53 protein-coding genes and 1 riboswitch (2 of these 54 cut by a window edge) are annotated in these 57,671 nt (G+C 39.6%); of the genes, 26 read left to right on the top strand and 27 right to left on the bottom strand.

The genetic code is table 11. The features are described 5' to 3' along the window. From KTI79_RS14270 to KTI79_RS14260, 3 genes are all read right to left on the bottom strand, one after another. Positions 1-723, bottom strand: the 5' portion of a protein-coding gene (locus KTI79_RS14270; RefSeq protein WP_086265193.1) for an NADH:flavin oxidoreductase/NADH oxidase. Its footprint begins 387 nt before the window's first position; 723 of the gene's 1,110 nt are visible here — the first part of the coding sequence; the start codon lies at positions 721-723; its stop codon lies beyond the left edge, outside the window. Between the two features lie 9 nt (positions 724-732). Further along, positions 733-2,862: a TonB-dependent receptor family protein gene (locus KTI79_RS14265; protein WP_199964130.1), complete on the bottom strand. Its 2,130-nt coding sequence runs from the start codon at positions 2,860-2,862 to the stop codon at positions 733-735. Positions 2,863-2,996: 134 nt separating this feature from the next. Beyond that, positions 2,997-3,563, bottom strand: a complete 567-nt coding sequence (locus tag KTI79_RS14260; protein WP_086265194.1) for a DNA-3-methyladenine glycosylase — start codon at positions 3,561-3,563, stop codon at positions 2,997-2,999. Between the two features lie 75 nt (positions 3,564-3,638). Here KTI79_RS14260 and mutM point away from each other — a divergent pair, with 75 nt between their 5' ends. Together mutM and KTI79_RS14250 are read left to right on the top strand one after the other, a co-directional pair. Beyond that, positions 3,639-4,463 (top strand): bifunctional DNA-formamidopyrimidine glycosylase/DNA-(apurinic or apyrimidinic site) lyase, encoded by an 825-nt coding sequence (gene mutM, locus KTI79_RS14255; RefSeq protein ID WP_002133839.1) that lies wholly within the window; start codon positions 3,639-3,641, stop codon positions 4,461-4,463. 19 nt (positions 4,464-4,482) lie between these two features. Next, on the top strand, positions 4,483-4,773 hold the full coding sequence (locus KTI79_RS14250) for a peptidylprolyl isomerase (protein WP_002051379.1): 291 nt from the start codon (positions 4,483-4,485) through the stop codon (positions 4,771-4,773). A 14-nt stretch (positions 4,774-4,787) separates the two neighbouring features. Here KTI79_RS14250 and KTI79_RS14245 read toward each other — a convergent pair whose 3' ends face one another. From KTI79_RS14245 to typA, 3 genes are all read right to left on the bottom strand, one after another. After that, entirely contained in the window at positions 4,788-5,132 is a 345-nt protein-coding gene (locus tag KTI79_RS14245) for a gamma-glutamylcyclotransferase family protein (RefSeq protein ID WP_086265195.1), read from the bottom strand. Positions 5,133-5,267: 135 nt separating this feature from the next. Continuing rightward, positions 5,268-5,699 (bottom strand): large conductance mechanosensitive channel protein MscL, encoded by a 432-nt coding sequence (gene mscL, locus KTI79_RS14240; RefSeq protein ID WP_086265196.1) that lies wholly within the window; start codon positions 5,697-5,699, stop codon positions 5,268-5,270. Between the two features lie 255 nt (positions 5,700-5,954). Further along, on the bottom strand, positions 5,955-7,790 hold the full coding sequence (gene typA, locus KTI79_RS14235; protein WP_002116501.1) for a translational GTPase TypA: 1,836 nt from the start codon (positions 7,788-7,790) through the stop codon (positions 5,955-5,957). A 178-nt stretch (positions 7,791-7,968) separates the two neighbouring features. Between typA and KTI79_RS14230 the strand changes: the two genes are divergently transcribed. The 5 genes from KTI79_RS14230 (at position 7,969) to KTI79_RS14210 (ending at position 13,518) form a co-directional block, all read left to right on the top strand. After that, entirely contained in the window at positions 7,969-9,327 is a 1,359-nt protein-coding gene (locus KTI79_RS14230; RefSeq protein ID WP_002116159.1) for a uracil-xanthine permease family protein, read from the top strand. A 63-nt stretch (positions 9,328-9,390) separates the two neighbouring features. Next, positions 9,391-10,404, top strand: a complete 1,014-nt coding sequence (locus KTI79_RS14225) for a methyltransferase (protein WP_069036186.1) — start codon at positions 9,391-9,393, stop codon at positions 10,402-10,404. A 21-nt stretch (positions 10,405-10,425) separates the two neighbouring features. Beyond that, complete coding sequence (locus tag KTI79_RS14220; RefSeq protein WP_086265197.1) at positions 10,426-11,886, top strand: amino acid permease; 1,461 nt, start codon at positions 10,426-10,428, stop codon at positions 11,884-11,886. A gap of 264 nt (positions 11,887-12,150) precedes the next feature. After that, positions 12,151-13,356 (top strand): RtcB family protein, encoded by a 1,206-nt coding sequence (locus tag KTI79_RS14215; RefSeq protein ID WP_086265198.1) that lies wholly within the window; start codon positions 12,151-12,153, stop codon positions 13,354-13,356. A 3-nt stretch (positions 13,357-13,359) separates the two neighbouring features. After that, entirely contained in the window at positions 13,360-13,518 is a 159-nt protein-coding gene (locus KTI79_RS14210) for a hypothetical protein (protein WP_057104707.1), read from the top strand. A gap of 123 nt (positions 13,519-13,641) precedes the next feature. Here KTI79_RS14210 and omp38 read toward each other — a convergent pair whose 3' ends face one another. Then, positions 13,642-14,667, bottom strand: coding sequence for an outer membrane protein Omp38 (gene omp38, locus KTI79_RS14205; protein ID WP_017385600.1), 1,026 nt, complete (start codon positions 14,665-14,667; stop codon positions 13,642-13,644). Between the two features lie 379 nt (positions 14,668-15,046). Here omp38 and KTI79_RS14200 point away from each other — a divergent pair, with 379 nt between their 5' ends. The 3 genes from KTI79_RS14200 (at position 15,047) to KTI79_RS14190 (ending at position 17,419) form a co-directional block, all read left to right on the top strand. Continuing rightward, on the top strand, positions 15,047-15,562 hold the full coding sequence (locus KTI79_RS14200) for a GspH/FimT family pseudopilin (RefSeq protein WP_086265199.1): 516 nt from the start codon (positions 15,047-15,049) through the stop codon (positions 15,560-15,562). 108 nt (positions 15,563-15,670) lie between these two features. Then, the gene (locus tag KTI79_RS14195) at positions 15,671-16,846 is read left to right on the top strand and encodes a thiolase family protein (RefSeq protein WP_086265200.1); all 1,176 of its coding nucleotides are present in this window, start codon (positions 15,671-15,673) and stop codon (positions 16,844-16,846) included. A 129-nt stretch (positions 16,847-16,975) separates the two neighbouring features. After that, entirely contained in the window at positions 16,976-17,419 is a 444-nt protein-coding gene (locus KTI79_RS14190; protein WP_086265201.1) for a VOC family protein, read from the top strand. Positions 17,420-17,470: 51 nt separating this feature from the next. Here the strand turns inward: KTI79_RS14190 and KTI79_RS14185 are convergent, their stop codons facing one another. From KTI79_RS14185 to KTI79_RS14160, 6 genes are all read right to left on the bottom strand, one after another. After that, positions 17,471-17,824, bottom strand: a complete 354-nt coding sequence (locus KTI79_RS14185) for a DMT family transporter (protein WP_086265202.1) — start codon at positions 17,822-17,824, stop codon at positions 17,471-17,473. 81 nt (positions 17,825-17,905) lie between these two features. Next, entirely contained in the window at positions 17,906-18,391 is a 486-nt protein-coding gene (locus tag KTI79_RS14180; protein WP_002116122.1) for a DUF934 domain-containing protein, read from the bottom strand. After that, positions 18,384-20,027 carry a nitrite/sulfite reductase gene (locus tag KTI79_RS14175; protein ID WP_086265203.1) on the bottom strand — a complete coding sequence of 548 codons (1,644 nt, stop codon included), beginning with the start codon at positions 20,025-20,027 and terminating at the stop codon, positions 18,384-18,386. Before KTI79_RS14175 ends, KTI79_RS14180 begins: the two co-directional genes overlap by 8 nt. A 165-nt stretch (positions 20,028-20,192) precedes the next feature. After that, a complete protein-coding gene (locus tag KTI79_RS14170) occupies positions 20,193-22,598 on the bottom strand; it encodes a glucose/quinate/shikimate family membrane-bound PQQ-dependent dehydrogenase (protein ID WP_017400275.1) in 2,406 nt (801 codons plus the stop codon). A gap of 174 nt (positions 22,599-22,772) precedes the next feature. Then, the gene (locus tag KTI79_RS14165) at positions 22,773-24,005 is read right to left on the bottom strand and encodes a carbohydrate porin (protein ID WP_086265246.1); all 1,233 of its coding nucleotides are present in this window, start codon (positions 24,003-24,005) and stop codon (positions 22,773-22,775) included. 155 nt (positions 24,006-24,160) lie between these two features. Continuing rightward, positions 24,161-25,279 (bottom strand): CaiB/BaiF CoA transferase family protein, encoded by a 1,119-nt coding sequence (locus tag KTI79_RS14160; RefSeq protein WP_086265204.1) that lies wholly within the window; start codon positions 25,277-25,279, stop codon positions 24,161-24,163. Positions 25,280-25,489: 210 nt separating this feature from the next. On the opposite strand from KTI79_RS14160, the gene KTI79_RS14155 reads away from it, so the two are divergent. The 5 genes from KTI79_RS14155 to KTI79_RS14135 all read left to right on the top strand — a co-directional run bounded on the left by KTI79_RS14155 (position 25,490) and on the right by KTI79_RS14135 (position 31,329). Continuing rightward, positions 25,490-26,500: an AraC family transcriptional regulator gene (locus KTI79_RS14155; protein WP_002116561.1), complete on the top strand. Its 1,011-nt coding sequence runs from the start codon at positions 25,490-25,492 to the stop codon at positions 26,498-26,500. Positions 26,501-26,670: 170 nt separating this feature from the next. Then, on the top strand, positions 26,671-27,876 hold the full coding sequence (locus KTI79_RS14150) for an acetyl-CoA C-acetyltransferase (protein WP_086265205.1): 1,206 nt from the start codon (positions 26,671-26,673) through the stop codon (positions 27,874-27,876). An 18-nt stretch (positions 27,877-27,894) separates the two neighbouring features. Continuing rightward, positions 27,895-30,030, top strand: coding sequence for a 3-hydroxyacyl-CoA dehydrogenase NAD-binding domain-containing protein (locus KTI79_RS14145; protein WP_086265206.1), 2,136 nt, complete (start codon positions 27,895-27,897; stop codon positions 30,028-30,030). 165 nt (positions 30,031-30,195) lie between these two features. Continuing rightward, on the top strand, positions 30,196-30,453 hold the full coding sequence (locus KTI79_RS14140) for a hypothetical protein (RefSeq protein ID WP_086265207.1): 258 nt from the start codon (positions 30,196-30,198) through the stop codon (positions 30,451-30,453). 15 nt (positions 30,454-30,468) lie between these two features. Further along, on the top strand, positions 30,469-31,329 hold the full coding sequence (locus KTI79_RS14135) for a patatin family protein (protein ID WP_086265208.1): 861 nt from the start codon (positions 30,469-30,471) through the stop codon (positions 31,327-31,329). 29 nt (positions 31,330-31,358) lie between these two features. On the opposite strand, the gene KTI79_RS14130 is transcribed toward KTI79_RS14135, so the two are convergent. After that, complete coding sequence (locus KTI79_RS14130) at positions 31,359-31,778, bottom strand: GNAT family N-acetyltransferase (RefSeq protein WP_086265209.1); 420 nt, start codon at positions 31,776-31,778, stop codon at positions 31,359-31,361. Between the two features lie 12 nt (positions 31,779-31,790). Beyond that, positions 31,791-33,002, bottom strand: coding sequence for a class I SAM-dependent methyltransferase (locus KTI79_RS14125; RefSeq protein WP_086265210.1), 1,212 nt, complete (start codon positions 33,000-33,002; stop codon positions 31,791-31,793). Between the two features lie 128 nt (positions 33,003-33,130). Between KTI79_RS14125 and trhA the strand changes: the two genes are divergently transcribed. Continuing rightward, positions 33,131-33,772: a PAQR family membrane homeostasis protein TrhA gene (gene trhA, locus KTI79_RS14120; RefSeq protein WP_016802594.1), complete on the top strand. Its 642-nt coding sequence runs from the start codon at positions 33,131-33,133 to the stop codon at positions 33,770-33,772. A 132-nt stretch (positions 33,773-33,904) separates the two neighbouring features. Continuing rightward, positions 33,905-35,215 carry an MFS transporter gene (locus KTI79_RS14115; RefSeq protein WP_086265211.1) on the top strand — a complete coding sequence of 437 codons (1,311 nt, stop codon included), beginning with the start codon at positions 33,905-33,907 and terminating at the stop codon, positions 35,213-35,215. Between the two features lie 68 nt (positions 35,216-35,283). On the opposite strand, the gene KTI79_RS14110 is transcribed toward KTI79_RS14115, so the two are convergent. Beyond that, positions 35,284-35,727: a hypothetical protein gene (locus KTI79_RS14110; RefSeq protein WP_033850706.1), complete on the bottom strand. Its 444-nt coding sequence runs from the start codon at positions 35,725-35,727 to the stop codon at positions 35,284-35,286. 131 nt (positions 35,728-35,858) lie between these two features. Beyond that, positions 35,859-38,579, bottom strand: coding sequence for a preprotein translocase subunit SecA (gene secA / locus KTI79_RS14105; protein ID WP_068564965.1), 2,721 nt, complete (start codon positions 38,577-38,579; stop codon positions 35,859-35,861). Between the two features lie 406 nt (positions 38,580-38,985). Here secA and KTI79_RS14100 point away from each other — a divergent pair, with 406 nt between their 5' ends. From KTI79_RS14100 to KTI79_RS14090, 3 genes are all read left to right on the top strand, one after another. Next, a complete protein-coding gene (locus tag KTI79_RS14100; RefSeq protein WP_005050084.1) occupies positions 38,986-39,636 on the top strand; it encodes a peroxiredoxin in 651 nt (216 codons plus the stop codon). Positions 39,637-39,851: 215 nt separating this feature from the next. Further along, on the top strand, positions 39,852-40,664 hold the full coding sequence (locus tag KTI79_RS14095; RefSeq protein WP_086265212.1) for an MBL fold metallo-hydrolase: 813 nt from the start codon (positions 39,852-39,854) through the stop codon (positions 40,662-40,664). After that, positions 40,661-41,239, top strand: a complete 579-nt coding sequence (locus KTI79_RS14090) for a dual specificity protein phosphatase family protein (protein ID WP_199964131.1) — start codon at positions 40,661-40,663, stop codon at positions 41,237-41,239. The genes KTI79_RS14095 and KTI79_RS14090 overlap by 4 nt, the downstream gene beginning before the upstream one ends. A gap of 19 nt (positions 41,240-41,258) precedes the next feature. On the opposite strand, the gene KTI79_RS14085 is transcribed toward KTI79_RS14090, so the two are convergent. From KTI79_RS14085 to KTI79_RS14065, 5 genes are all read right to left on the bottom strand, one after another. Continuing rightward, positions 41,259-42,326, bottom strand: coding sequence for an SPOR domain-containing protein (locus KTI79_RS14085; protein ID WP_086265213.1), 1,068 nt, complete (start codon positions 42,324-42,326; stop codon positions 41,259-41,261). Next, positions 42,317-43,603 (bottom strand): bifunctional tetrahydrofolate synthase/dihydrofolate synthase, encoded by a 1,287-nt coding sequence (gene folC, locus KTI79_RS14080; protein WP_086265214.1) that lies wholly within the window; start codon positions 43,601-43,603, stop codon positions 42,317-42,319. The genes KTI79_RS14085 and folC overlap by 10 nt, the downstream gene beginning before the upstream one ends. Further along, positions 43,600-44,496 carry an acetyl-CoA carboxylase, carboxyltransferase subunit beta gene (gene accD / locus KTI79_RS14075; RefSeq protein WP_086265215.1) on the bottom strand — a complete coding sequence of 299 codons (897 nt, stop codon included), beginning with the start codon at positions 44,494-44,496 and terminating at the stop codon, positions 43,600-43,602. Before accD ends, folC begins: the two co-directional genes overlap by 4 nt. Continuing rightward, positions 44,493-45,296, bottom strand: coding sequence for a tryptophan synthase subunit alpha (gene trpA / locus KTI79_RS14070; RefSeq protein WP_086265216.1), 804 nt, complete (start codon positions 45,294-45,296; stop codon positions 44,493-44,495). The genes accD and trpA overlap by 4 nt, the downstream gene beginning before the upstream one ends. Before the next feature lie 246 nt (positions 45,297-45,542). Further along, positions 45,543-46,592, bottom strand: coding sequence for an AraC family transcriptional regulator (locus tag KTI79_RS14065; protein WP_086265217.1), 1,050 nt, complete (start codon positions 46,590-46,592; stop codon positions 45,543-45,545). A 120-nt stretch (positions 46,593-46,712) separates the two neighbouring features. Between KTI79_RS14065 and KTI79_RS14060 the strand changes: the two genes are divergently transcribed. Beyond that, positions 46,713-47,588: a metal-dependent hydrolase gene (locus KTI79_RS14060; RefSeq protein WP_000991230.1), complete on the top strand. Its 876-nt coding sequence runs from the start codon at positions 46,713-46,715 to the stop codon at positions 47,586-47,588. Positions 47,589-47,596: 8 nt separating this feature from the next. Here KTI79_RS14060 and KTI79_RS14055 read toward each other — a convergent pair whose 3' ends face one another. From KTI79_RS14055 to KTI79_RS14040, 4 genes are read right to left on the bottom strand one after another with little or no spacing between them, the layout of a single operon-like run. Beyond that, positions 47,597-48,592, bottom strand: a complete 996-nt coding sequence (locus KTI79_RS14055; RefSeq protein WP_000364279.1) for a DUF2804 domain-containing protein — start codon at positions 48,590-48,592, stop codon at positions 47,597-47,599. Positions 48,593-48,629: 37 nt separating this feature from the next. Continuing rightward, entirely contained in the window at positions 48,630-49,142 is a 513-nt protein-coding gene (locus KTI79_RS14050) for a DUF1543 domain-containing protein (protein ID WP_001139544.1), read from the bottom strand. Positions 49,143-49,151: 9 nt separating this feature from the next. Beyond that, positions 49,152-50,381, bottom strand: a complete 1,230-nt coding sequence (trpB, locus tag KTI79_RS14045) for a tryptophan synthase subunit beta (protein ID WP_000372737.1) — start codon at positions 50,379-50,381, stop codon at positions 49,152-49,154. Beyond that, entirely contained in the window at positions 50,365-51,024 is a 660-nt protein-coding gene (locus KTI79_RS14040) for a phosphoribosylanthranilate isomerase (protein WP_032000966.1), read from the bottom strand. The genes trpB and KTI79_RS14040 overlap by 17 nt, the downstream gene beginning before the upstream one ends. A 126-nt stretch (positions 51,025-51,150) precedes the next feature. Further along, positions 51,151-51,358: riboswitch (cobalamin riboswitch) on the top strand. Between the two features lie 35 nt (positions 51,359-51,393). On the opposite strand from KTI79_RS14040, the gene KTI79_RS14035 reads away from it, so the two are divergent. The 3 genes from KTI79_RS14035 to KTI79_RS14025 all read left to right on the top strand — a co-directional run bounded on the left by KTI79_RS14035 (position 51,394) and on the right by KTI79_RS14025 (position 54,727). Continuing rightward, positions 51,394-53,265: a TonB-dependent receptor plug domain-containing protein gene (locus KTI79_RS14035; RefSeq protein WP_086265248.1), complete on the top strand. Its 1,872-nt coding sequence runs from the start codon at positions 51,394-51,396 to the stop codon at positions 53,263-53,265. Positions 53,266-53,360: 95 nt separating this feature from the next. After that, a complete protein-coding gene (locus KTI79_RS14030) occupies positions 53,361-53,939 on the top strand; it encodes a cob(I)yrinic acid a,c-diamide adenosyltransferase (protein ID WP_002116384.1) in 579 nt (192 codons plus the stop codon). 74 nt (positions 53,940-54,013) lie between these two features. Beyond that, a complete protein-coding gene (locus KTI79_RS14025) occupies positions 54,014-54,727 on the top strand; it encodes a glycerophosphodiester phosphodiesterase (RefSeq protein ID WP_086265218.1) in 714 nt (237 codons plus the stop codon). A gap of 28 nt (positions 54,728-54,755) precedes the next feature. On the opposite strand, the gene KTI79_RS14020 is transcribed toward KTI79_RS14025, so the two are convergent. Further along, a complete protein-coding gene (locus tag KTI79_RS14020; protein WP_139841474.1) occupies positions 54,756-55,289 on the bottom strand; it encodes an META domain-containing protein in 534 nt (177 codons plus the stop codon). Between the two features lie 208 nt (positions 55,290-55,497). On the opposite strand from KTI79_RS14020, the gene KTI79_RS14015 reads away from it, so the two are divergent. Both KTI79_RS14015 and KTI79_RS14010 read left to right on the top strand, forming a co-directional pair. Beyond that, entirely contained in the window at positions 55,498-56,670 is a 1,173-nt protein-coding gene (locus tag KTI79_RS14015; RefSeq protein WP_016143072.1) for an acyl-CoA desaturase, read from the top strand. 99 nt (positions 56,671-56,769) lie between these two features. Beyond that, positions 56,770-57,671: the 5' portion of a protein adenylyltransferase SelO gene (locus KTI79_RS14010; protein ID WP_086265219.1), read on the top strand. The gene runs 541 nt beyond the window's last position; only the first 902 of its 1,443 coding nucleotides appear in the window; it begins with the start codon at positions 56,770-56,772; its stop codon lies beyond the right edge, outside the window.

Genomic DNA, 57,671 nt, shown 5'->3' with positions numbered 1-57,671 from the left:
ACTTTCTAACCAATCGGTCGCAGACAGCCTAACACCTACAGGATAACCTTCTGGTACAGCGAGTTTAATTGCCTGAAGAACTTCAAGAGTCATACGCATACGGTTTTCTAAAGAACCACCATATTCATCAGTACGCTGATTGGCAATTGGCGATAAGAATTGATGTAGTAAATAACCATGCGCAGCATGAATTTCAATTAACTCAAATCCAGCTTCTACAGCACGTTTTGCCGCTGCTGCAAAGTCTTGTTGAACTTGTTTAATCTCAGCAATAGTCAAAGCATGAGGCGCTGCATCATGAACTGAAAAGGTACTTTCACTTGGAGCAACTGTTTGCCAACCATGAGGCTGATCTTTTGCAATCTGACCTTTACCTAACCACGGCTTTTCAGTAGATGCTTTACGCCCTGCATGTGCTAACTGAATTCCAAATGGCATCGGTGAAAGTGTATGAACCTTAGCTAACAACGTTTTAATTTTGTCACGTTGCTGATCATTCCAAAGTCCAAGGTCAGCATAGCTAATCCGACCTTCAGGTTGTACAGCAGTCGCTTCTACAATACAAAGGCCCGCACCAGACAATGCATAATTTGCCCATTGCTGTTCATGCCAATAGGTAATTTCACCATCATCTGTTGCCGAATATTGGCACATCGGAGCAATTACAATTCTATTGACCAGTTGTAGTGAATCAAAGTTAACCGTTTCAAATAATTTTGACATTTTTTATTCCTAGAATTGCTTAATTACACGTAAACCTGCACTCCAGTTACGTCCATCCGCTGGTTCAAAGTAGCGTCCATTAGCATCATTTACGATCACTGAACCTGCATAGTTTTTATCAAATAGGTTATCTACACGGGCAAAGCTATTCACTTTCCAGTCACCCATTACCCATGCATAACCCACATTAGCTGAGGTTACACTGTAGCTTGGCGCTGCGTCACTGTTGGTATCATTCACGTATACTTTATCCATATACTGTACATCTACACCACCATATAAACCGTGCGATGGCTGCCAAGCCAAAGAGGCATAAGCTTGGTTTTTAGCAATTCCAGGGATAGCATTGCCCGCTGGAATTTGAGCAATACTTCCTAAAGCTGGAATATCAGCATCAAAAGTTGCATCTAAATATGTGTAACTAGCAGTTGCTGTTAAATCTCGCCACAACTTTTTATTCCATGCAAACTCTACGCCCTCACGTAAAGTTTTATCTGCATTACGGAACGTTGATCGGCCATTTGAGTTTCCTGCTGAAACGATGTCATCTTTGGTTTTAGTCTGAAACAGTGCCAAAGTGAAATCACCTAAACGATTTTGTGATTTTAAGCCTGTTTCATAGGTATCGCTTGTGGATGCGATCAAATCAAAATTAAAACCACTCTCTCCATCTGGGCGATATGCCATTTCAGTAAAAGTTGGCGTTTCAAATCCTTTGGCATAACTCACATAGGCCATGAGTTCAGGTAAAATTTGCCAGCTTAAAGCAGCCGAAGGCAAAACTTTACTGTAATCAGTCTTACCACTATCGTCGCCATTACTTAAATAGTTATCTTTAGATTTGTAATGGACATTGCTATAGCGTACGCCTGTATCTAAACGCCACGTTGGTAAGAACTGCCATGACGCTTGTAAATAGGGGTCAATATTCCACAACGTATTATCTTCATCACGGCGCAAATTACCTTTGACACCATAAGAAGGTTGACCATTTACCAAATTAAAGTTTTCAAAACCTTTACGATCTTCATCCATTGCATCGAGTGCGACACCGACACTTAGCGTGGTATTAGGAAGTAACTCTTTGCCCGTCCAACGGAAGTCAGCACCATAATAATTACGTTCAAAATCAATCACCCCGCCTGCATGATTGATGCTGGCATCTTGTGTTGATTTAGGAATAGATTGATATTGAGTAACTTGACGATTACCTAAATATGCCATGGCATAGAGTTCATTTTTATCATTAATCGGTTTAGACCATGTCACACCCGTTTGAGTTTGTTCAATGTCTTTACGGACATTAAATTGCTTTAAAAATGGAACTTGTTGCTTTGGATTAGCATTCCACTGGTCATGCGTTAAACCCTGCGGATCGTCTGCATGAATTTTTACATAGTTGGTTACCCAATTGATTTTGCTACCATCATCAAGATTCCAACTGAGCTTTGCATTATTTAGTACTTTTTCTGCACCGCTATGTTCTCGGTAACCATCAGTATCGAAATACGATGAACTAATAACATAACTTGGTTCATTAGCATCCTTTGCCCCACCTTGTAGCACGAGTCCAGCTCGGCTTTTATCATGACTTCCACCCGAATAACTCAGCTCAATTGAATCTTTCCCTTGCCCTTCTTTAGTAGACGTTAAAATCGTTCCGCCAGATGAGTTTCCATAAAGTGAAGAAAAAGGTCCTGTTAGAACTTCGACATGGTCCAGACTACTTAAATCAATATTAGAGGTTTGGCCTTGTCCATCCGGCATTGTTGCAGGAATACCGTCTACATAAAGGCGAATACCACGGACACCAAAAGTAGAACGTGCACCAAAACCACGCATAGAGAGCTGTAAATCTTGTGCATAATTTTCACGATTACGAATCTGTAAACTCGGTACACCCTTCACAACTTCAGTTAAATTTACTTGTGAAGAAGTATCAACTTGAGGTGCATCTATTCGAAAAACCGAAGCCGGTGTCTGCAAATAGGTTGTATCGGTACGGGTTGCTTCCACATGTAATGTTGGCAATACAGTTACATCTTGTGTTAAATCTTCTGCCCAAACAAGTGGGCTAGAAATACAGCCCATACTCATCAAAATACAGTAATGAAGTCGGTCTAAGCGTAATAAGGACATGCTTATTTCCTTTATTTATATTGTAGTTATCATAACAAAAAGCTGTGTCTTGTCTGGATATTGAATTCGATCTGCATTGTTGTAAATCTGGAACACTCTTCATCGATATCTAAAAACTGATTTCCAGATTAAAATTATCGACTCAAAGATGGATGATCTTTCCAACAATATCGTTCAGGCCAATGTTTTGCTTCTTCGGCATAATCAATTCCAATACGTGGCGTTAGCACTACTTCTGGTTGTGTTGATGCCGCCTCAATCCATAATCCAGATTCCTCTCCCAAGATTTGTCCTTTTAAAGATCGATCAATACCTAAATAGCGTGTCAATTTGCCGGGCCCAGCTAAAAGCTTATGGTCTTTTTTGGTTGAAGCATTATTTAAAAACGCAGAACGAATCATCACTCCTTCAGGTACACCCTCTGTTTGAGTAATAATATTAAGCATTTCATACATGCCATAAATTAAGTAGACGTAAATCGTACCACCATGGCCATACATTACCTCTGTTCGAGCTGTACGTTTATCATTGTAACTATGGCAGGCTTTATCACGAACACCCAAATAAGCTTCAGTTTCACTAATTGTACAGCGGATCACTTGGCCGTCAGGTTGTCGCTTACACAATACGCAGCCGATTAAATCATAAGCCACTTCTGAGGTTTCTCGTTGAAACCAGCTTAATGGTAAAATATCTGACATAGTATTCTCTGAAATATTACATACCACACGTTATACTTGATTAATCCAGTATATCTGTTAATTCTGCGAGTTGGCATGCCTGAGTTACCCGAAGTCGAAACCACCAAAACCAGTTTATTTCCCTTATTGAATCAAAAAGTTCTTAGTGTTGAAGTACGTAATCCTAGCTTACGCTGGCCTATACCAGATGATGTTCAGAAACTTGTCGGACAACGTCTCATCGGGTTAAATCGACGTTCAAAATATATTTTGGCAGAGTTTGAACAAGATCAAATGCTTTGGCATTTAGGTATGTCAGGAAGCTTTCGTCTGACCGAGCCAAATGATGAACTGAGAAAGCATGATCATCTGATTATTCAATTTGAAGATCAGCAATTACGTTACCATGACCCTCGCCGTTTTGGTTGTATTCTTTGGCTTAACCACGAGACTCAAGGCAAACTCATAGATACTTTAGGGCCTGAGCCTCTAAGTACCGACTTTCATGCGGAATATTTAGCTTCAAAACTCAAGAATAAGTCTGTCGGCATAAAAATTGCACTCATGGATAATCATGTAGTTGTTGGTGTAGGCAATATCTATGCAACTGAAAGCTTATTTAATGTTGGTATTCACCCAGCACAGCCCGCTGGTGACTTAAGCATGCAACAAATTGAGAAACTTGTTGTCGAGATTAAGCGCATTTTAAAGTCGGCCATTGATCTAGGTGGCTCTACATTACGAGACTACAGCAATGCCATGGGTGAAAATGGTTATTTCCAACAAACATTACTCGCTTATGGCCGTGCTGGAGAAATGTGTGTTAACTGTGAAACCACATTAGAAAACTTAAAACTTGGTCAGCGTGCCAGCGTATTTTGCCCACAGTGCCAACCGCTTAAAAAGCTGAGAAAGCCTTAATTTTTTGGAGGAAGACAACATGCAAACAGCAATTGTCCGACATATTTTAGTCAAAGATAAAGACTTAGCTGAGCAGCTAAAAAAGAAGCTACAAAGTGGCGCTGACTTTGCCAAACTTGCCAAGCAATACTCTACCTGTAATTCAGCAAAACGTGGCGGTGAACTTGGTGAAGTCAAAAAAGGTCAATTAGTACCCGTCATTGACAAAGTTGTTTTTACGGCTGCTGAACGCGTGTTGCAAGGCCCTATTAAAAGCCAGTTTGGCTATCATCTTTTAGAAGTTAAATTTAGAATGGGCAGCTTACGTTGATTCCATAATTTTAACTATCGTTTTTCAGAAGCCTGTGCATTCAGCTGATATGTCCAGGCTTTAACATATTCACCTGATTCTAATTTTATATTTGCAATGACACGCTGGTATTGAAAACCTTCAAAGTCATCAAGCATCTGCCAATTTTCAGCCAATTTTTCAGAGCTAAATAAATAGCCTTGTACCCAATCTGCTTGCGAATCTAACTCAAGCGCTTTTAAACCTTTGTCTGGCCCCCAATCTAAAATATGAATCACTCCTCGTACACTAGCTTTCGTCCAGTTACCACCAATCTGCTCTAAAATATGAGCATTGGCTTTATTCGGGCATAAAGTGCCATACACAAAAAGCTGATTCATTAATTTATATACCTTTTACAATATGCTGAATTGAAATTCTCTCTACTGGCAATGTTACCAATAGTTTTAGTACAACATAAAATACTAAGTAATAAAAAACGGTACTCAAGGCACCGTTTTTTATTTCAAATCTTATTAAACTTGCTTTTTTAACTCATCACGAATTTCACGCAACAATTGAATGTCTTCTGGAGTTGCAGCTGGAGCCTCTGGCTCTTCTTTATTACGGCGAAGTTTATTTAATAATTTCACCATTAAGAACACAACCCACGCCAAAATAATAAAGTTAATTAAAATGGTGAGGAAATTACCATAAGTTAAAACATTAATACCTGCTTTTTGCAAAGCATCTAAAGATTGTAAGTTATTAGGGTTTGCACCTAATACAATGAATTTTTGTGAAAAATCAACACCACCGCCAGTAATTACAGTGATAAGTGGCATGATAATATCTTTTACTAAAGAGTCCACGATTTTGCCAAAAGCACCACCAATAATCACACCAATGGCTAAATCCATCATATTGCCTTTAACGGCAAATTCTTTAAATTCTTGAATAATACTCATCTAAACATCTCCAGATGTCGGGGGCAGAAACACGTCATATTTTTCTTTTTCATTGGCATCTTATCGAATTAGATAGTTCTCGCCATGATATTGATAATTTAATATTTTTATCAAAAAAAGAAAGCTATTTCACACTTTAACAACATATTCGTTTACAAGAAAAATATGATTTTAAGCTTACTTTAATTTCAAATATAACGATTAAAAAAACCGCTAAATTAATTTAGCGGTTTCTTCTTTTTCAATTAAGAAAAATTATTTATCACGGTTACGTTTACGTTCATTTTCAGTTAAATAACGCTTACGGATACGGATTGATTTAGGTGTTACTTCAACTAATTCGTCGTCTTCAATGAATTCAAGCGCTTGTTCAAGCGTATATTCAATTGCAGGTACTAAAGTTAAAGCATCATCTGTACCAGATGCACGAACGTTAGTTAATTGTTTCGCTTTAGTCGGGTTTACAACCATATCGTCTGAACGAGAGTTAATACCCACGATCATACCTTCGTAAACTTCTAACTGTGGTTTAGCGAATAAACGACCACGGTCTTGTAAACTGAACAATGCATAGCCCAAGCAAGTACCTTGAACCATAGAGATCAATACACCGTTTTGACGTTTCGCAACAGTACCTTGTTTAACAGGACCATAATGCGAGAAGCTTGAAGTCATGATCCCTGTACCAGAAGTCATGGTCAAGAATTCAGAACGGAAACCGATCAAACCACGTGAAGGTACAGTTGCTTCAATACGGATACGGCCTTTACCGTCAACTTCCATATTGGTCATCTCGCCTTTACGGTGACCCATTTGTTCCATTACAGCACCTTGATGCTGTTCTTCAACGTCAAAAGTTACGTTTTCGTAAGGCTCTTGTCTTTCACCATCAATTTCTTTGATGATTACTTGTGGACGAGATACGCCCATTTCGAAACCTTCACGACGCATGTTTTCAATTAAAACTGAAAGATGAAGTTCACCACGGCCAGATACTTTGAAACGGTCTGGACTGTCAGTGTCTTCAACACGTAAAGCTACGTTATGAATTAATTCGCGATCAAGACGTTCACGGATATTACGTGAAGTTACGAACTTACCTTCTTTACCAGCAAACGGAGAGTTGTTTACTTGGAAAGTCATAGATACTGTAGGTTCATCTACAGATAAAGCTGGTAATGCTTCAACATTTTTCGGATCACAAATCGTGTCAGAAATGTTAAGTGCGTCGATACCAGTAATACATACGATATCACCAGCAGATGCTGATTCAACATCAATACGCTCTAAACCATGGTAACCCATGATTTTTAAGATACGACCGTTACGTGTATTGCCTTCTTTGTCAATTACAGTAACAGGAGTATTTAATTTTACGGAACCACGTTGAATACGACCAACACCGATAACACCTACGAAGCTGTTATAGTCAAGTGATGAAATCTGCATTTGGAATGGACCATCAACATCAACTGCTGGTGGTTCAACGATGTCTACAATCGTTTCGAACAACGGAGTCATGTCTTCTGCAAGTTCTTCTGGAGCAGGACCCGCTACACCACGTAAACCTGATGCATAAACGATTGGGAAATCTAATTGCTCATCAGTTGCGCCAAGGTTATCAAATAAATCAAATACTTGATCAATAACCCAATCTGGACGCGCACTTGGTTTGTCAACTTTGTTGATAATAACAATTGGTTTTAAACCACGAGCAAAGGCTTTTTGTGTCACAAAGCGAGTTTGTGGCATTGGGCCTTCTTGAGAGTCAACTAAAAGTAATACGCAGTCAACCATCGACATAACACGTTCTACTTCACCACCGAAGTCGGCGTGTCCCGGGGTATCCACGATGTTGATACGGTAAGTTGTATCAGTACGTTTATCTAACCAAGTAATAGAAGTGTTCTTTGCAAGAATGGTAATACCACGTTCACTTTCAAGCGCATTTGAGTCCATGACACGCTCAATCTCGCCTGCTCGTTCACCGAGAGCACCAGATTGCTGAAGTAGTTTATCGACAAGTGTGGTTTTCCCGTGGTCGACGTGCGCAATAATTGCGATATTACGGAGATTTTTGATATCTGACATGAAAATTCGAAACGCCTGAAATTTGAGGGCAAATTATACAGAAAAACACTACTCTTGAGTAGTGACAGTTTATTGACATTGACAAAAAAATTTTCCAATAGCCTGTATTTCGTTTTGTAAAGATAGGTATCTCGATTAGAATAGCGCCAATTTGCAAAATTGCGGCGGACCTACACCCATGTCCAATCAACACTCTCAAGACCATCTTGACCTTGTTTATGGCTTAGATGATCGACCAAAACCTTTGATCGCTTTTTTAGCAGCTTTCCAGCATTTGCTTGCGATTATTGTACCAATTGTTACACCAGGGCTTTTAATTTGTTTAGCTTTAGGCGTATCACGCACAGAAACCAACATGATTTTATCGATGTCTTTGGTGATTTCGGGTATTGCTACATTTCTTCAATGTAAAAAAGTTGGCCCTTTTGGTGCTGGCCTTCTGATTGTACAAGGTACAAGCTTTAACTTTATTGGTCCAATTATTGGTATTGGTAGTGCAATGGTTGCCGCAGGAACGCCTGTAAACCAAGTTATGGCCGCAATTTTTGGTGTAGTAATTGCTGGCTCCTTTATTGAAATGGGTGTTTCGCAAATTCTTCCATGGGTAAAAAGACTAATTACTCCTTTGGTAACTGGAATTGTTGTTTTATTAATTGGCTTAACGCTTATTAAGGAAGGCTTGATTAGTATGGGTGGTGGCTACCAAGCCATGCAAGACCATACTTTTGCAAGTGCAGACAACCTTATTATGTCATGTACCGTACTTGCTATTATTATTGTGCTAAACCGTATCCGAGTGGTGTGGATTAAAAGCTCAGCAATTTTAATTGCTTTAGTGATTGGTTACATTCTTGCAGGATTTATGGGTTACCTAGATTTCTCAGGTATTAAAGATGCGCCTCTTGTACAGATTCCAACGCCGATGCATTTTGGTTTAAGCTTTTCTTGGGGCTTATTCATTCCAATGGCTTTTATTTATTTAGTCACATCTTTAGAAGCGATTGGTGATGTTACTGCGACCAGTAAACTTTCAAACCAACCCGTTAATGGCCCTGAATGGATGAAGCGTATTAAAGGTGGCGTTTTAGTGAATGGCGCGAACTCTTTACTCGCAGGCTTATTTAACACTTTCCCTAGTTCTGTTTTTGCTCAAAATAATGGTGTAATTCAACTCACTGGTGTAGCTAGTCGTTATGTGGGTATCTGGATTGCTGCTTTACTTATTTTATTAGGTTTATTTCCAGCAGTAGCCGGTGTAATACAAGCAGTTCCTCAAGCGGTTTTAGGTGGTGCAGTGATGGTCATGTTCGGTGCCGTGGCGGCATCAGGGATTAACATCCTCTCATCGATTCATTTAGATCGCCGAGCACTTTTAATTATCGCAATTTCACTTGCATTAGGTTTAGGTGTTGCTCAAGTTCCTCAAATTTTGGAACACCTACCAGAATTATTTAAAAATATTTTCAGCTCTGGCGTAGCGACAGGTGGTATAGCAGCATTAATTTTAAATGTTGTACTTCCTGAAACACACAAATAACTATTTTTTAATTTTGATTACTGCCCAGTTTCCACTGGGCATTCTTCTTCATGAGAGATGTACATGGATCCTAGAAGTGAAGTGGTATTAAGACAACAAGACTATTTAAAAGGTAGAATCTTGTTAATTAATGCACCGAATGATGCCTTAGTCAGTCAATTACCTACTGAGGTTGATGCGTCAGTCTGGACATGGAACTATGCCGACTACCAGAGCTTTATAAATAGTGGAACAAATGCGCATTTCTCAGTTGAGTTTCCATTGCAAGAATTCGATCAAGCGATCATTTTTGTTCCGAAATCTAAAGAACTGTTAAATTACATACTGCATGTCGTAATGAGCAATCTTAAAACTGCTCAGTCTGTTTTTTTAGTAGGTGAGAAAAAAGGTGGTGTTGAACGCGCTGCCAAACAATTACAAAGCTTCGGCAAAGTACTTAAACTTGATAGTGCACGTCACTGTCAGCTATGGCACTTAAAAATTGAAAAAACAGAACAGCTTAAACCTCTCGAAAGTTGGCTTAAAACTTACAATGTTCATGTTAATGAACAAGAGCTTACGATTTGTGCCCTTCCCGGTGTATTTAGCCAAAATCATCTAGATGTCGGAACAGCTGTTTTACTCCCTTATCTTAATCAGGTGAAATCAGGTAGAATTGCCGACTTCGGGTGTGGTGCTGGAATTATCAGTTGCTATTTGGCAAAAATAAATTCAAGTAATATTATTCATGCCCTAGATATTGATGCTTTCGCTTTACGGTCAACGGAAATGACTTTTAGTCGAAATGGAATAGGGTCAGACCAGTTGAGATTGCAGCCTGTCACAGGTATTGCAGACGCTCCAACAGAACTCGATGCCATTGTCAGTAATCCCCCTTTCCATCAAGGTATTCATACCAACTATGATGCAAGTGAAGGACTCTGCCAAAACGCTAAAAAACATTTAAAGGCATCAGGTGAGCTATGGATTGTAGCAAACCGTTTTTTAAACTATCCGATCTTAATTGAGAAGCACTTTGGTCAGTGCCAGATTAAAACTGATCTTCAAGGCTTTAAGGTGTTATATGCCTGTGCATAACAAACTATGTAAGGAATCTCCATGAGCGAAACACATGCTCCTGAAAAACTCCAGCGTAAGCTTGGGGCTCGTCATCTGAATATGATCGCCATTGGTGGTTCCATTGGTACAGGCCTCTTCCTTGCTTCTGGATCAACAATTGCAAATGCTGGTCCTGGTGGAGCGCTACTCGCCTACTCTCTGATTGGTATTATGATTTACTTCTTAATGACCAGCTTAGGCGAGCTTGCAACTCATACACCAACATCTGGCGCCTTTTTTACTTATGGCAGTCGTTATGTCGAAGAAGGCTTTGGTTTCGCTCTAGGCTGGAACTATTGGTATAACTGGGCAATTACAGTTGCATTCGAACTTGTTGCAGTCCAGTTTATTATGAAGTTCTGGTTCCCTGATATTCCGGGGTTCTATTGGAGTGCCCTATTCCTTGCCGTTATTTTTATGATTAACGCAATGACAGTAAAGGGATTTGGCGAAAGCGAATTCTGGTTCTCAATGGTAAAAGTGATTGCGATTGTTGCATTCATTATTATTGGCTTAGCCATGATCATCAAGATTATGCTAACTCCTGGTGTTGCAACATTCGGGAACTGGACTTACAAAGAGGCACCTTTTGTAGGCGGTTTACAAGCCATGATTGGTGTAGCAATGATTGCCGGATTCTCTTTCCAAGGAACTGAAATGGTTGGGGTTGCTGCTGGCGAATCAAAAGATCCAAAGAAGACAATTCCACTTGCAATCAAACAGATTTTCTGGCGAATCTTATTATTCTATATCCTATGTATTTTCATTATCGGCACTCTGATTGCCTATGATGATCCAAATTTATTGCAAGCAGCTGCCACTGAAGATATCGCACTTTCTCCGTTTACATTGCTTTATGAAAGAGTAGGCTTTGCTTTCGCTGCGGGGTTAATGAATGCTGTCATTCTTACCGCTATTTTATCAGCAGGTAATTCAGGCATGTATTCTTCAACTCGCATGTTGTTTAAAATGGCTCAAGAAGGCCGTGCACCAAAGTGGTTTGCAAAACTCGATGGTCGTGGCGTTCCGATGAATGCACTCTATGCCACCACATTTATTGCCGCTTTTTGCTTCTTGACGACTTTTATTGGAGAAAAGCAAGTATTTAACTGGCTACTCAATATGTCTGGTATGTGTGGTTTCATTGTTTGGTTAGGAATTGCGATTTCACACTATCGTTTCCGTAAAGGATATATTGCTCAAGGCTATAAATTAGAAGATTTAGCATATCGTGCCAAGTTTTTCCCATTTGCACCTTGGTTTGCATTTATTCTCTGTTCAATCATCATCTTAGGGCAGAACTATCAAGCCATTTTAGGTGGAAAAATCGATTGGTTAGGCTTACTTTCAACTTATATTAGCTTGCCATTGTTCTTGATCATTTGGTTAGGTTATAAGTGGAAAAATAAAACCAAATTGATCTCTTACGATCAAATGAACGTCAAACCTGAGCAAGATTAAAACTCGTCATTAAAGTAAATCGAAGATCAAAAGCTTGATCTTCGATTTAAAAAGCGTAAAATGCCGTTCAGATTTTCAACGGCACTTTTAAATAAGGAGGACATCATGCCATTAGTACAAGGTAAAACAGATTAAATAATTTGGCACGATGTCAGCTCACGGACAAGTGTACAAATTCACACCACTTGTCCGAATGCTTAAATTTAAAACCTAGCATTCGCTAGGTTTTTTTATGCCTACTCGGACAAAAATAAGAGAAAAATTATGGGCATACAAAAAATATTAAACGAAGAGGCACTCTATGGTGTTCCGGTTAAAATTTTCACTCCAGATATAGATAGTGAAAGTATAGAACAACTCAAAAAAATGGCTCAGCTGCAATTCATCTATTCTCACATTGCAGTTATGCCTGATGTGCATGTGGGTAAAGGCGCTACTGTAGGTAGTGTTATTCCAACCAAACACGCCATTATTCCTGCTGCTGTAGGAGTTGACATTGGATGTGGGATGAATGCAATTCGCTTGAGTTTAAAGGCTTCGCATTTACCTGATAACTTAAGTCGTTTGCGTGATGCAATTGAACGTAAAGTCCCTGTTGGCTTTGCTTTGCATAAACAAGTCAAAGCGAAAGCTTCTAGCATTATTCCACTTGAAAAACGCTTAGAACCAATTATCAAAAAGCATCCTGGTCTTGTCCGAATGCTTCGACAATTTGATACAACATGGCAAAAGCAACTTGGGACTTTGGGTGGTGGTAATCACTTTATAGAGTTATGTATTGATGAGAATCAAGACGTATGGGTAATGCTACATTCAGGTAGCAGAGGGCTTGGTAATGTTATTGGTACTTACTTTATTGAGTTAGCCAAAAAAGAAGCTCAGCATCGCTTTGGCCATGTACCTGATAAAGACTTAAGTTATTTTGCTGAAGGCTCAAAAAGTTTTGATGATTATGTAGAAGCTGTAGAGTGGGCACAAGAATATGCTTTTGAAAACCGTAAAGAGATGATGCGATTAATTTTAGAAGCGATCCGCCCTCTTCTCCCTTCTTTTCAAATGACAAAAGAAGCGATTAATTGTCATCATAATTATGTAAGCCGTGAAACACATTTTGGCGAAAACTTATTGATTACCCGAAAAGGTGCAATTAGAGCGGGCTTAGATGAGCTAGGTATTATTCCTGGTTCAATGGGAGCACGATCTTATATTGTTAAAGGCAAAGCAAATCCTGAATCATTTTGTTCTTGTTCCCATGGAGCTGGTCGCAAGATGAGCAGAAGTAAAGCAAAAGTTCTTTTTAATCAGCAAGATCTTATTGAACAAACCCAAGGTATTGAGTGCCGTAAAGACAGCGGAGTAGTAGATGAAATCCCAAGTGCTTATAAAGATATTGATGAAGTTATAGCAAATCAGACTGACCTCATTGAAGTTATTCACACTCTTAAACAAGTTTTATGTATTAAAGGTTAAAGCATGAAAATTAAAGAAATGCCAAAGATCAAAGTTCGTAATCAAGTGGCTCTTTCCCCTTTACTTCACAAAGGTGGAATGCATGAAACGGAGAAACCTCGTGCACAGCATCGTAGAGATAGACAAGATACTAAACAGCAATTGAAAAAAGGTGTGTGGTAAATATTTTAAGTAATGATTGAAAAAATTAAGAATAAGGAGATTTACAAATGACTAATTATTTTAAAAATTGCAATAAAAAAAGCGACTCTAACGAGTCGCTTTTTTACTGTTCAAAAACTCAAATTATTGAGCTTGTTGACCAGGTTGAACAACTACAGTACGGCTACCAGTGATTGTCGCGAATACACGACGGTTCATAGCACGACCTTCTTTAGTTTTGTTGTCAGCAATCGGTTGATCCCAAGCGAAGCCTTGAGTAGACAAACGAGATGCATCAACGTTGTATTCGTTTACAAGAGCTGATTTAACAGAGTTAGCACGAGCTAAAGATAAACGTTCGTTCAACTTACGTGGACCAGTGTTATCTGTGTGACCTTCGATACGTGCAGTAGCGTTAGGGTATTCAGTTAACTTCTCAGCAACTTTAGCGATTTCTGGCTTGTATTGGTCTTTGATGTTTGATTTGTTAGTATCAAAGAACACACGAAGTTCCATGTTAAGATCTTCAGTTAACTCTTGTGGTTGTGGAGCAACTGGAGTTGGTTCAACTGGAGCAACTTCTACTACAGGAGCAGCAGGCTTCAAGTGACCACCAAGAACTACGTTTAAACCAGCAAGAGCTGTATAACGCCAGTATTTCTCATCAAAATCATAAGTACCACGAGCTTCTGTACGAAGTGATAATGCATCATTCAAACGATAGAAAGCACCTACACCGGCATTACCGATAGTATCTTTCTTGTCTTCATAGATACCATCAAACTCAGTTTTAGTTTGACCTGCACCTAATAATACATACGGCTTGAATTTGCTGTCGTAGTTCTTAGTGATTAAATCTGAGGTAGCGTAGAAGTTACCAGCAATAGTTTTTTGCTTATATTCAGAACCAGCTACGCCAGTACCTTCAAGATCACCTTTAACTTGGTTATATTCAGCTTCGAAACCTAACCAAGGAGTTAATTCAACACCTAGTGCAGCACCAACGAATAAATCATCTTGTAATTCAGCATGACTTGTTAATTTATCGTTGTTGTGGTCACTATCCTGCCAAGTATAACCTACTAGTAAAGGAGTAACAGTTACGCCCGCATTAGCAGCAGCTAATGGAGCAGCGACAAGCATAGCAAGTGCAATACGACTCAATTTCATGGATATCCTCCAGAGATAACAATTGTTGTTCAAGCTCAGCCTAAATTTATTGGCCCCTGAGATATTTTTACCCCAGTATTATTTTTAAGCTATTCACATTTGAATCATACAAACACTTGATAGACTTTCCAAGTGCTTGATAATTTTAATCAAGTAAATTATTGACAAAATTACTTACAATTTCCGTTGTAATTCGGTAATTTTTCACTCAACTAGCAAATATGAACAACTTCTTTCTTTCGCTTACGGTGATTTTACCAGTATTCTAGCATCCTGATAACCTTTATTTAATTTTGTGTTTCCTCACTATAAAAATCATTATAAATCATTGATAGAAAGCATAAAATCAAAATATTTCTTCATATATTAAGGAATTTTAATGTTTAAATCTCCCGGTTTCACGTTGGTGGAATTCATAATAACGCTCGCAATTTTTATGATTATGGTCACTATAGCGCTACCTTTATACCATCAATTTATGGCTTCTGTAGAATTAAAAAATTCGTCTCGACTACTCACAATTCATATACAAAAAGCCAAATACGACGCAATTCTACGACATAAAAATGTCGTACTTTGCCCAAGTGTTGATTTGTCTATTTGTAATAGTAACTGGGATACAAGCCTTATAAGTTTTGTAGACATAAATCAGAATCTACAAAGAGAAAATAATGAGGAAATATTATCCAATGTTGAACTTGACCATCACTATGGTTCTTTAAAATTTCAAAAGTTTGGAAAAAATCTAAATAGTATTGTATTTCAGGGCGACACAGGCCTCCCACGTGAATCTAACGGTACTTTTACTTATTGTTCTTATAATCAGCTTAAAAACTTTAAATTAGTCCTCAGCAAAATGGGACACACGCGTTTAGAAGACATTAAAAATTGTTAGAACTCTACAGTCTAATGCAGAAGATATCTCTCTTTAATTTTTGCAATATACTGCCTAGGTTTTAAACATTTCTTATTTTGAGATTAAGAACAATCGGAGATTACAACAATGACTGACATCGTAATTGTGAATGGTGCTCGTACTGCCATGGGTGGTTTTCAAGGATCACTATCAGGACTTACAGCGCCTGAATTAGGTGCTGTAACGATTAAAGAAGCTATCGCACGAGCAGGTTTACAGCCTACTGATGTCGAAGAAGTTATTATGGGCTGTGTTCTTCCTGCTGGTTTAAAACAAGGCCCTGCTCGTCAAGCAATGCGTAAAGCTGGTTTACCGGACTCTACAGGTGCCGTAACGATTAACAAGCTGTGTGGCTCTGGCATGAAAGCTGTTATGCAAGCCGCTGATATGATTAAAGCAGGTAGTGCTGAAGTTGTTGTTGCTGGCGGTATGGAGTCTATGACAAATGCACCTTATGTTTTACCAAAAGCACGAGCTGGCTACCGTATGGGCCATGGTGAAATTAAAGATCATATGTTCTTTGACGGGCTTGAAGATGCTGAAACGGGGCGTTTAATGGGTTCGTTTGCTCAAGATATGGCCAATACTCGTGGCTATACACGTGAACAAATGGATGACTTTGCGATTCGCTCTTTGAAACGTGCTCAAACAGCAATTACTGAAGGCTATTTTAAAGATGAAATCGTTCCAGTTACCGTACCTAGTCGTAAAGGTGACGTCGTTGTTGATCAGGATGAACAACCTTTAAATGCTAAAATTGATAAAATTCCTTCACTCAAACCAGCTTTTGCAAAAGACGGTACAATTACCGCGGCGAATGCAAGTTCTATTTCGGATGGTGCGTCTGCATTAGTATTAACTTCATGTGAAGTTGCAGCACAGCGCGGTTTACAACCACTTGCGAAAATTATCGCGACAGCGTCAAACTCTCAGCATCCTTCAGAATTTACGATCGCTCCAGTTGGTGCTATTGAAAAAGTTCTTAAAAAAGCGGGATGGAATGCTCAAGACGTCGATCTTTGGGAAATTAACGAAGCTTTTGCTATGGTTACAATGTGTCCAATTGATGATTTCAAACTTGATGCTGAGAAAGTGAATATCAATGGTGGTGCTTGCGCCCTAGGTCATCCAGTAGGTTCTACGGGTTCTCGTATTATTCTTACTCTTATTCACGCACTCAAACGTACTGGCGGTAAAAAAGGTATTGCTGCACTCTGTATCGGTGGTGGTGAGGCAACAGCGGTTGCAATTGAACTCATTTAATCCAGATTCATTATTTTTAAATCCCACTTCGGTGGGATTTTTTATGAAAAAACTACAAAAAATGACCCACAAAATCACTTTTAAGTTTTAACTTATTCCTTTAAACGAAAACAATAATGGACAATAACAATGCAACTCAATCACTATCTCAATTTCCAAGGTCAGGCAGAGCAAGCTTTTAATTTTTATAAGTCAGTATTTGGCGGTGAATTCGGTATGTTAAGCCGATATGGTGATATGCCACCTACCGAGGGCGTGACTCTATCTGAAGCTGACAAAAATCTAGTTCTGCATGTGTCTCTACCAATTAATGAATACACTGTGCTTATGGCCTCAGATACAAATGATCAGTTCTGTGCCCCTAACAGCGTTTTTACCCAAGGAAATAATCACTACATTTCGATCAATCTCGAAAAAGATGAGCAAGAAAAAGCAAAACAACTTTTTGATGCTTTATCTATTAATGGTCAAATTGAAATGCCTTTAGAAAAAACGTTCTGGGGTGCATTGTACGGTGCTTTTACCGATCAGTTCGGTATAAAGTGGATGATTAACTGTCAGCTTGACACCTAATATTTTCAATATTTAGCCCTTATAGAGATACTTACTATTTCTATAAGGGCTTTAAACATCGATATTGGAATATTGCGCAATAATCATTAGACCTACAGTAATAAAACCAATTCCCACCCATCCTGCCATATCAATATTCTGACCAAGAAAAATCTTTGCCAAAAAAGCTGTTGCTAATACACCTATCCCAGACCAAAGCACATATAAGATTCCAGCTTGCATATATTTCAAAGCAATAGCAGCGCATGCAAAAGAAATAATATACAAAACCAGAGCAATGCCCTGCGCTGTTTTATTGACTAAGCCATTCCCCTTAGCAGAATAAAATGTTGAGAGTACATCTGTCGCAATAGCAAAAAGTAGCCACCAAGCACCAGGATTTATTTTTGAAATTAAACCAAACATTTTTGTTCTTCAGTTGAGTCATTTAAAAATTATTCATAAAAAAAGCTGAACCTGAGTTCAGCCTTTATATTTAAAAACTATTTAAGCACCAGTTTGATAACTTGCTTGCGGTACGGCTGTTGAAGCTTGATATGGGTTGGTAAAGTCTTGCAAACCAGCTGCCGCTTCTTGCACATCTTTACCTTCTTTAATCACAAAACTATCAAAACCTGAACGTTTTAAGTAGTTTAAGACATCCTTAAACACATCACCAGTTGCACGCAATTCACCTTGGAAACCTTGGCGACGCAATAGTGCAGCGAATGAATAACCACGACCATCACCAAAGCCTGCAAACTCAATGAAGATTGCATCAAGTTCACTTAATGGAAATGTGTGCTCTTCAGGTGAATCATTTACAGTTACATACAAAGCTTTTTTGCCTTGAACGTTAGCTAATTGATCCAATTGAGCTGTTGTGACCACAACATCACCTTGGGGAATAACACCATCTTCAGCAATGATTTGATAAGTATTATCTGCAATCGTGCCATCTTTATAAAGCACTGGTAGAGCTGTATTAAGCATATGCACGCTCCTTAAATGGTTGAATTCCTACACGGCGATATGTATCAACAAAACGCTCACCTTCAGTACGCAAATCAAGATAAGTATTTAATACTTCTTCAATGACATCAGGCACAGCATCTGCTGCAAATGATGGCCCTAAGATGTCACCGATTGATGCATCATGATCAGAATTACCACCTAATGTAATTTGGTAGAATTCAGCGCCTTTCTTATCTACACCTAAAATACCGATGTTACCTACGTGGTGATGACCACAAGCATTCATACAACCAGAAATATTTAGATCTAAATGACCAAGATCATAAACTTTGTCTAAGTCATCAAAACGACGTGTAATCGCTTCAGCAATTGGAATTGATTTTGCATTTGCAAGCGAACAGAAATCACCGCCCGGGCAACTAATGATATCGGTAATAAAACCAATATGTGCACGCGCCATATTTTGTTGTTCAAGCGCTTGCCATACATCAAACAAATCCTTTTGGGGTACATCTGCCAAAGCAATGTTTTGTTCATGAGTCGTGCGAAGTTCACCGAATGTATATTTATCAGCAAGGTCTGCAATAAAATTCATTTCTTCGGTGGTCATATCACCTGGTGCAATACCTGCACGTTTTAAAGAAATCGTAACAATACGATAGCCCTTCACTTTATGCGCATGTGTGTTGATATTAAACCACTGTTTGAATTTTGGATGCTCAGCAAATAAACCTGTGAAGTCTTCATCTGCTAAATCTTGATAGTCAAATGGTGTGAATTCTTCATCCAGTTTTTTCAAGATTTCTGGCTGAATCTTCAATGCTTCACGTATATGTTCGAATTCAGCTTCAACTTTTTGTGCAAACACTTCAGGAGTTAATGCCTTAACTAGAATTTTGATACGCGCTTTATATTTGTTATCACGACGACCATGCAAGTTATAAACACGTAAAACCGCTTCTAAGTAAGCAATTAAATCTTCACGTGGTAAAAACTCGCGGATAACGCTACCAATGATTGGGGTACGGCCTAAACCACCACCAGCCATAATTTTGTAGCCAATTTCACCCGCTTCATTACGCACGATATAAACACCAATATCGTGGAATGCAGTTGCCGCACGATCTTTTTCTTCAAGTGCAGAAACAGCAATTTTGAACTTACGTGGCAAGAATGCAAATTCTGGGTGGAATGTACTCCACTGACGAATCAACTCACATGTTGGACGTGGGTCTGCAATTTCACCAGCAACCACACCTGCATATTGGTCAGTTGTCGTGTTACGAATACAGTTACCACTGGTTTGAATGGCATGCATTTGTACAGTTGCAAGTTCAGCCAAAATGTCTGGCACATCTTCAAGTGCAGGCCAGTTTAATTGAATGTTTTGACGCGTAGATACATGTGCATAACCACGGTCATAAGCAGTTGAAACTTCGGCAACTTTACGTAATTGTTTAGAATTCATTAAGCCATACGGCACAGCTATACGCAGCATAGGCGCATAACGTTGCACATATAAACCATTTTGCAAACGTAATGGACGATATTCATCTTCAGAAAGTTTGCCAGCTAAATAGCGTTCTGTTTGATCACGGAACTGAGCAACTCGTTCATTAACCAGCTGCTGGTCGAAATCGGTATATAAATACATGGCGTATGGCTAGTAGATTCATTATTAAGGCGGATAGCATAGCGAGCTTTTATTCATCAATAAAATGCTTTTTTTGCATATTTAATAGCGGTTTTATTGATAAGCTTTAATATAAATCGACATAAAAAAGCCCGGATAAATCCAGGCCCTTTCTATAAAAGCTTTTTATTTGTTATCTGGTAAAGCATAAGCCACTAAATAGTCGCCCATTTTCGTACCAAATGAACCATGACCACCAGCCATGATTACAACATATTGCTTACCATTGATTTCATAAGTCATTGGTGTTGCTTGTCCACCTGCTGGTAAACGCGCTTCCCAAAGTTTCTTACCATTCGTGACGTTAAACGCACGTAAGTAGTTATCTTGAGTTGCACCAACAAACATAACATTACCGGCAGTAGAAATTGAACCACCTAAACCAGGCACACCAATTTTCACAGCTGGTAACTGGAACAAGTTCGGCAAGCTGTCACGAATTGTACCAATACGTTTTTTCCATACCACTTCATGAGTTTTCAAATCAACGCCAGCTACATAGCCCCAAGCCGGTTGTTTACAAGGTAAACCAAGCGGAGATAAGAATGCGCTAATTTCAACACCATACGGTACGCCGTACATCGGTTGTACGCCCTGCTCAGTTCCTGCACCTTTTGCAGTTTGTGCACGGTTTGGATCAGCAGGAATTAAACGACTTACGAATGGCAGACCAATCGGGTTCATTACAGCAACCTGACGATCAGGATTAACTGACATACCGCCCCATTCAAACACACCCAAGTTACCAGGGAAAACTAAAGTACCGTTTTCAGATGGTGGCGTATAAATACCATCGTAATTTAGACGTTTGAAAGATACACGACACATGAGCTGATCAAGCATAGTGGCACCCCACATGTCTTTATCAGTCAATTTATCTTGTGGTGCCAAGTTCAAGTCAGAGAATGGCTGAGTTTTTGAATAGAACTCACCTTTAGTTTGTGGTCCACGTTTAACTGTTTGTGGAACTGGTTTCTCAGTTACAGGAACAATCGGTTGACCATTACGGCGATCAAGCACAAAGGCATTACCTGTTTTCGTCAATACATAGATTGCAGGAACAGTTTGGCCAGCTTTGTTTTTGATATCGGCTAAAGATGGTTGTGATGGTACGTCCATATCCCATAAATCATGATGGGTTGTCTGGAAGTTCCACACTAATTTACCAGTAGAAGCATTAATCGCTAACATTGAGTTTGCATAACGCTCTTTCAGCTCGGTACGGTCACCACCCCAGATGTCTGGTGTACCTACACCTGTTGGTACATAAACGATATCAAGTTTTGCATCGTATGCTAAAGGTGCCCACGCGTTTGGTGAGTTATGAACAAAAGTAGTACCTTCGCCCGGCATCGCATTTGGATCTGCTGCGCCAGTATCAAATACCCAAAGAAGTTTACCAGTGTTAACGTCATATCCACGAATCACACCAGATGGCTCTTTATTTGAGTAGTTATCTGTTACAGAACCTGCAATCACGACAGTTGAACCAGTCACGATACCAGGAGATGTCGGGTTGTAACCGCCTGGATACGCATATGGCATGAACTCTTGCAAGTTCACTTCACCATTTTGACCAAAGTCAGTACATGCTTTACCAGTGTCAGCATTTACAGCCACTAAACGACCATCGTTGACTGGTACAAATACCTTACGTGGACATTGTGTAGAGCTAGATTTCTTGCTTTGAAGACTCGTTGCAAATTCAGTTGTATTGTTTGCATCGTAGTACATCACACCACGACAAGTTAAATGCTGGAACGATTTATCCGTTTTAAGTTTCGGATCAAAACGCCATTTTTCTTTACCTGTAGCAGGATCAATCGCAATTAACTGCTGGTGAGCTGTACAGATAAACATGTTATTACCGATTTTAATCGGTGTAACCTGATTAGTCGTTTCGCCAGAGTCGTTATCTGTCTTAAGATCGCCAGTACGTAAAGTCCAAGCAACTTTCAAGTCTTTTACGTTTTGATCATTGATCTGTTTCAATGGAGAATAACGCACACCTGCTTGAGTACGACCATAAGCTGGCCAATCACTTTCAGCAACACCAGGCACGGCTTGAGCTGTTTCTGGTTGAGGTGTTTTGATTTCACCATTAATTTCTTGCGGATCATTGAAGATAGAATAAACCATCAACACGATTGCAATTGCTAAAGTTGAAGATAAGGCAACCTTACTTGATCCAAGGTTGTTGATTCCACGAGTTACAGCCGGAACCAATAACCATAAACCAAGAATACCTAAAATATCTAAACGTGGTGCAAGCGCCCAAAAGTCTGTTCCAACTTCCCAGACACTCCAGATAATAGTTCCTAGCATTAATGCAGCATAAACCCACAAAGCAGTAGAAGCACGCTTGTAAAGTTGCCATGCAACAATGAGGAGTAATACTCCAGCTATAATGTAGTAAATTGAACCGCCTAGTGTAGCGAGCCAAATACCTCCAATTAACAGGAATAACGCCAGTAACCCAATAATAATTACGGTAAAAGTCGTTAAACCTGATCTTGAAGTAGGTTGATTCATAAACCACCTCTTATCAATCATCATTTTTATAGGAAAGATGTGCCAAGAATCTTATAGAAAAATGGCATCACCAATACATCTAAAACAAATTCAGGCATCAAGAAAAAACGGAAGGTCAGGATAATTCAATTAATGAGTTAGCCCTCGACAATCCGTTTTTCGGAGTAATTACGCTTAGAATGCAGTTGAGAATTTAATACCGCCAACCCAAGTGTTATCACCATTTTTTAATGCGCCAACATGACGAACATATTGCACATTTGGACGAATAGTTAACCAGTTAGTGGCATGAATACCGTAGTAAAGCTCGGTATTGTATTCGGTGTCATATTCTTTAGTTTGAACATCGTTCCAATCATCATTGATATGGATACGAGCAACACCGAGTGCCAATTCATCTTGAGGACGTTGATTGAGCAAACCTTTATAGACCAAGCCTACATTTTGCATGTTATCAATTTTGTTGGTATCAGAGTCGTGGAAAGTCAGGTTCACAAAACCTGTTAAACCGCGATCTGTTTGATCAGCAGGCTGGAATAATTTTTGTTTTGCAGTTATCCAAACACCTTGTTTATGAGAGTTTTTGGTTTCATCTGCAATTTCTTTGGCATCAGCGGTGCTGTAGTAATAACCTAAACGGTATTCACCCGCCATACTTTGAGCACCTAATTTAGGTGACCAAACCACTTCGGCAGGAATAATTGCACCGTGAGAACCATCAGTACTTAAGTTAAAACCTTTGCCTCGCTCCAGATTTTCTGGATTATATTCATATACACCAACTTGAGTATATAAGTCAGGTTGCAAGTTATATTTAACACGCATTGCCCATTGGCTAACCGGCCAGTTATACCACTGATCACCCACCCAGTTACCGACTTGCGAACCACAAAGCGCTAAATTCTGGAAATCACAGTCAAAACTGTTAAAGTCTTCACCTTCACCAAAACGACCGACTTTAACGTCTAATTTTTGATCCATGAATTTTTTCTTAATCCATAAATCGGTTAAACGCCAAGTTTGCTCACGCCCCCACACTTCTTGTACCGAGCTTAAGTGCCCTGCTAAAGCTGGTGAATGTTCAGAAAGGGACTGTCCATCACGATATGTTAATGTGATTTGAGCTTCAGTATCTTGCCAACCTAAAATTTTATTTAGGTCAAAATGAGTTCCTAATGCCAGTTGCCCCGTATAAGCACTACCATGCGTAGATGTATTTTTTGAATCTAAAATACCGGCATATTCGCCGGTATATCCAAAAGAAAAATCATAACCTTGTGCTTGTAACGCGGTGCGTTGACCGTTCCAATCACCCAACATCCAAGGACTATTTGGGTCGAATGCAGCAGCAGCTTGTGCATGCTGTATAAAAAGAGTAATTGATAAAACGGATAAACAGGAAGCCATCAAGGATTTATGTGTTTTCATGTTTACATACCTTTTATGTCTTTGTTTATTAAGGGTACGCTAATTTTATGTAAAGAAATTATTCAAAATGTTAATCAATTGATTAATCTAATAATAATCTTAATACACATTGTATGAAAAATGGCCTCAGCTGTTTACCACTGCCCTTCACCAAGTTTTTGACCAATAAAGGAATATCTCATTTCCGATCTTGAAAACTTAATTGGACAAGCCAATTGTGGTTCTGTAACCGTCGCATTATTTTGCAAAGGTACATCCACAATCCATCCACGTTCTTGTGCTAAAGGCGAGTTTAAGGACTCTGTTAAGCTTAAAACAGGTTCTACACACACATCAAGATTTGCAAAAATTTCATGCCATTCTTTAAATGATTTCGTTTTGATTTTCTCTTGAATGGCTTGTTTAACTTCCTGTCTGTCTTCTACATCTAAGGAAGCACCTTTTTGTAATAATAAAGGCAAATCAAGCGCCACTGATAAACCAGACATAAATTGTGGCTCAAGACTACCTATTGAAAAATAACGGCCATCTTGAGTCATATAATAGTCATAGAAAATGCCACCATTGAGCATGCCATGCTCAGGTGCCTGTTCAACCTGTGCAGCAAGTGTGGCGGATGCCGCCATACTATTTAGGCTAGCAACACAATCGGTCATAGAAATATCAATATATTGTCCCATTCCACTACGTCCGCGTTCGACGACCGCAGCTAAAATCGCAATGACAGCATGAAGTGAACCACCTGCAATGTCTGCAACCTGAATACCGAGCGGTGGCGGACCACTGTCTTGTCGGCCGCTATATCCAGCAATACCAGCTAAAGCTAAATAGTTAATGTCATGCCCAGCCCTGTCTTTATAGCTTCCTGTTTGTCCATATCCTGTAATTGAACAATAAATGAGACGCGGGTTAATTTCGGCAAGTGTCGCGTAGTCTAGTCCGAGACGGCGCATGACATCAGGTCGGAACTGCTCTATGACAATATCAAACTCAGAAATTTTGGCTTTAATTAGATCAATACTCGCCTTATCCTTTAAATCCAGAACAATCGACTGTTTATTTCGGTTTAGATAACTATGTGCTGTTGCTTGACCATTTGCGTATGGCGGCATGATTCGGATTAAATCAGGACGTGATGGAGATTCGATATGGATGACTTCTGCCCCCATATCGGCTAAATACATTGTGGCAAAAGGTCCTGGTAAGAGCGTCGAGAAATCGAGAACTTTAAGTCCATTTAATGCTGTCGTCATCGTATTTTTAACCACTATTATTCGAATTTTCTTTTATATTAGTTAAGCAAATATTCTAAAACAATGTCATGTTCAGCCATTTACCTTGATCATTTCGGCAATTTAACATGTAAAAAGTGCTTTTACTCTGTTGTAAATCGCCAATTTATTTTTTTAGACGGTCATTTAGGTCAATTTAAAGTGAACATCAAAGAGACTGAAGGATTCAATATGAGTCGCGATACGATTAGCATCCACTTCGTGAATGCGGCTTTGACAGGCGTAAAACGCCTTGGCATGGATGTTGAAATGCTCCTTTCACATGTGGGTATTGAAGCGGAATTATTACGTCAACCTAAAGCTCGAATCTCACCAGAACAATACACTCGATTTATAAAAATGTTGTGGATGGTCACACAGGATGAACACGTTGGATTTGACGTACAACCGCGTCGTCTGGGCACTTTTGCCATTATGTGTCAGTTGATTATTCACGCAAAAACATTGGGCCAAGCCCTTGAACTGTCATCTCAATTCTACAAACTATTTGGCGATGAATGGTCTGTAACTCTAGAGCGTGACAAACATGAAGCACGTCTAGTTCCTCTCATTCCGAAAACTTTAGATCCAGACCATTTCATTACTGAAAGTATGCTCATGATTTGGCACGGTCTAGCATCATGGTTGATTGAACGTCGTTTGCCATTAGAGCGCGTTCATTTTAGCTATCCACGTCCTGCACATGCAGATGAATATGATGCATTATTTTTTGCACCAGTCATGCAGTTTGATGCACCACGTACTGAAATTACCTTTGCAGCTGATTATCTTGATTTACCAATCCGCCAAGATGAAAAAACGCTAGAAGAATTCTTAAAAGCAGCTCCTGCTCAGCTTTTAGTGAAATTCAAAAACACCAACTCGCTAACTTCTCGTATTCGTGAAGTACTCAAAAGCCAAATTGGTGAAGAAATGCCAACGCTTAATGACGTTGCATCAATGTTATATTTATCTCCTCAAACCTTACGCCGCCGCTTGGCTGCCGAAGGTAAAAGCTATCAAGGCGTAAAAGATGCTTTACGCCGAGATGCTGCAATTCACTTGTTACTCAACCCTGAGTTAACGCTTGAAGATGTTGCTCAACAAGTTGGGTTTAGTGAAACCAGTACATTCCACCGTGCATTTAAAAAGTGGACGGGTGTAACCCCTGGCTTATATCGCCAGCTACATGGTTATCACTAATTCTCAAATCTATTTAAGTTTCACATTTAGCCCAAGTTCAACTTGGGCTTTTTTGTATTTCTATTGGCAAAAATCATCACCTGACTGGTGCGCTTATCGTCATTGCGTTGCCTTTTAAAACCAGTACACTCAAAACACAACAAAGTTTAAGTAATAAAAAAGGAACTGTTATGAGCGAGGCTTATATTATTGATGCCATTCGCACCCCACGCGGAAAAGGAAAAAAAGATGGCTCTCTTTACGAAGTAAAACCAATTACATTACTGACCACCTTATTAAATGAATTACAACATCGCCATCAACTCGATACCTCTAAAGTCGATGACATTGTTTTGGGGTGTGTAACACCAATTGGCGATCAAGGTGGTGATATTGCCAAAACTGCAGCGATTGCAGCAGGTTGGAATGATGATGTTGCTGGGGTGCAAATCAATCGCTTTTGTGCATCAGGTTTAGAAGCAGTCAACATGGCAGCCATGAAAGTCCGCTCTGGTTGGGAAGATTTAGTAGTTGCTGGTGGCGTTGAATCAATGTCACGCATTCCAATGGGTTCCGATGGCGGACCATGGGCTCTAGATCCAGAAACAAATCTTAAGTCATCATTTGTTCCACAAGGTATCGGCGCTGACCTCATTGCAACCCTAGATGGCTATAGCCGTGAAGATGTTGATAATTTTGCTGTAAAGTCACAACAAAAAGCGGCAGCAGCTCAATCAAATGGTTATTTCAATCACTCAGTCGTACCAGTAAAAGATCACTCAGGTGTGGTGATTTTAGAGAAAGATGAATTTATTAAAGGCAATACCACACTCGAAGGCCTAGCAAAGCTCAACCCAAGTTTTGAAATGATGGGCCAAATGGGCTTTGATGCAGTCGCTTTACAAAAATATCCAGAAGCACAAAAAATCAATCATGTTCACCATGCAGGTAACTCATCAGGCATTGTCGATGGAGCAGCTGTAGTTTTATTAGCTTCTGAAAAAGCGGTAAAAGAACAAAACTTAAAACCACGCGCTAAAGTTTTGGCGACTGCATTAGTTGGTACCGACCCAACCATTATGCTGACTGGCCCTGCGCCTGCTGCACGTAAAGCTTTAGAAAAAGCTGGCCTCACGATTGATGATATTGACCTATTTGAAGTCAACGAGGCATTTGCAGCAGTTGTTATGCGTTTTATTAATGAGCTCAATGTCCCTACTGAAAAAGTCAACGTAAATGGTGGTGCGATTGCTTTAGGTCATCCATTAGGTGCAACAGGTGCCATGATTTTAGGTACTTTACTTGATGAGCTTGAACGACAAGATAAAAAGCGCGGTTTAGCGACCCTCTGTGTTGGCGGTGGGATGGGTATCGCCACCATTATTGAACGCGTATAAAAATTAGGGATATAGAAGATGAGTGCAATTCAATACGAAAAAAATGCCGACAATATTGTCATTTTAACGCTTGATTCAACTGGTCAATCTGCGAACACCATGAATGCTGAGTTTCGTGACTCGCTTGATGAAGCGACTCAGAAACTTAAAGCAGAAACAGAACTTTCAGGGGTTATTTTCCGCTCGGCTAAAAAAACTTTCTTTGCAGGCGGTGATTTAGATGAGCTGATTCAAGTTCAGCCTGAACACGCAACTGACTTTTTCAATATGGTTGAAAAGCTAAAAGGTCATTTACGTACAATTGAAACACTAGGGATTCCAGTGGTTGCAGCATTAAATGGCACGGCACTTGGCGGTGGTTGGGAAATCGCATTAAGTTGCCATCACCGTATTGCAATTATTGACCCGAAAAGCAAATTTGGTCTACCAGAAGTTACTTTAGGTTTACTACCAGGTGGCGGCGGTATTGTACATATGGTACGTCTGCTTGGACTTCAAAATGCGTTCCCATTTTTAATGGAAGGCAAACAGTTCGGTGTCGATAAAGCAAAATCTTTAGGCTTAATTCATGACACTGCCGAAAATGAACAAGAACTTTTAGATAAAGCAATTGCTTGGATCAAGGCCAATCCAAAATCTCAGCAGCCCTTTGATGTGAAGGGTTATAAAATTCCGGGTGGCGATCCAAAAACTCCAGCAGTTGCACAAGTTCTTGCAATTGCACCAGCCATGTTAAAAGACAAAACCAAAGGTTGTTACCCTGCCCCTGAAGCAATTATGGCTGCCGCAGTTGAAGGTGCTCAAGTTGATGTCGATACTGCACTGCGTATTGAGTCTCGCTACTTTACTCAGCTTACAACAGGTCAAATTTCTAAAAATATGATCGGCACTTTCTGGCATGGTCTAAATGCAATTAAGTCTGGTGCTAGTCGTCCTGCCGACGTTCCAAAATGGCAAGCGACTAAAGTTGGTGTGTTGGGTGCAGGCATGATGGGTGCAGGCATTGCTTATTCAACAGCCATTAAAGGCATTCCAGTTGTACTTAAAGATGTATCTGTTGAAAATGCTGAGAAAGGTAAAGCTTACGCACAAAAGCTCTTAGATAAACGTGTTTCACAAGGCCGCATGACCGCAGAAAAACGTGATCAGATTTTATCTCTCATCACGGCGACAGCTTCCGCTCAAGATCTTCAAGGTTGTGATTTAATTATTGAAGCGGTATTTGAAAATCAAGAACTCAAAGCTAAAGTCACTCAAGAAGCCGAGCAATATCTAGCGCCTAACGGTGTGATGGCATCAAACACCTCAACCCTGCCAATTACAGGTTTAGCTCAGGCAAGTAAGGATGATAAAGCTTTTATCGGTCTGCATTTCTTTAGCCCTGTCGACAAAATGCAGTTGGTTGAGATTATTAAAGGTAAAAACACCTCCGCAGAGACACTTGCCAAAGCTTACGACTTTGTACAACAAATTGGAAAAACACCGATTGTTGTCAATGATAGCCGTGGTTTCTTTACCAGTCGTGTGTTTGGTACTTTCATTCAAGAAGGTATGCGCTTGCTTGCCGAAGGTGTTCACCCAGCGCGTATTGAAATGGCAGCACTGAAAGCTGGTATGCCAGTTGGCCCCCTCGCTATTCAAGATGAAGTATCTTTAACATTAACTGAACATGTTGCTAGTGAAGCACGCAAAGCTCTACAAGCCGAAGGAAAAGATTTATCTAAAACTTCTGTAGATGAAGTGGTTCACACCATGATTCATGAGTTAAACCGTAAAGGTAAAGCTGCTGGAGCTGGTTTTTATGAATATCCTGAAAATGGTAAAAAGCATCTATGGGAAGGCTTAAACCGCTGGAAAAAAGATCATGATATTTCTGAACAAGATATGATTGATCGCATTCTGTTTGTACAGGCCTTAGATACTTTACGTTGTTATGAAGAAGGCGTACTGGAATCTGTAATTGATGCCAATGTCGGTTCTATTTTTGGAATTGGTTATGCGCCTTGGACTGGAGGAGCAATTCAATTCCTAAATCAATACGGCACTGATAAAGCACAAAAACGAGCTGAAGAATTAGCTGCAAAATATGGTGAACGTTTTACACCGCCAGCTTTACTAAGAACCAAAGCTGAGCAGAAACAAAATATTCAGTAATTTAGTCCTATTGGATATTTAAAAAACTGCATAAACCTTACCCATATAAATATATTTTATTTATATGGGTTTTTCTTTATGACCTTTAAGATTTCAGCCCCCTGCCTAAATATGCTATAAATAGACTTCATTTTTGTGCTTCTATAGCACATTCGAGAAATTCTTATGTCCGATAAAAATTCTTCCGAGTCAGCAATTTTAGGCTGGAAATTTGTTCTGATCGTTGGTGTTTTAAGTGCGATTTTCCTTGGCTTTTTCTATTTAGCAATGAGTAATGAACCTGACTATATGCCAGGTGCACAGCGCAAAGCTCAACAAGAGCAAATGCAGCAAAAGGCTGAACACTCTACAGAGCAACATGCTCAACATAGGGACAACATGCCTGAAATGGATATGCAAGAACATAAGCAATCAACTCAGTAATCAGATATTTTTCAAATGACAGATTTTTCCCGCAACGCACTGGTTGTAGAAGGTGGAGGCATGCGTGGTGCCTTTACCAGTGGTGTACTTGACTCATTTTTACAACAGCAGTTTAATCCTTTTGACTTATACGTTGGTGTATCGTCTGGTTCAACCAATGTCGCCAACTACTTAGCAGGCCAGCAAGGCCGCACTCTAACGTTTTATATTGATCACTCACTTCGTCCTGAATTCATCGATTACAAACGCTTTTTTAAAGGCGGTGATTTACTTGATTTAAAATGGATGTGGGAAATTGGTGAAAAAGAACATCCACTTGATCAACAGAGTCTTTTTGCCAAAAATCCTGATTTTTATATGGTGTTGACGCATGCTAAAACTGGCCATGCAGAATATCTTCGTGCGGGTAAAGATAATTTGCTAAATGCGCTTCGTGCTTCTAGCTCAATTCCAGTTTTAACGCGTCATCCCGTCGATATTATGGGTGAACCTTATTTTGATGGTGGCGTTGCAGATGCCCTACCTGTTCGCTGGACGGCTCAGCAAAGTGGCGTAAAAAAACTGTTAGTTTTACGTACTCGTCCGAAAAACTATTTCAAAGCAAGTAGTCGAGGTGATCAATTCCTCGCGAAATATGCTTTTAAACATCATTATGGTTTCGCTAGTAGCTTGCGTAGCCGCTGTGCTCGTTATAACGCTTCAGTCGATTTCGTTCGTGGAGAAAATCCAGATCGGCAAATTCTAGAAGTGTGTCCACCGCCTCTTAAAAATATGGCTGGCCGTTTAACTACCAATCCGAAAAAGCTTCGCTACAGTTATGAAGTTGGTTTAGAGACTGGCTTACAAGCCATCGAAAACTGGAATGCAATGAAATAAATCTAAATTGAGATTTCTAAAAAGAAGTCTCAATTTAACTCTAAAACCATATCAATATGTGGAATGCCACAGTCTTCGTAAACCTCCCCCTGCACTTTAAAACCTAAAGCTTCGTAAAAAGCTGTCACATAGGTTTGTGCTGAAAGCTTTAAGTAAGGCAGTTTATGACGACGTGCATAGTCAATAATATGCTGCATTAAAATTTTACCTATACCTTGCTTTCGATAAGAAATTAAAACAGCAACACGCCCTACGCTATGCTGTGGCAACAAACGTGCTGTAGCGATAGGTTGCTCTTTATCATAGACAATAAAATGTAGAACTGTGGCATCCAAGTCGTCCCATTCATCTTCAGGTGCAATTCCCTGTTCTTGGATAAAGACTTGTTCACGGATGTATTTGGCATCTTGCTCAAGCTGTTCCCAACCACCCTCTACAATTTTATACATCCATTCACCTTCCTAGCACTTACAGCCGATATTTTCGATCGGCAACTGATCTTGCAATAACAATTCCAACGTTTGTTTTTTAATTCCGTACATTTCTTTCAATGCTTGGATTTGAGCCATAATCTTGGCGTCAGGTTGTGAAACATTTTTGCGTTTTGTCGCCAAAATCATTTTATTTTTGCTGGTATGTTCAAGCGATACAAACTCAAAAACTTTGGTTTCATAACCATAAGCTTTTAAAAGTAACGCACGTAAAGTATCAGTCAGCATCTCGGCTTGTTGTCCAGCATGAATACCAAACTGTAGCATTGGTTGTAAAACTTCCGGACTATGTAATTGTGGACGTAACTCTTTGTGGCAACATGGTGCGCACATAATCATCGAAGCGTTTAAACGAATTCCAGTATGAATAGCAAAGTCAGTCGCAATATCACATGCGTGTAAGGCAATCATAACATCCAGCTTTTCCGGTTGATAACTACGAACATCACCTTCAAAAAAGTCTAAATGATTGAAATGAACTTTGTCTGCAACGTTCTGGCAAAACTCCACCAAATTACGGCGTAGCTCTACACCTGTAATTAATGGTGTTTTCTGTTGTTGTTGCAGATAATCATACAATGCAAAAGTTAAATAACCTTTACCTGATCCAAAATCGACAATGCGTAACTCTTGTTGAGACACATCAATCTGTTCATAGGCACTCGCAAAAATTTCGATAAATTTATTAATCTGTTTCCATTTACGAGCCATGCTTGGAATGACCTGAGCTTTTTCATCAGTAATACCCAGCTCTTTTAAAAATGCATTCCCCTGCTGTACATAGCGCTGCTTTTCACGGTCATGCGCCTGAACCGTTTGTGTCGCATTTACTGCCTGCTTTTTACCCATATTTAGTATGGCTTTTTTCTTATTTTTTTTAAGTTGAATTTCTTGAGTAGTTGAAAATAAGTTTGCTTGCTTACACTGTGTGATTAATTGCTCAATCTGTTGCAAACCTTCTTGAAATGAATAGTTTTTAGTCACATCTTGGGTAGTGTGATGGTAGAGAGCTGAAAGCTGTTTTTGGCCATGTAGCTCTACAACGCGGAAAGTGATTTTTTCCAGTTGCGCCAACTCTCCCTTATATTGGCTCAAGATCAAACGCTCAAAAGCTTGTTGGTCAAGCATTTGCTTGATTTCATGAAAGAATTGCTGTTCTTGCTCAAAGGAGAAAACCGACACGGATATACCTGAAAAATGAAGACTCATATAAAATAGAAGTTTAAAGGGTCTAGGATTAAAAATAAAATAACTTTACGACTGTTTTGTATTTCTATACATTTGTATTTTTAATCAAAAAAATTAAAGTTATGAGTAAATCTGTGTTGGAAACTTACGATCCAAAAGAAGAACTATTTAATGCCTATAGTCATGGTGCTGGCGTTGTTATGGCTGTTGTAGCTTCTATCTTTTTAATTATAAAGGGATCTTATCTTTCAACCGCTCAGTGGATAGGTTTATGGGTATACTCATTTAGTCTAATTTTAGTTTTTACCAGTTCTACGCTCTATCATTTTGCTCAAACACAAAACCTACGCTACTGGTATAAAAAACTCGATCACACTGCCATTTATTATTTAATTGCGGGAACATATACCCCATTCTTAAGCATTGCTATACCTACACAAAAAGCTCATATTTTACTTATTGCTCTCTGGAGCATTGCTGCAATTGGTACACTTTTCAAGTTAGTTTTTATTCATCGTTTTCAGAAAATTTCGCTACTTGCTTATGTTCTTATGGGTTGGCTTGCTGTTTTTGTTATGGATGATATGCGCACCTATCTGAGTAAAGACGCGTTGATTTTGTTAATTATTGGCGGATTAGCTTATACGGTTGGAGCATTGTTTTACGCGTTAAAAAAGGTAAGATATACCCATGCGATCTGGCATATTTTTGTGCTTTTAGGTGCAGGGGCACATTTTCTTGCAATCTATTGGTACGTAGTTTAGTCCATTTTTCACTCATATTCAGTGATCCTGAAAGAGTCATGGATGATGTTCTTTCACGCTATTCTTTGAGAAAAATACGTCTTTAAAGAGAGTAGCTATTAAAAATAAATTTTAACGGATATAAGGACTTATATGGAGTCAACTTCTGCGACTGCTGCTCCTGTAGTAGCCACTAATTCAAAAACACGAGTTTTGTTTGCAAGCTTAGTCGGTACAACTATTGAGTTCTTCGACTTTTATATCTATGCAACAGCCGCCGTGATTATCTTTCCTCATCTATTTTTCCCTGCTAGTAGTGGCAGTGCCGCAGTCTTACAATCTCTGGCAACCTTTGCAATTGCCTTTATTGCTCGTCCTATCGGTGCCGCATTATTTGGCCATCTAGGAGATCGTATCGGCCGTAAAGCAACTTTAGTTGCGGCTTTACTGACCATGGGTATTTCAACCGTATGTATTGGTTTACTTCCAACCTATGCCCAAATCGGGATTGTCGCACCATTACTATTAGCTGTTTGTCGTTTAGGACAAGGCTTAGGCCTAGGCGGTGAATGGAGCGGTGCAGTATTATTAGCGACTGAAAATGCCCCTGAAGGAAAAAGAGCATGGTACGGCATGTTTCCGCAGCTAGGTGCCCCAATTGGCTTTATTTTGGCAACAGGTTCATTCTTACTATTAAGCGCAGTTATTCCTGAGCAAGCATTCATGCAATGGGGTTGGCGTATTCCATTCATTGCCAGTGCTGTATTGGTTATTGTTGGTTTATATATCCGTTTAAAACTTCATGAAACTCCAGCTTTCCAGAAAGTCTTAGATAAGCAAAAAGAAGTTAATATTCCATTTAAAGAAGTTTTAACCAAACATACCGGTAAGCTTATTCTTGGTACAGTTGCAGCAATCTGTACCTTTGTTGTGTTCTATCTTACTACCGTATTTGCCTTAAACTGGGGAACCACTAAACTGGGTTATGCGCGTGGTGAATTCTTAGAACTTCAACTCTTTGCGACACTTTGCTTCGCCGCATTCATTCCTTTATCGGCTATTTTTGCAGAAAAATTTGGTCGTAAAACAACTTCTATTGGCGTTTGTATTGCTGCTGCGATTTTCGGCTTGTTTTTCTCTAGTATGTTAGAGTCTGGAAATATCTTAATCGTATTCCTTTTCTTATGTACTGGCTTGGCAATTATGGGCTTAACCTATGGTCCGATTGGTACAGTTCTTTCTGAACTTTTCCCAACCTCGGTTCGTTATACAGGTTCAGCATTAACTTTTAACTTGGCTGGTATTTTTGGTGCATCTTTTGCCCCATTGATTGCGACTAAACTTGCTGAAACATATGGTTTATATGCAGTTGGTTATTATCTTACTGCTGCATCACTTTTATCATTAGTTGCGTTCTTACTTATTCGTGAAACAAAAAATGATGATGTAAATAATCAGATTTAAAGTTTTAAAGACACCCCTATAAAAAAAGCCAGTTCAATTTGAACTGGCTTTTTTTATACGTAAATGAATTAATTCATTGATGCAGGATTTGCTGGAGCAACACTATTTGTTGCAGCTGACGTTGTCACATTGCTTGCTGCAACTGCCGCTGGTCCTGCTACAGCTGCTTCACCGATTAAAGCAACTTTTGCTTTTTCTTGACTTTTTGCAGAGAGAGCTGGGTTACTTGCCACAATACGATTAATATTTGCTGAGTTTGCGGGAGCAATCGCAGTAGTTTGTAAAATAATTGGGCGATTACCTGTGTTACCCAACGTATAGCGAATACCTGTACGTGGACTAATCACTGTAGTATTTTCTTGCTTCACTACAGCTTGAGCCGAAGTTGGGCCTTTTGCTGCAAGTACTTTGTCAACCGTTGTCGTTTGAGGGGCTGAAGCTGCTTCTGCTGCAAAAACAAAACTTGGTACAGCAAGAACAGTTAAAAATAAAGGTTGTAATACTTTTTTCATTGTCTTTCCAACATACACTCTGGATGAGAAGTAAATAGCATTTAATGCTTAAAACTGCAAACATTATTCACAGGCTTACTACAAACATAAAAAAAGCAGAACAATTGTTCTGCTTTTTTTGTGAAGGCAGATTAGATCTTACCGTGACATTGCTTATATTTTAGTCCTGAACCACATGGGCATGGTGCATTACGGCTTTCTGGAACAGGGAAAGCTTGCTGTTCAGCAGACTCGTTCATGGTTTCTTGAGAAAGTGTAACTTCACCAGTTAAACCATCTACATCATCATGTTCAAAAGAAAGCTTCATTGATTCAGCTTGCTGCTGCTGTTGAGCTTCCATTTCTGCAAGTTCTTCTGGTGTTGGGATATGTACACGAGACAAATCAGTCACAACATCAGTTTTAATAATACCCAACATGTTTACGAACAGGTTGAAAGCTTCTTTCTTATATTCCTGTTCAGGGTTCTTTTGCGCATAGCCACGTAAGTGAATACCTTGGCGCAAATAATCCATTGCAGCCAAGTGATCTTTCCAATGGCGATCAAGAGAGTTTAAAACGAAATGGCGCTCAAGCATTGCTGCTGATTCATCACCCATTTGAGCGCGGCGCTGACGATAACGTTCAATTACTTCATCACTAATACGCTCAACCAAACCTTCTTCATCTAAACGACGATCTTGGTCTAACCATTCTTGAATTGGCAGCTCAATACCTAAATCAATACGTAAAGCATTTTCTAAACCTTCCACATCCCACTGATCATGAATTGACTCTGGTGGAATAAAGTTAGCAATCATGCCTTGCATCACTTCACGATGCATTTCTTCAACGTAGTCTTTTAAGGTGTTTTCAGCTAATACTTCATCACGTTGAGAATAAATGATCTTACGCTGTTCATTATTCACGTCATCGTATTTCAATAAGTTCTTACGAATATCGAAGTTACGCGCTTCAACTTTACGTTGAGCATTCTCAATCGAACGGCTCACCATTTTATGTTCAATCGCTTCGTCTTCTTTTAAACCCATCGCGCGCATCATACCAACGACACGGTCGCCTGCGAAAATACGCATCAGATCATCTTCAAGAGATAAATAGAAACGAGAAACACCAGGGTCACCCTGACGACCGGCACGACCACGTAACTGGTTGTCAATACGACGTGATTCATGGCGTTCAGAACCAATGATATGCAAACCACCTGCTTGCAATACATCTTCGTGGTCTTGTTCCCATTGTGCTTTTAGACGTGCTTCATCTTCTGCAGTTGGGTTTTCAAGTTTGGCAAGCTTAGCTTTCCAGTTACCACCCAAGATAATATCCGTACCACGACCAGCCATGTTAGTTGCAATCGTTACTGCATTCGGGCTACCCGCTTGAGCAATAATGTCAGCTTCACGCTCATGTTGTTTTGCGTTCAAAACTTCATGATGAATACCAGCTTGCATTAACTTAGAAGATAAAATTTCGCTGGCTTCAATGGTTGCTGTACCAATCAGAATAGGAGCAACACCCTGCTGACGAATATTCATAATTTCTTGAATAATCGCGTTATATTTGCCGTTACGGTTTAAATAAATTAAATCGTTTTGGTCGTTACGAATCATTGGACGGTGAGTTGGAATAATCACAACATCAAGACCGTAAATTTCTTTCATTTCCGCAGCTTCGGTATCAGCAGTACCTGTCATACCTGAAAGCTTTTTATAGAGACGGAAATAGTTCTGGAATGTTGTTGTCGCTAAAGTTTGGTTTTCAGGCTGAATTTCTAAGCCTTCTTTTGCTTCAACAGCTTGATGCAAACCTTCTGACCAACGACGACCCGGCATCGTACGACCCGTATGTTCATCGACAATAACCACTTCACCATCATGAATAATATAGTGAACATCACGTTGGAATAGGAAATGCGCACGAATAGCAGCAGATACATGGTGAACAAGGTTTAGGTTTGTTGCTGAATATAAGCTTTCGCCTTCGGCCAACAAGCCCATTTGAATAAGTTCTTGTTCAACAGTTTCATAACCAACTTCGGTCATTTCAACTGAACGCTGCTTTTCATCAATCCAGAAGTGACCGCCATCTGATACTTTTTCTTCTTTTTGCGGATGCAATTTAGGTGGAATCGTATTGATTGCACTGTAGAGGTGTGAAGAGTCTTCACTTTGACCAGAAATAATTAATGGTGTACGTGCCTCATCAATTAAGATGGAGTCAACTTCATCAATAATGGCATAGTGCAAACCACGTTGTTTCTTTTCTGCTAAAGAAAACACCATGTTGTCACGTAAGTAGTCAAAACCGAATTCGTTATTGGTACCGTAAGTAATATCTGCAAGATAAGCTTCCGCTTTTTCTGATGGACCTTGCATTGAATAAATCGTACCAATTGATAGGCCCAAAAATTCAAATAATGGGCGATTCAACTCGGCATCACGCTGTGCCAAATAATCGTTCACAGTAATGACATGTACACCCTGACCACTCAAAGCGTTTAAATAACACGCCAGAGTACCCATAAGGGTTTTACCTTCACCAGTACGCATCTCGGCGATCTTACCTTCATGTAAGGTAATACCGCCAATTAACTGAACGTCATAATGACGCATACCCATTACACGTTTAGCAGCTTCACGACAAACTGCAAACGCTTCTGGAAGTAATTTATCTAAACTTTCGCCATTATTATAACGTTGTTTGAATTCTGGAGTTTTTGCAGATAAGTCTGCATCGCTTAAAGCTGATATCGTCGGCTCGAGCGCATTGATTTGCTCAACAATTTTGCGCATGCGTTTGAGTTCACGCTCATTTTTTGTACCGAAGATACCTCCGATCAGACTTGCCAACATGGATAAACTCTCTAAATCTTGCTTGGTCAAATGAATAAACTTTTTCTCAGTCGTTTATTATGGTGCCAGAAATTTGAAGTACAAGGGGTTTGCACAAAACCCCTAAAAAAAATCTGATAGTTAGACGAATGGTTTTTCATTCATCTAATCTCCCCTTAATGTGCCGAGCACCACAAACACACCATTAACGCTCATCGATTAAGCATAACTTCCGAGAAATCTAATTTAGCAAATTTACCTTAAAGTTACATTGATTAAGCACTTAAAATAATGAGTTTTAGTCATATATATTTACACTTATATAAAAAGTTCATAATAAAATACAAAAACAATAATTTTAATCATAAAGTAAATGCTGCATATTCATTCAATCGAATAACAAATTATGAGCAATTGAGGAAAGATCATGACACTACGATTAGGAGATACTGCTCCCGATTTTCAACAAGAATCGAGTGAAGGCACGATTAATTTTTATGATTTTTTAGGGGATAGTTGGGGAATCTTATTTTCACATCCAGCCGACTATACTCCCGTATGTACAACTGAGTTAGGTTATACAGCAAAATTAAAAGATGAATTTACGAAGCGTAATGTTAAAGCGATTGCTTTGTCAGTAGACGATGTAGAGTCTCATAAAGGCTGGATTAATGACATTAATGAAACACAAAATACAACGGTAAATTTTCCAATCATTGCAGATAAAGATCGTAAAGTATCTGAGCTCTATGGCTTCATTCACCCTAATGCCAGTGAAACTCTAACAGTGCGCTCATTAGTGATTATTGATCCTAACAAAAAAGTTCGCTTAATCATTACCTATCCTGCTTCGACGGGTCGAAATTTTAATGAAGTCTTACGTGTTGTGGATTCATTACAATTAACAGACAAGCATAAAGTGGCTACACCTGCGAACTGGCAGCAAGGTGAAGATGTCGTTATTGTGCCGTCACTTAAAGATGAAGAAGAAATTAAACAGCGTTTCCCTAAAGGTTATACGGCTGTTAAACCTTATTTACGCCTCACACCACAGCCTGAAAGCAATAAAACCGACTAAAGGTTTTATTGCTTGCAAGACAAACGCAGTGCGTAGGCAAACATTTGAAAAGTTAGATACAAGACAAGCGAAGTGCGTAGGCACACTTAGATTAAATATCACACCCGAGAAAGTCATCTAGAGTGATGGCTTTTTTATTTATGTATTGAATACTCATGGTTTTTATTGTTTAGATCAGTTATAACTCGAAACGATTCGGTAAAAAAATAAAAATCATGATCTATAAAATTCATCATTTAAAGTGTGGCAGCATGTGCCCAGTTTGCGCCCCATTATTTGGACAAAAAGGCTTCCGAGCTGAAGTCATCTGTCATTGTCTTTTAGTTGAAACTGATCGAGGCTTAGTGCTTATCGATACAGGCTTTGGCTTGCAAGATTACTTACATATGAAGCAACGCCTAGGCTCATTAGTTAAACGTTTAGGCAAAATTGAGCCTAACCTTGAGTTTAGTGCGATCCAACAAATTCAAAAGCTAGGATTTAATCTGAAGGATGTACAGCACATCTTTATCACTCATCTTGATTATGATCATGCTGGTGGAATTTCAGATTTTCCACATGCCACTGTGCATGTTTTAGCTGCAGAATATAACGCAGCCCAACTTCCAAATTTTAAGGGCAAACTTCGTTATAGAACCAATCAATATAAAGATCATCGCTACTGGAACTTTGTTGAATATCAAAAAGGTGAAGCATGGTTTAACCTCGAAAAAGTAAAAGGATTTCCACTGTTTCAAGATGAAATTTTAATGGTACCACTGTTGGGGCATTCAGCTGGACATTGCGGTATTGCAATAAAGCAACAAAATCAATGGTTATTATTTTGTGGAGATGCCTACTACTCACACCTAGAGTTAAACCCTAAAAATAAATTAAGATCACTCGGTCTGTTGGAAAAAACATTTGCAGAAGATAATGAAAAGCGTCTTTTTAATCTCAAGCGTTTACAGCATTTAGCTCAACATGAACCAACGATTGAAATAATTTGTGCTCACGACCCTCATGAGCTGAAACGGTATCAAACATGAAAAAATTATCGCTCCTTACACTTGTCATCTGTATAAGTTTACAAGGGTGTATGCAGCACGAAAGTATCGCCCATGAGCATCGACCACAAGATTGGGGAAGCTTAGTTTCTCAGACTCATAACTTTTATCAAATTAGTAATGATGTTTATCGCAGTGAACAGCCTGATGCTGCAATGATTTCTGAATTAAAGAATCATCAAATTAGAACGATCATTAATTTAAGAGCCAAAGACGCAGATACTTTAGTTTTTAAAAATGAAAATTTTAATCTTGTGCATATTCCTATCAACACTTGGGCAATTGACCGACAAGATCTCTTAGAAGTCATGCAACAAATCAAAATTGCCAAGCAGAATGATCAACGCGTTTTATTGCACTGTTACCATGGTTCAGACCGTACAGGTGCTAGCGTTGCCATGTATCGCATTATTTTTGAAAATTGGGCAATTGATGATGCGGTTAAGGAAATGAAACAAGGTGGTTATGGTTATCATATTATTTGGAAGAATATTGACCGTTTATTCACACCTGAAAATGTAGAATGGATTCAACAACAACTGTCGAATCCATCTTAATGACATCTAAAGTGGAGTTTTAATCTGACTTACGTTGATCTAACGGCACCCAGTCAATTACCCACGCTGATTTCATATTTAGACTTGAATCAGAAGTGATTTTTTTACGAGCAGCATCTGCTGTATCACGGTCTTTCGCAGGTCCAACCATAATACGAATACCCTTACTGGTTGGGCTTGTAGTGACCTTATAGCCTTTAGCTCGTAATTTAGAAACAACTGCATCTGCATTGGCTTGGTTAGCAGCCAAAGCGACTTGAACCATCCACTTTTTATCGCCATTTTCAAGCAGTTCACGCGCTTTTTCAGCCTCTGCTTTTTTCTCAGCTTCTGCTTTTCGTTTAGCATCAGAGGCTTTTTTATCAGCTTCTGCTTGTCGTTTGGCTTCAGCAGCTTTCTTGTCTGCTTCTGCTTGTCGTTTCGCTTCTGCAGCCTTTTTATCTGCTTCTGCTTGTCGTTTAGCTTCAGCTACTTTCTTGTCTGCTTCCGCCTGACGTTTTGCTTCAGTTGCTTTTTTGTCTGCTTCAGCTTGACGCTTAGCATCAGCCGCTTTCTTGTCTGCTTCTGCTTGGCGTTTTGCTTCAGCAGCTTTCTTGTCTGCATCTATTTTTGAAGTATCAGTTGTTTTATTCACCGTATTGGTTTGCTGGCTTTTAGCTTTCGCCTCACCCACTAACTCCGGTGGAATATTATCTGAACTTTCTTGAGCCGCTGTACGGCGCGCATTAATCGCAGCGTACTCTGCTGCAGCTTTACGAGCAGCGTCAGCTTCAGCTTGCTGCTGCATTGCTAAGAACTCAGCTGCACGTGCTTCTTGTTCAGCAACGGCTTTTTCACGCGCACGACGCTGTTCTTCTAGCAACCGTTTTTCAGTTTCAACATCAACCGCAAGAGGTTGTAGTTGTACCATTTGCCCTTCAGTTGTCTGTTTTGGTTTAGTTTGAGTTTTTGGCGATGTGGATGCGGAAGGTTGAACTTCAACCTGTTTTATTTCCTCATTTCCTTTTAGGAGTAATGCTGCCAATAAAACACCACCTCCTAGTAAAACAACGCCACCCATCCAGCGTTGTTTGTTATTCATTGACATTCTTCCAAATACTCCCAAATCGCTTCTAAAGTATGAAACGAACCACAGGCCAAAATCAGCTGATTGTTATTTGTTTGCTCAAGCGCTGATTTAAAAGCCTCTTTGATATTGCCATATTGTTGTACTGTCTGGCCTTGTAAGGCATCATTGAGTTGCTGAATCGGTGCAGCACGCGGCACATTCAATTCAGCAATTTTCCAATGTAAAACAGTAGGTTTCAATAAATCGACTACTGATTTTATATCTTTATCTGCCAGCATTGAAAATACTGCGACAACTTCTGTGTACTGTTTATTGTATTCTAAGAAATTTCGCAATTGCTTTAACAAAAATTCAACACCATGTGGATTGTGCCCAGCATCAAAAATGACCGTCTTCCCATCCACTTGACGCTGTTCAAAACGCCCTGCTAAGCGAGCAGATTGAATACCTTTTTCTAATGCTGACTGAGAAATCTCAAGTCCGCTATTTAAAATGGCCGCAACTGCTCCTGCAATATTTTCAATTGCTAATGTACCTAAAGGAAGTTTTAAAGTGGTTCCTTCCGAAGCAAAGTACCAGTTTTGTCCATCTTCTGCGAGCTTATAGAAATAATCACGATTAACGGTATATAACTCTGCTTGTGAACTTTGTGCTTTATCTTGAATTGCTTGCGGTAATTGTTGCTCACCCGCAAAGATAACCGGAATATGTGGACGAATAATGCCTGCTTTTTCAAAAGCAATTTTTTCGATGGTATCGCCTAGCCAATCTGTGTGATCTAGGCCGATATTAGTAATCACTGCAACGTTGGGATCAATCACATTGACGACATCTAAACGCCCGCCCAAACCGACTTCGAGCACCCATACATCACATTGTTGTTGTTTAAAAATAACAAAAGCAGCCAAAGTGGTTGCTTCAAAAAAAGATAAGCTTAAATCACAATCGCGACGAGCCTGATCGACTTGAACAAAAGCATCAATCAGACTTTGATCATCGACTTCGACTCCACCTAATTTGACTCGCTCATTAAAGCGATAGATATGTGGTGACTGATACAACCCAACTTTATAACCCTGTGCGTTTAATATCGCAGCCAGTGTGGTTGTGGTTGAGCCTTTACCATTCGTTCCGGCTACTGTAAAAACTTTAGCATTAGGCTGAGTTACACCCAGCTTTTCTGCAACAGGAATTACACGTTCCAGACCAAGATCTATCCCTGTAACGTGAACATGGCTCCAATAATTGAGCCATGTATCTAAAGAGTCTATTGAAAGTGGAGCTTGTTGGTTCAAGGTAAGTTCATCAATTTCGATACAAGTCGAGATACAGTATCACGTAAAGCGTGACGATGAACAATCTGATCGATTACACCATGATCAAGCAAATATTCAGCACGTTGGAACGGCTCTTCAAGAGTTTCACGTACAGTCTGCTCAATTACACGCTTACCAGCAAAACCAATCATCGCTTTAGGTTCAGCAATATGGATATCACCCAACATTGCTAAAGAAGCTGTTACACCGCCATACACAGGATGTGTTAATACAACGATATATGGTAAGCCAGCATCTTTTAATTTTTGAATCGCAGCAGAAGTACGCGCCATTTGCATAAGCGATAACATACCTTCTTGCATACGTGCGCCGCCAGAAGCTGCGAAACAGATTAATGGCTGACGTTTTTCAATTGCAAGCTCAGCAGCCTGTACAAAACGATCACCTACAACTGTACCCATTGAGCCGCCCATAAAGTCGAACTCAAAAGCACATGCAATCATATCTACGCCATTTAAGTTACCTTGCATCGCAATTAATGCTTCCGTTTCACCAGTTTTGCTTTGCGCTTCACGCATACGATCTGGATACGGTTTAGAGTCAACAAACTTTAATGGATCTTTAGCAGTAAATTCTTGACCCAATTCAGTTACAACATTATCGAAGAACCAGTTCAAGCGGTCACGAGCTTTCATTCGTAAGTGTTCGTCACATTGTGGACAAACATATGCATTGAAAGAAATTGCTGTACGTGTCACTAGTGCATGACATTCAGGACATTCAATCGTTGGCTCAGTAAATGTTGCTTTGAGAATTTGTTGCTCATCTGCGACTTCAATACCTGGAACCGGACGTTTTGTCCATGGTGTCGAAGGGCTAAGAACTTTCCCTGGTTTCACTTCTTGATTCATACTAACTCATCGAGCGCTGCTCGAAGCTCCTTGACTTTACTCACCGTCTGTTCAACAGCGTCATCCGCTGCCAACGTTGCAAAATTTTTAACGAAAGCACTACCTACAATCACGGCGTCAGCAACATTACCCATTGCTTTTGCTGAGTCGGCATCACTAATACCAAAACCAACACCCACTGGAATATTAGTGGCATTTTTGATTTTTTGAATACGCGCAGCAGCTTCTGCCGTATCAAGTGTTGCTGCTCCAGTTACACCCTTAAGTGAAACGTAGTAAATAAAACCACTTGCCTGATTTGTCACATGTTGAATGCGTTGATCTGTAGAGGTTGGCGCAAGTAAGAAAATTTGGTCCATATCATGTTGTTTCAACACAGCACCAAACTCTTTTGACTCTTCTGGTGGTAAATCCACAAGTAATAAGCCATCTACACCACATTGTTTCGCATGAGAAACAAACTTCTCGTAACCAATCACTTCAACCGGATTCAGATAACCCATTAAAACAACAGGTGTTTCCTGATCCTTCTCACGGAACTCTTTTACCATGTTGAGTGCATCCAACGTGTTAGTCCCTGCTGCAAGCGCACGTTCAGCTGCAAGCGCAATTACTGGACCATCAGCCATTGGATCTGAAAATGGTAAACCAAGCTCAATGACATCTACTCCTGCCGCAACCATTTTATGCAGTAACGGAACCGTTACTTGTGGCTGTGGATCACCCGCCATAACATAAGATACAAGCGCTTTACGTTGTTGGGACTTAAGCTTTTCAAAACGGGTGGCAAGACGTGACATAGGGTTGTGCTTTCCTTGAATTATTTAAAATTGAGGAGTTGTTTGTAGAAATACAAGAACATCGCATTTTAACGCTATTTTTTGTCCATTGAACAGGTCTAACGTTATGGCGATATTCGATTGTATGATTCATACAACCCATGGTGTACATTTATCAATATTTTGAAACTTTTCTCAATGATCAAAGCTTCCTATTTTCGAGCCATTATTAGATCGTCAACTGACCAAAAATTAACCGCATAAAGCTTATTTCTCAATATTTTTATTGGCGAGTTGTAATTCCCTTTTGCGCGTAAGTAAAGTTTGTCCTGTCAAATTTTTATGAGCCCGTGCAAGTGCCGACTGATCCGAATATCCCAACTGTTCAGCAATTGTGGTGAGGCTTTCATTTTGGTGAAGTAATATTTCACAGCGTTTCATGCGTTCAGTATCTAAAATTAATTTAAATGAAGTATTTAATGCCTGTAATTGGCGCTGCAAGCTTCTAACAGAAACATTCAGCTCGATGGCAATATCTTCTATTTTGGGCGCTTGCTGCTTATGCTTAAAGTATTCCTGTACGATCCAATGTATTTGCTGAACTAAATCGGCATGTATTTTCCGCTGAACTAAAGCTTCTTCAGCTTGTTTCACCAAAAGTTGCACCAAAGTTGGGTCTGCATGTTGAGGGCGAACATTTAAACTTTCACTTGCAAAAGTTAATGCATAGTAAGGCCGCTCAAATGACAATTTGCACTGAAAGAAACGTTGATAGTGAACCACTGCTCCACGCGCTCGGTGTACGAACTCTACATGCTGTAAAAGAAACTCATGTAAAGGGGCGATCTGTTTAGCAAGCTGTACCATTGCGGCCAAGGTCAGCTCACTTAGTAGAATATTACTGTCATCGACCAAAGGCCAATATAGGCGAATTTTGGAGGCATCCTGTTCAATTTGTATAGGGACAACCTGTGCACCATCAATGACCAAACGATGAAACTTTGCAATATACTCCACCACTTGACCTAAGGTATCACTTCTGGACGCCATATAACCCAAGACCCCAAAGTTGGCAGGGGTAATACAGGCTGCCATCTCTAAAGCCAAATTAGTCACATTTAATCGCGTTTCAGTTATCTCTAAAAGTTCAATAAAAAGGTCTAAAGAAGATTGAGCATCTATAGAAGCAGATAAAATATTTTGGACTTGACGTGTTTGAATTTCACTTAAATTAAGTGTCTGCCAATCTATTCCCTTTTCTTTTAAATACGTATTCCAAAGGTAGAAGTAACCATTTGAGATAGTAAATTCTTGCATGGCGCGTCCTTTTTACTGCCATTTTGTCGCAAACTGTATAAAAATTGGCGATAACTGTCAAAACAAAGCCGACCACTCGCGACATACTAATGAAAAGATTATAGTTGCGAGAAATAAAAGATGAACGCACATGTTTCTTATCAGGTCGAACCAGTAGTTCGTAAAGATCTCGATTTTCATTTAAACGAAGCACCTCGCTTTTGGTTTAACAATGACCCTTTTTTAACTCGTATGTTTGATGCACTCAGCTTAACCTTTCCAGATGGAGAGCGTTACTTCATTGAATGTGTGCGTATGTTCCGCGATAAAATTGATGACCCTGAACTACAAAAACGAGTTGCGGATTTTATTAAACAAGAAGCTCAACACGGTATTGCACATGACAAAATGAATCAGCTCATGAAAGAGCAAGGCATGCCTGTTGACCAGTTCACAACCACCCTTAAAAAGATTTTCCGCTTTGAACTAACAAAACGTTCACCACAATATAATATTGCCATGACCGCTGCCGCTGAACATTTAACAGCGTTAATGGCAGAAACCTTTTATAGCCATAAAAAAACTTTAGAAAACGCTCATCCTTATGTTCGAGCACTGTTTGCTTGGCATGCCATTGAAGAAATGGAGCACCGCGATGTTGCCTTTGATGTCATGAGACAGGTGGGAGAAGTTCCAGAGTCAACACGTCGCTTTGTGCTTGTTTTAACAACCGTACTCATGTTCGGTTTTACGCTTTACCGTACCAATATCATGTTGAAATGTGATGGCTTTAGTCCAAGAGAAAGACTTTTGATGAACCTTAAAGGTTTACCTTGGTTCTTTGGCAAAAATGGCACATTAACAGCTATGAAAAAACAATATATGGATTGGTTTAAAAAAGATTTTCATCCAAGCCAGCATCCTGTTATTCGTCAGTATCCTGTTTGGATTGAAACACTCGAAAAGACAAATGACCCTATTGCAGCGGGTGAAGCATTTTGGCAAGCAGGTTTATAACCTGCTTGTTACCATTTTGCATAATGTTGTTCTAGTAAACCGTATTGTTCTTTGCAATTGATTATATCGGTTGTCTCATGCTCAATCGTGCCGCTAATTTTAGCTTGCCATTGATTGAACTGACTGCCAATCATTCTTAAGTTTATATTTTCATATCGGCACCACCCAATATGCACTTGTAGATTAAGTTTTTGATCTAGAGAACTAATTTGCCAAAGTTCATCATTTACTTTTTCAAATAAAACGTCTGTGAGCGGAAATAAAACTCCGTTAATCCATAGGCAGTTTTCATTACCAAAGCTTTCATTAACACCAGAGGCCAGATTTAACCCAATACGACGCCCCTGTTCATCCCAGAAGTTACATGAGAGCCAGAACCAAGCTGTTTCAGGACGTAAAAATCCGCAAGTATCATCTAGCGATGCAAATGTCTTTTCATCAAATTGTACAACTTGATTTTGCTTATTAATGAACATTCCCTCTACAGCCAAAGTGGTCTGCTTTTGGGTATAGGTCCAACCATTGATGCCTGTTGGTGTACACAAGCTTAAAATATCTGTTCCGGCGCAGAAAATACGAGCGCTCAGACAAATTTCCCCATATTTAGTCACCCGAATGTATCGCACACCATTGGCATGCTGAATATCGAACTGATAAGGCGATTTAGAAAAATAACTTTGATTAAACAAAGGCTGTTCATCAAGATAAGTCTTATGACCTAACGGCTGAATAGCATTCCACTCAATGACTTGCCCTGTTTCATGATCATAGATATAGAAAAACCCGTGTCCAACCCAACCAATATCTGCGATGGCCAGACCAATACTATAATGTTTATGTTGAATGCCACAGAATTTAAACTTCTTATATTTTAATTGTTTGCGCCAGCCTTTTAGGACTTTACCATAAGGAGTTTTATAAATATAACGTTGGACATGAATGGTAGACGGTACAGATTCAAAACGCCCATAACGAGGCTGTCCATTTTCTTGAATTAAATCCATTTACCCACTTCCATATGAATATTAGATTTCAAATGACCTATCCCACAGTCAAATATGTATTTTCCCAAATTGTTGCAGCAAAATCGCCTTTTATTAAATGAATATAACGGCCTGCCACGCAATCTATCGCTAAACAGTCATCAATATCAATGACCCGGTCTGTATGTGCTTTTTGCCACTGCCGATCTATAAATTGTTTACCTAATTGTTTGGCAACTACCGTGTTGGGTGCCACCACAAACTCATAACGATGAAGTTCACCGAATTCACTTGCATTATATCCACCTAGATTAATTAAATATAACTTTAAATCATCTGGTTGTGGAGCAGCATCTGTAAAATGAATTTGATAGTTCTGTCCTTGAGAACTAACTCCTGAGAGCTTAGCCCAAGCATCAATATGTAATCCTTGAGCCTCACCAAACCAAGCTTGTTTAAGTTGAGGATAAACTTCTTCCAAAGTATCTCCTACAGCCATGACCACATCATGAACTTCTGTATTAGCACGTGCATGACGCCCGCCCAACATCACCATAAACAAGCTTGGCATTGTATCCTCTTACATCTCGACCATTTCTACGCCATCAATGCGTGCAACTGTCATTAAGTCTTTATCGCCACGGCCTGAAACAGTCGCAATAATAATCTGATCTTTAGACATCGTCGGTGCAAGCTTAGACACATAGGCCATCGCGTGCGAGCTTTCAAGCGCAGGAATAATCCCTTCGATTTTGGTTAAGTCACGAAAACCTTGAAGAGCCTCTGTATCATTAATCGGCACGTACTCTACACGCTTCATATCTTTCAAGAAGCTATGTTCAGGACCAACACCCGGATAATCAAGGCCCGCCGAGATACTGTGTGTCTCAATAATCTGGCCCTGTTCATCACTCATTAAATAAGTACGGTTACCATGTAATACACCCACATGACCCGCATTTAAAGGCGCAGAGTGTTTACCAGTCTCAATACCAAAACCAGCGGCTTCAACACCATACATTTTTACACTGGCATCGTTTAAGAACGGATAGAACAAGCCCATTGCATTTGAACCACCACCTACACAAGCAACTAATGCATCTGGTAAGCGACCTGCTTGCTCCAAAATCTGTTTACGAGCTTCACGGCCAATAATTGACTGGAAGTCACGAACAAGTTGAGGGTAAGGATGCGGACCTGCAACTGTACCAATCACATAATACGTCGTATCAACGTTGGTTACCCAGTCACGCATTGCTTCATTCATGGCATCTTTCAGCGTTTTAGAACCGCTTTGTACAGGAACAACTGTAGCACCCAACAAACGCATACGATAAACGTTCATCGCTTGACGCTTAACGTCTTCAGCGCCCATATAAACAACACATTCGAGACCTAAACGTGCTGCAATTGTTGCTGTTGCTACACCATGCTGGCCTGCACCAGTTTCGGCAATAATACGTTTTTTACCAGAAAGCTTTGCCAATAACGCCTGACCAATCGTGTTATTTACCTTGTGTGAACCTGTATGGTTTAAGTCTTCACGTTTAAGGTAAATTTGCGCACCACCTAACTCTTTTGACCATCGCTCAGCATAATAAAGTGGACTAGGACGACCTACATAGTAGGCGAGGTCACGGTCGAATTCTGCCAAAAACTGTTCATCATTTTTCATGCGGGAATAGAGATTTTCCAAATCTTCTAATGCCGCCATTAAAGTTTCTGACACAAAACGTCCGCCATGGATACCGAAATGCCCATTTGCATCTGGGAATTGGGTATAGTCAATCACATTATTTTGCTGATCCACGTTGGACTCCTTGCATAAATCGTTCAATGAGTTGTTGGTCTTTTATACCTTTTGCGGACTCTACGCCTCCGCTCACATCTACTGCAAAAGCACCGGTAGTATGAATAGCGTCAATGACATTGTCAGGGGTTAAACCACCTGCCAAGATTAATGGAATATCAAGTTTTGGGAATTTAGACCAGTCAAACTGATGTCCTGTGCCCCCTTTGAGCTCAGGATGCCACGCATCGAGCAATACAGCACTGGCACCAGCTGCCTGATATTTTTGAATTTCAGCAACTACATCCAAATCAGGTTTAACCTGAATCGCTTTATACCAGCGACGTTTACAATGGCGAGCAATTTCCTGACATTGTTCTGGAGTTTCATCGCCATGTAGTTGTAATACATCTAGGGGAACACAATCAAGTACATCCTGAATTTCAGTAACACTCGCGTTTACAAACAAACCCACCATTTGTACATAAGGCGGAACGAGTTTTGCTAACTCTTCTGCCTGTTCAACTGTTACATGTCTTGGGCTTGGCGGAAAAAAAACAAAACCAATCGCATCTGCTCCAGCAGCAACAACTGCCTGAACATCTTGAGTACGAGTAATTCCACAGATTTTTGCTCGTGTACGTTTTTGGTTTGATTGGCTCATGATCTGCCTAAACTACAACCATTTCTTAAAATAAGCGCCATTGTAATGCAATTTTTGTCCCTTGCGTAAAAGTTCTCTGGGAATTGCTCCAAATGACATTGTATGAAGTAAATCGCCACTTTATACTGCGTAAAATTGGAAGCAAGTGTAAGCAATTCATGCTTTAGGGAAGCTGGTGAAAGTCCGGCACTGCCCCCGCAACGGTAACAATGTAAAGCATATTTTTTAAGTCGTTCTCGACTTACACCACTGCAGTAATGTGGGAAGGTGAATATGTCCATAAATTAAATATGGCGCTGAAGTCCGGAGACCTACTTGTTTCATCTATCTACCCGATCATTCACGTGGGGTGAATGTATGGAGCATGTTATGTCTAAGTCTTTTCAACCTACTCGTCTAGTATGGGCTATCGCTATTGCGATGGGGTTTTCATCTGTTATTTTTGCTGAAGATACAACAAACGCAACTCAGCTCGATCCAATTGTGGTAACTGCTTCAAAAAGTGCTGAAAAAGCAAGTGAAGTTCCGGCGCGTATTTCTGTAATCTCTAAACATGAAATTGAAAAAAACCCTGTTTTAAATTTATCTGATGTATTACAAAAAGATGCATCTATTTATATAAAGCAATCTGGTGGCGTTGGTCAGCTCACAGACCTATCTTTACGCGGTGGGCAAACGGGTTCGACATTATTATTGAAAAATGGCGCTCGCTTAAATACTCAAAATGGCTTAGGTCCTGTTTTACCTGAATTTATTAACCTATCAGATGTAGACCAAATCGAAATTTTAAAAGGCCCAGCATCTGTTCAATATGGTTCAGATGCTATTAGTGGCGTAGTACAACTAATTTCAAATAATCCAACAAAATCTGGAGCAAGTTTAACAGGTGTGTATGGTGAAAACCGTACTTATAAGACACTTGTAAATGCAGATTATGTAGATGACAGTGGTTTTTACGCAAGTATCGGTGGTCAACGGATGGAGACTGATGGTACTAGTATTATCAATATACAAGATAAAAGTGAAAAAGCAGCATTTGACCAAAAAGGATATAATGCAAAAGTTGGTTATAGTAATGATGTAATTAACACAAGCTTAGCAATTGACCAAAATCAAGGTACGAATAACTATACTACGAACTATTCAACGAATAATGCAAAACGTAATTTTGAAAATCGTCTAGTAAATTGGTTGGCTAGTTATAAGGCTTCTTCTGATTTGGTCTTAAACGCACGTTATTCTCACTATCTTGATAAAACCGAACAAGTAGTTTATCAAAGCCACTTTAATACGACCTCTGATGAAGGGGACATAAATGCCAAATGGAATTTTGTACCAAATCAGAATATTTTAGGGGGTGTTACATACAATAGATCAAAATATGATGCTAGCTCATCTCCTGAAGCGGTAAGAGATATCAGTTCTACAGGCTATTATTTACAACATCAATATAACAATAATGGTATTCACACTCAGGTTGGTGTTCGAGTTGAAGATAATGATTGGTTTGGTACCCATACTGTTGGACAAGCTGCTATTCGTTATCAAATCTCGCCTCTAACAAGTATCTACACTAACATTGGTACTGCATTCAAAGCACCAACTCTTGAACATCTATATGGCTCTTACGGCTATGATTTTTATAGTAATCCTGATCTAAAACCTGAAGAAAGCAAGTCATATGAAATTGGTATAGATCAGAAATTTAATTATGGCATTTCTGCCTATCTTTCTGGCTACTATACAGATGTTAAAAATTTAATTAGTTATGGTGCTATAAATGGTAAAACAACATATATCAACTCAAATAAAGCTGATATGAAAGGTGGTGAAATCGGTTTCAAGTGGTCTAAGGAGAATATCTTTGTTAATGCTGAATACGCTTATGTAGAAGCTAGAGATAAAGATAAAGACATAGATGCCCCTTATCGTCCCCGTCAAACATATACTTTAACTGCAGGCTATGATGATGGTATTTATGGGGTGAATGCTTCTCTAGTCTCACGTTCTAAAGCAAACGCACAAAATATTGAAAACTCAGTTAAAGTTCCAGGTTATGCAACTATTGATTTAAATGCTTTTTGGAATATGAATCCAAATATCAAGTTATTTACAAACATCCAGAATATTGGTGATGTACGTTATAACACTGCATATAATGCTCAATCGTCATTCTCTCCGGAATACTGGTATATCAACGGTGGTCGCCAAGCTTCTGTTGGCGTAACTTTCCGTTATTAATTTTTCACCCTCATTATAAAAATATTTTCTTAACTCCAGTTTCGGGGTAATGTTCTGACCGACATTATCCCTTTTTTATGTTCAGGATATCCATCATGGGACACCGTTTAAGCAAAATCTATACACGCACAGGCGATTCAGGTACCACAGGTTTAGGCGATGGTTCTCGTGTTGCCAAGGATGATTTACGAATTACGGCACTTGGTGATGTTGATGAACTCAACGCCATTATTGGGGTACTTCGTGCTCAAATCACAGCTAGTCAAGTAACTAATAAGGCTGATTGGGATAAAAGCTTAAGTCTGATTCAACATTGGCTTTTTGATTTAGGTGGAGAGGTTTGTATTCCAAATTACAATCTACTCCAGCCCGTTTGTATTGAATTTCTTGAAAAAGAAATTGACCGTATGAATGAAGACTTACCGATGCTTAAGGAGTTTATTCTACCATCTGGTTCTTTATCTTGTAGCTATGCTCATCAAGCTCGTGCCGTTTGTCGTCGTGCAGAGCGATCACTCATGTCGGTGCAAACTCGTGATCAAAATATTCAAGCTACAGCACTTCAACTTTTAAACCGTCTATCTGATTGGCTATTTGTCGCATCGCGTGCTTTACAGCGTGCCGAAGGCGGACAAGAAGTACTTTGGCAAAAAAATATTAATGAGATTATTTAAAAATAGATTAGATTAAACATGGTCTCTGCTCTTTTTAAAGAGACCATAATCAAAAGATTTCATAGAAGAAAATTATGCGCATTATTGGTCACCGTGGTGCACGCCGAGAAGCTCCTGAAAACACGTTAGGTGGGTTTCAGCACATAAAAGACTTAGGTATTCGTGGTGTCGAATTTGATATTCGTCAGCTTCAAGACCAAGAGTTAGTTGTTATTCATGATGACAGTTTTTTACGTACATCTGGAGTCGATCAAGTTGTAGAGCAGTCGACTTTGGCTCAAGCGTTGTCATTCGATCATCGTCAAAGCTGGCCCAATTGGCCAACTTCTGAACCAACACCGACCCTTACAGGTGTTTTAAACTTACTTGATAATTTCGATCATATTGAAGTTGAGGTTAAAGCTGTAAGAGATATGGCGTTAGCCGAACAACTCGTTCAAAAGCTTGAGATGGAATTACAGGGCTTTGAGAAAGTCGTAACCATCACAAGTTTTGATCTTCAAATTCTAACTGCTTTACGCGATATAAACTCTCAATTTAAACGCGGATTGTTAGTTGAGCTTCCAGTTGGGGCAACGGCAATTAAACTCGCGCATCAATATGGTTGCGGTCATATTGGTTGGCACGACCAGCTTGCAACAGATGAAATGATTCAATTGTCACATCAAGCTGATTTGAACATCAGTGTCTGGACAGTAAATGATGTAGAAAGAGCAAAAAGGCTGCGTGATTTAGAGGTTCAGGGCTTAATTACAGATATTCCAACCACGATGTTACAAGCCCTATAAATATAAAAAAGGTGGTAAAAACCACCTTTTATTTCTTTTGTGCCTGAATGAGGCGCTGACCACTCTGGTCAAGTAGATATAGCGTATTACCTACGAGTTGAAAGCGTTGAATACGTTGCAAAGCATCTACCAGCTCTGCTTCTTGAGCCAAAGCACCATCACAGCTTGTATGACCTGCATTTACTTGCATATCAAGTTTTTGCTGACTGAAATTAAAGGTATAACGACCAAAAACAGCATTACAGCCAGTATGGCCCGATACTGTTTTGACTGCTGAGTTCAGTGAAAGAGTTGGCCATTGGTTAAAGAATTTTGCCTTATGACCACTGATCTGAGTGATCTGCCAATCAATATCTTGAATGCCATCTGGACTCACTCTCTTTTTTACAACAGGTGCTTGAGTCTGATGAGCTGTTCTTTTTGTTTGAACTTTTTTCGTACTTTGTTCGGGTGCACTTTGACATGCGGCTAATACAAGACTGATTGTGACCAAGACACATTTCAATGATAATTTTCTTGCAATATCAATGCTGTTCTTTTTTTTCAATCGTTGTACGTTCATTAAACAACTTCTCCTGCTTGAAAAACTCTTTGACATAGTTTAATTCTGTTACGGTTCTTTCAATACATCTGTACAATAATGCTAGTGATTCTCACTAAGCACGTGCTAATATGAAGGATAGAATAGCAATATATCTTGATGATTGGTTTTGCTATGTCGTTTTGTCTTTGTACCTTGTTTCACAAGGATTCTAGGAGCGCTGCCGGATATGACTTCCGCCCCACTCAAAGCCCCAATTAACTGGACCGCTAGCATTACCTTAATTGGTTTACCAATTCTTGCCGCAATAATAATCCCGATTTATGCGTATTATTATGATTTTAGTGTAAGCGCATGGGTAAGCTTATTTTTTCTTTTAGCTCTAAGTAGTATGGGGATTACTGCTGGTTACCATCGCCTTTGGGCTCACCGAGCTTATGAAGCGTCGTTACCGCTTAAAATTCTTTTAATGATCGGTGGAACATTTGCCGTGCAAAATAGTATTTTGTTCTGGGCATCTGGTCACCGTACTCACCATCGACATGTTGATGATGTTGATGAAGATCCATATTCAATTGAGCGTGGTTTTTGGTATGCGCATATGGGTTGGATGATCCGTGATCATTCACCATCTGAGCCAGACTTTAAAAATGCACCAGACCTACTCAATGATAAATTGGTCATGTTCCAGCATAAATACTATGGTTTACTCGTAGTTGCTGTTCATGTTGGTATTTTAGGCTTAATCGGTTGGGCAACTGGCGACCTATGGGGTGTAGTACTCTTGGGTGGTCTAGTACGTTTAATCATTAGCCATCAAGTTACATTCTTTATTAACTCACTTTGTCATATGTTTGGTAAACGTCCTTATACAGACGAAAACTCAGCACGTGATAATTTCTGGTTAGCCATTGCCACTTGGGGCGAGGGTTACCACAACTATCACCATATCTTCCAATACGACTATCGTAATGGTGTGAAATGGTGGCAATATGACCCAACTAAATGGTTGATCTGGTCATGTTCTAAAATTGGTTTAGCTAAAAATTTACGTCGTATTCCAAGCTTTAATATTAAGAAAGCAGAACTGGCGATGAAATTTAAATACGCTGAACAAGACCTCGCTATTTATGGTCATGATGTAAATGCAGACATTACTCAAATGAAGCAACGTATTGCACAAGAGTACGAAGCATTTACACACACCTTAAATGATTGGGCAAAACTTAAAGAACAAGAGTTACAAGCTAAAAAAGCAGCAATGGCTGAAAAGATTCATAGAATGGATCATAAGCTTAAAGTTGATTTTCAATTGCTTGAACATCGTCTAAGTCATCACCGTGAATGCTTAGAAACACTCATGCGTAGTGTTAAAAAGAATACCAATGTGGTGTCAGACTAAAATAAATTCTGAACTAAAATAGCTCTTTCGGGAGCTATTTTTATGCCTGCTTTTTAACTATGGTATAGTGAAATCTGCTCTTTCTATTTTGCTAAGCCTATGCAGTTTAATCCGCTCTACCCTTCACTTCCGTCTAAATTATTTCATGTTCAGCAGCCATCACCTTTACGTGGTGCAAAAGTAGGACATTTTAACAGTGCTTTGGCTGATGAACTACAATGGTCAGAAGACGATAAAAATGCATGGGTTGAGATCTGTAGTGGACAGCGTACATTCCCTGAATTTCCACCTTTGGCAATGGTCTATGCGGGTCACCAATTCGGACAATGGGCAGGACAACTCGGAGATGGGCGTGGCTTACTGATTGCGCAAATACTCAATACAAAGGGTCAAACCATCGATCTACACCTCAAAGGTGCAGGCCCTACCCCTTATTCAAGAATGGGGGATGGACGAGCAGTATTACGCTCTGTGGTACGTGAATATTTAGCCGGACATGCTTTAAATGCTTTAGGCGTCGCATCTAGTCATGCAGTCGGTTTCACAACCTCGACTCAAGGCGTACAGCGTGAAAAATTAGAGTTAGGCGCAATGCTACTCAGAACATCTGAATGCCATATTCGTTTAGGGCACTTTGAATGGATTAATCAATATGCTCCTGAATTGCTGTCAGAATTCACTCAAAAATGTATTGAATGGCATTATCCAGAATGCCTAGAAACCGAAAATCCAACTTTATCTTTTGCCAAAAAGGTGGTTGAGCGTACTGCGATCATGATTGCAAAATGGCAATTGGTTGGGTTTGCTCATGGTGTGATGAATACTGATAACTTAAATATTACCGGCTCAACACTCGATTTTGGGCCATATGGTTTTATGGAGCGATTCCGCCCCAACTGGATCAACAATCACTCAGATTACCAAGGTCGTTATACTTATCAAAATCAACCGAGTATAGGCCATTGGAACTTATGGACGTGGTTAAATAACTTAATCCCTCT

It is taken from the genome of Acinetobacter sp. WU_MDCI_Abxd143, from assembly GCF_025514195.1.
Lineage (GTDB): Bacteria > Pseudomonadota > Gammaproteobacteria > Pseudomonadales > Moraxellaceae > Acinetobacter > Acinetobacter pittii_H.
This window is presented reverse-complemented; position numbering and strand designations above follow the sequence as displayed.

Bases quoted from the DNA above. Each gene is read 5' to 3' on its own strand.
- KTI79_RS14140 (WP_086265207.1), top strand. From the start codon at position 30,196: ATGTCCGATAAAAATTCTTCCGAGTCAGCAATTTTAGGCTGGAAATTT.
- KTI79_RS14135 (WP_086265208.1), top strand. From the start codon at position 30,469: ATGACAGATTTTTCCCGCAACGCACTGGTTGTAGAAGGTGGAGGCATG.
- mscL (WP_086265196.1), bottom strand. From the start codon at position 5,699: ATGAGTATTATTCAAGAATTTAAAGAATTTGCCGTTAAAGGCAATATG.
- KTI79_RS14175 (WP_086265203.1), bottom strand. From the start codon at position 20,027: ATGTATTTATATACCGATTTCGACCAGCAGCTGGTTAATGAACGAGTT.
- KTI79_RS14250 (WP_002051379.1), top strand. From the start codon at position 4,483: ATGCAAACAGCAATTGTCCGACATATTTTAGTCAAAGATAAAGACTTA.
- accD (WP_086265215.1), bottom strand. From the start codon at position 44,496: ATGAATCAAGAAGTGAAACCAGGGAAAGTTCTTAGCCCTTCGACACCA.
- KTI79_RS14180 (WP_002116122.1), bottom strand. From the start codon at position 18,391: ATGCTTAATACAGCTCTACCAGTGCTTTATAAAGATGGCACGATTGCA.
- KTI79_RS14225 (WP_069036186.1), top strand. From the start codon at position 9,391: ATGGATCCTAGAAGTGAAGTGGTATTAAGACAACAAGACTATTTAAAA.
- KTI79_RS14095 (WP_086265212.1), top strand. From the start codon at position 39,852: ATGATCTATAAAATTCATCATTTAAAGTGTGGCAGCATGTGCCCAGTT.
- KTI79_RS14020 (WP_139841474.1), bottom strand. From the start codon at position 55,289: ATGAACGTACAACGATTGAAAAAAAAGAACAGCATTGATATTGCAAGA.
- KTI79_RS14245 (WP_086265195.1), bottom strand. From the start codon at position 5,132: ATGAATCAGCTTTTTGTGTATGGCACTTTATGCCCGAATAAAGCCAAT.
- KTI79_RS14060 (WP_000991230.1), top strand. From the start codon at position 46,713: ATGAACGCACATGTTTCTTATCAGGTCGAACCAGTAGTTCGTAAAGAT.
- KTI79_RS14055 (WP_000364279.1), bottom strand. From the start codon at position 48,592: ATGGATTTAATTCAAGAAAATGGACAGCCTCGTTATGGGCGTTTTGAA.
- omp38 (WP_017385600.1), bottom strand. From the start codon at position 14,667: ATGAAATTGAGTCGTATTGCACTTGCTATGCTTGTCGCTGCTCCATTA.
- KTI79_RS14085 (WP_086265213.1), bottom strand. From the start codon at position 42,326: ATGTCAATGAATAACAAACAACGCTGGATGGGTGGCGTTGTTTTACTA.
- KTI79_RS14215 (WP_086265198.1), top strand. From the start codon at position 12,151: ATGGGCATACAAAAAATATTAAACGAAGAGGCACTCTATGGTGTTCCG.
- KTI79_RS14090 (WP_199964131.1), top strand. From the start codon at position 40,661: ATGAAAAAATTATCGCTCCTTACACTTGTCATCTGTATAAGTTTACAA.
- KTI79_RS14050 (WP_001139544.1), bottom strand. From the start codon at position 49,142: ATGCCAAGCTTGTTTATGGTGATGTTGGGCGGGCGTCATGCACGTGCT.
- KTI79_RS14155 (WP_002116561.1), top strand. From the start codon at position 25,490: ATGAGTCGCGATACGATTAGCATCCACTTCGTGAATGCGGCTTTGACA.
- KTI79_RS14150 (WP_086265205.1), top strand. From the start codon at position 26,671: ATGAGCGAGGCTTATATTATTGATGCCATTCGCACCCCACGCGGAAAA.
- trhA (WP_016802594.1), top strand. From the start codon at position 33,131: ATGAGTAAATCTGTGTTGGAAACTTACGATCCAAAAGAAGAACTATTT.
- KTI79_RS14030 (WP_002116384.1), top strand. From the start codon at position 53,361: ATGGGACACCGTTTAAGCAAAATCTATACACGCACAGGCGATTCAGGT.
- KTI79_RS14260 (WP_086265194.1), bottom strand. From the start codon at position 3,563: ATGTCAGATATTTTACCATTAAGCTGGTTTCAACGAGAAACCTCAGAA.
- KTI79_RS14015 (WP_016143072.1), top strand. From the start codon at position 55,498: ATGACTTCCGCCCCACTCAAAGCCCCAATTAACTGGACCGCTAGCATT.
- KTI79_RS14100 (WP_005050084.1), top strand. From the start codon at position 38,986: ATGACACTACGATTAGGAGATACTGCTCCCGATTTTCAACAAGAATCG.
- mutM (WP_002133839.1), top strand. From the start codon at position 3,639: ATGCCTGAGTTACCCGAAGTCGAAACCACCAAAACCAGTTTATTTCCC.
- KTI79_RS14210 (WP_057104707.1), top strand. From the start codon at position 13,360: ATGAAAATTAAAGAAATGCCAAAGATCAAAGTTCGTAATCAAGTGGCT.
- KTI79_RS14035 (WP_086265248.1), top strand. From the start codon at position 51,394: ATGTCTAAGTCTTTTCAACCTACTCGTCTAGTATGGGCTATCGCTATT.
- KTI79_RS14065 (WP_086265217.1), bottom strand. From the start codon at position 46,592: ATGCAAGAATTTACTATCTCAAATGGTTACTTCTACCTTTGGAATACG.
- trpA (WP_086265216.1), bottom strand. From the start codon at position 45,296: ATGTCACGTCTTGCCACCCGTTTTGAAAAGCTTAAGTCCCAACAACGT.
- KTI79_RS14220 (WP_086265197.1), top strand. From the start codon at position 10,426: ATGAGCGAAACACATGCTCCTGAAAAACTCCAGCGTAAGCTTGGGGCT.
- KTI79_RS14110 (WP_033850706.1), bottom strand. From the start codon at position 35,727: ATGAAAAAAGTATTACAACCTTTATTTTTAACTGTTCTTGCTGTACCA.
- KTI79_RS14115 (WP_086265211.1), top strand. From the start codon at position 33,905: ATGGAGTCAACTTCTGCGACTGCTGCTCCTGTAGTAGCCACTAATTCA.
- KTI79_RS14025 (WP_086265218.1), top strand. From the start codon at position 54,014: ATGCGCATTATTGGTCACCGTGGTGCACGCCGAGAAGCTCCTGAAAAC.
- KTI79_RS14265 (WP_199964130.1), bottom strand. From the start codon at position 2,862: ATGTCCTTATTACGCTTAGACCGACTTCATTACTGTATTTTGATGAGT.
- KTI79_RS14170 (WP_017400275.1), bottom strand. From the start codon at position 22,598: ATGAATCAACCTACTTCAAGATCAGGTTTAACGACTTTTACCGTAATT.
- KTI79_RS14190 (WP_086265201.1), top strand. From the start codon at position 16,976: ATGCAACTCAATCACTATCTCAATTTCCAAGGTCAGGCAGAGCAAGCT.
- secA (WP_068564965.1), bottom strand. From the start codon at position 38,579: ATGTTGGCAAGTCTGATCGGAGGTATCTTCGGTACAAAAAATGAGCGT.
- KTI79_RS14165 (WP_086265246.1), bottom strand. From the start codon at position 24,005: ATGGCTTCCTGTTTATCCGTTTTATCAATTACTCTTTTTATACAGCAT.
- KTI79_RS14230 (WP_002116159.1), top strand. From the start codon at position 7,969: ATGTCCAATCAACACTCTCAAGACCATCTTGACCTTGTTTATGGCTTA.
- KTI79_RS14195 (WP_086265200.1), top strand. From the start codon at position 15,671: ATGACTGACATCGTAATTGTGAATGGTGCTCGTACTGCCATGGGTGGT.
- KTI79_RS14185 (WP_086265202.1), bottom strand. From the start codon at position 17,824: ATGTTTGGTTTAATTTCAAAAATAAATCCTGGTGCTTGGTGGCTACTT.
- KTI79_RS14160 (WP_086265204.1), bottom strand. From the start codon at position 25,279: ATGACGACAGCATTAAATGGACTTAAAGTTCTCGATTTCTCGACGCTC.
- KTI79_RS14040 (WP_032000966.1), bottom strand. From the start codon at position 51,024: ATGAGCCAATCAAACCAAAAACGTACACGAGCAAAAATCTGTGGAATT.
- KTI79_RS14130 (WP_086265209.1), bottom strand. From the start codon at position 31,778: ATGTATAAAATTGTAGAGGGTGGTTGGGAACAGCTTGAGCAAGATGCC.
- KTI79_RS14145 (WP_086265206.1), top strand. From the start codon at position 27,895: ATGAGTGCAATTCAATACGAAAAAAATGCCGACAATATTGTCATTTTA.
- typA (WP_002116501.1), bottom strand. From the start codon at position 7,790: ATGTCAGATATCAAAAATCTCCGTAATATCGCAATTATTGCGCACGTC.
- KTI79_RS14200 (WP_086265199.1), top strand. From the start codon at position 15,047: ATGTTTAAATCTCCCGGTTTCACGTTGGTGGAATTCATAATAACGCTC.